At 69.5% G+C, this 55,650-nt stretch carries 51 protein-coding genes, 2 tRNA genes and 1 pseudogene (2 of these 54 cut by a window edge); 30 read left to right on the forward strand and 24 right to left on the reverse strand.

The window, feature by feature from the left end; genetic code table 11:
- From E2L08_RS06225 to E2L08_RS06260, 8 genes are all read left to right on the forward strand, one after another.
- Positions 1 to 303 carry the 3' end of an ABC-type transport auxiliary lipoprotein family protein gene (locus tag E2L08_RS06225; RefSeq protein WP_133396208.1) on the forward strand. The gene continues 324 nt to the left of window position 1, outside the view, so the window shows 303 of its 627 coding nt (coding positions 325-627); its start codon lies beyond the left edge, outside the window; its stop codon occupies positions 301 to 303.
- A 38-nt stretch (positions 304 to 341) separates the two neighbouring features.
- Positions 342 to 1,238: a LysR family transcriptional regulator gene (locus E2L08_RS06230; RefSeq protein WP_240758133.1), complete on the forward strand. Its 897-nt coding sequence runs from the start codon at positions 342 to 344 to the stop codon at positions 1,236 to 1,238.
- A 138-nt stretch (positions 1,239 to 1,376) separates the two neighbouring features.
- Positions 1,377 to 2,921 (forward strand): ABC transporter substrate-binding protein, encoded by a 1,545-nt coding sequence (locus tag E2L08_RS06235; protein ID WP_133396209.1) that lies wholly within the window; start codon positions 1,377 to 1,379, stop codon positions 2,919 to 2,921.
- The gene (locus E2L08_RS06240) at positions 2,921 to 3,880 is read left to right on the forward strand and encodes an ABC transporter permease (RefSeq protein ID WP_133396210.1); all 960 of its coding nucleotides are present in this window, start codon (positions 2,921 to 2,923) and stop codon (positions 3,878 to 3,880) included. The genes E2L08_RS06235 and E2L08_RS06240 overlap by 1 nt, the downstream gene beginning before the upstream one ends.
- Position 3,881: 1 nt before the next feature.
- The gene (locus tag E2L08_RS06245; protein ID WP_133396211.1) at positions 3,882 to 4,694 is read left to right on the forward strand and encodes an ABC transporter permease; all 813 of its coding nucleotides are present in this window, start codon (positions 3,882 to 3,884) and stop codon (positions 4,692 to 4,694) included.
- Positions 4,691 to 6,322 carry an ABC transporter ATP-binding protein gene (locus tag E2L08_RS06250; protein WP_133396212.1) on the forward strand — a complete coding sequence of 544 codons (1,632 nt, stop codon included), beginning with the start codon at positions 4,691 to 4,693 and terminating at the stop codon, positions 6,320 to 6,322. The genes E2L08_RS06245 and E2L08_RS06250 overlap by 4 nt, the downstream gene beginning before the upstream one ends.
- A 34-nt stretch (positions 6,323 to 6,356) precedes the next feature.
- Positions 6,357 to 8,354 (forward strand): CocE/NonD family hydrolase, encoded by a 1,998-nt coding sequence (locus E2L08_RS06255; RefSeq protein ID WP_133396213.1) that lies wholly within the window; start codon positions 6,357 to 6,359, stop codon positions 8,352 to 8,354.
- Between the two features lie 204 nt (positions 8,355 to 8,558).
- The gene (locus E2L08_RS06260; protein ID WP_133396214.1) at positions 8,559 to 8,873 is read left to right on the forward strand and encodes an HPF/RaiA family ribosome-associated protein; all 315 of its coding nucleotides are present in this window, start codon (positions 8,559 to 8,561) and stop codon (positions 8,871 to 8,873) included.
- A 524-nt stretch (positions 8,874 to 9,397) separates the two neighbouring features.
- Here the strand turns inward: E2L08_RS06260 and E2L08_RS17370 are convergent.
- From E2L08_RS17370 to E2L08_RS06275, 3 genes are all read right to left on the reverse strand, one after another.
- Complete coding sequence (locus tag E2L08_RS17370) at positions 9,398 to 11,359, reverse strand: OmpA family protein (protein ID WP_133396215.1); 1,962 nt, start codon at positions 11,357 to 11,359, stop codon at positions 9,398 to 9,400.
- A 466-nt stretch (positions 11,360 to 11,825) separates the two neighbouring features.
- Positions 11,826 to 12,020 carry a hypothetical protein gene (locus E2L08_RS06270; protein ID WP_168771066.1) on the reverse strand — a complete coding sequence of 65 codons (195 nt, stop codon included), beginning with the start codon at positions 12,018 to 12,020 and terminating at the stop codon, positions 11,826 to 11,828.
- Positions 12,021 to 12,150: 130 nt separating this feature from the next.
- A tRNA-Ser gene (locus tag E2L08_RS06275) sits at positions 12,151 to 12,240 on the reverse strand.
- A 189-nt stretch (positions 12,241 to 12,429) separates the two neighbouring features.
- Between E2L08_RS06275 and E2L08_RS06280 the strand changes: the two genes are divergently transcribed.
- The 7 genes from E2L08_RS06280 to E2L08_RS06310 all read left to right on the forward strand — a co-directional run bounded on the left by E2L08_RS06280 (position 12,430) and on the right by E2L08_RS06310 (position 18,868).
- Entirely contained in the window at positions 12,430 to 13,230 is an 801-nt protein-coding gene (locus E2L08_RS06280) for an SPOR domain-containing protein (RefSeq protein ID WP_133396217.1), read from the forward strand.
- A 45-nt stretch (positions 13,231 to 13,275) separates the two neighbouring features.
- On the forward strand, positions 13,276 to 14,526 hold the full coding sequence (locus E2L08_RS06285) for a D-alanyl-D-alanine carboxypeptidase family protein (protein ID WP_133396218.1): 1,251 nt from the start codon (positions 13,276 to 13,278) through the stop codon (positions 14,524 to 14,526).
- Positions 14,523 to 15,128, forward strand: a complete 606-nt coding sequence (gene tmk / locus E2L08_RS06290; RefSeq protein WP_133396219.1) for a dTMP kinase — start codon at positions 14,523 to 14,525, stop codon at positions 15,126 to 15,128. Before E2L08_RS06285 ends, tmk begins: the two co-directional genes overlap by 4 nt.
- Before the next feature lie 82 nt (positions 15,129 to 15,210).
- Positions 15,211 to 16,329, forward strand: a complete 1,119-nt coding sequence (locus E2L08_RS06295; protein ID WP_133396220.1) for a DNA polymerase III subunit delta' — start codon at positions 15,211 to 15,213, stop codon at positions 16,327 to 16,329.
- A gap of 3 nt (positions 16,330 to 16,332) precedes the next feature.
- Positions 16,333 to 17,130, forward strand: a complete 798-nt coding sequence (locus E2L08_RS06300; protein WP_133396221.1) for a TatD family hydrolase — start codon at positions 16,333 to 16,335, stop codon at positions 17,128 to 17,130.
- Positions 17,127 to 17,945, forward strand: coding sequence for an MBL fold metallo-hydrolase (locus tag E2L08_RS06305; RefSeq protein WP_133396222.1), 819 nt, complete (start codon positions 17,127 to 17,129; stop codon positions 17,943 to 17,945). The genes E2L08_RS06300 and E2L08_RS06305 overlap by 4 nt, the downstream gene beginning before the upstream one ends.
- Positions 17,942 to 18,868: an AEC family transporter gene (locus tag E2L08_RS06310; RefSeq protein WP_133396223.1), complete on the forward strand. Its 927-nt coding sequence runs from the start codon at positions 17,942 to 17,944 to the stop codon at positions 18,866 to 18,868. Before E2L08_RS06305 ends, E2L08_RS06310 begins: the two co-directional genes overlap by 4 nt.
- A 7-nt stretch (positions 18,869 to 18,875) precedes the next feature.
- Here E2L08_RS06310 and E2L08_RS17225 read toward each other — a convergent pair.
- The 6 genes and pseudogenes from E2L08_RS17225 to E2L08_RS06340 form a co-directional block, all read right to left on the reverse strand.
- A pseudogene (locus tag E2L08_RS17225) lies at positions 18,876 to 19,727 on the reverse strand (ABC transporter permease); the annotation flags it as partial.
- A 12-nt stretch (positions 19,728 to 19,739) separates the two neighbouring features.
- Complete coding sequence (locus tag E2L08_RS17230) at positions 19,740 to 21,443, reverse strand: ABC transporter permease (protein ID WP_133396225.1); 1,704 nt, start codon at positions 21,441 to 21,443, stop codon at positions 19,740 to 19,742.
- Positions 21,444 to 21,534: 91 nt separating this feature from the next.
- Positions 21,535 to 21,837 (reverse strand): DUF1330 domain-containing protein, encoded by a 303-nt coding sequence (locus E2L08_RS06325; protein ID WP_133396226.1) that lies wholly within the window; start codon positions 21,835 to 21,837, stop codon positions 21,535 to 21,537.
- A 76-nt stretch (positions 21,838 to 21,913) separates the two neighbouring features.
- On the reverse strand, positions 21,914 to 23,065 hold the full coding sequence (locus E2L08_RS06330) for an extracellular solute-binding protein (RefSeq protein ID WP_133396227.1): 1,152 nt from the start codon (positions 23,063 to 23,065) through the stop codon (positions 21,914 to 21,916).
- A gap of 82 nt (positions 23,066 to 23,147) precedes the next feature.
- Positions 23,148 to 24,245 carry an ABC transporter ATP-binding protein gene (locus E2L08_RS06335; RefSeq protein WP_370450651.1) on the reverse strand — a complete coding sequence of 366 codons (1,098 nt, stop codon included), beginning with the start codon at positions 24,243 to 24,245 and terminating at the stop codon, positions 23,148 to 23,150.
- A 230-nt stretch (positions 24,246 to 24,475) separates the two neighbouring features.
- Positions 24,476 to 24,561: transfer RNA gene (locus E2L08_RS06340), tRNA-Leu, on the reverse strand.
- Between the two features lie 51 nt (positions 24,562 to 24,612).
- On the opposite strand from E2L08_RS06340, the gene lipB reads away from it, so the two are divergent.
- Positions 24,613 to 25,350: a lipoyl(octanoyl) transferase LipB gene (gene lipB / locus E2L08_RS06345; RefSeq protein WP_276321522.1), complete on the forward strand. Its 738-nt coding sequence runs from the start codon at positions 24,613 to 24,615 to the stop codon at positions 25,348 to 25,350.
- 38 nt (positions 25,351 to 25,388) lie between these two features.
- On the opposite strand, the gene E2L08_RS06350 is transcribed toward lipB, so the two are convergent.
- Entirely contained in the window at positions 25,389 to 25,868 is a 480-nt protein-coding gene (locus E2L08_RS06350) for a nucleoside deaminase (RefSeq protein WP_240758134.1), read from the reverse strand.
- A gap of 29 nt (positions 25,869 to 25,897) precedes the next feature.
- On the opposite strand from E2L08_RS06350, the gene E2L08_RS06355 reads away from it, so the two are divergent.
- The 8 genes from E2L08_RS06355 to E2L08_RS06390 all read left to right on the forward strand — a co-directional run bounded on the left by E2L08_RS06355 (position 25,898) and on the right by E2L08_RS06390 (position 33,381).
- Positions 25,898 to 26,707 (forward strand): pseudouridine synthase, encoded by an 810-nt coding sequence (locus tag E2L08_RS06355; protein WP_133396230.1) that lies wholly within the window; start codon positions 25,898 to 25,900, stop codon positions 26,705 to 26,707.
- 75 nt (positions 26,708 to 26,782) lie between these two features.
- Positions 26,783 to 26,986: a hypothetical protein gene (locus E2L08_RS06360; RefSeq protein ID WP_133396231.1), complete on the forward strand. Its 204-nt coding sequence runs from the start codon at positions 26,783 to 26,785 to the stop codon at positions 26,984 to 26,986.
- Positions 26,986 to 27,879 (forward strand): 5-bromo-4-chloroindolyl phosphate hydrolysis family protein, encoded by an 894-nt coding sequence (locus tag E2L08_RS06365; protein ID WP_133396232.1) that lies wholly within the window; start codon positions 26,986 to 26,988, stop codon positions 27,877 to 27,879. The genes E2L08_RS06360 and E2L08_RS06365 overlap by 1 nt, the downstream gene beginning before the upstream one ends.
- A gap of 3 nt (positions 27,880 to 27,882) precedes the next feature.
- Complete coding sequence (locus tag E2L08_RS06370) at positions 27,883 to 29,094, forward strand: toxic anion resistance protein (protein ID WP_133396233.1); 1,212 nt, start codon at positions 27,883 to 27,885, stop codon at positions 29,092 to 29,094.
- 14 nt (positions 29,095 to 29,108) lie between these two features.
- Positions 29,109 to 30,071: a DUF2927 domain-containing protein gene (locus E2L08_RS06375; protein ID WP_133396234.1), complete on the forward strand. Its 963-nt coding sequence runs from the start codon at positions 29,109 to 29,111 to the stop codon at positions 30,069 to 30,071.
- An 83-nt stretch (positions 30,072 to 30,154) separates the two neighbouring features.
- Positions 30,155 to 31,270 carry an SPFH domain-containing protein gene (locus E2L08_RS06380; RefSeq protein ID WP_133396235.1) on the forward strand — a complete coding sequence of 372 codons (1,116 nt, stop codon included), beginning with the start codon at positions 30,155 to 30,157 and terminating at the stop codon, positions 31,268 to 31,270.
- Positions 31,271 to 31,364: 94 nt separating this feature from the next.
- The gene (locus tag E2L08_RS06385; RefSeq protein ID WP_133396236.1) at positions 31,365 to 32,441 is read left to right on the forward strand and encodes a TFIIB-type zinc ribbon-containing protein; all 1,077 of its coding nucleotides are present in this window, start codon (positions 31,365 to 31,367) and stop codon (positions 32,439 to 32,441) included.
- Positions 32,442 to 32,454: 13 nt separating this feature from the next.
- The gene (locus tag E2L08_RS06390; protein WP_133396237.1) at positions 32,455 to 33,381 is read left to right on the forward strand and encodes a carbohydrate kinase family protein; all 927 of its coding nucleotides are present in this window, start codon (positions 32,455 to 32,457) and stop codon (positions 33,379 to 33,381) included.
- On the opposite strand, the gene E2L08_RS06395 is transcribed toward E2L08_RS06390, so the two are convergent.
- From E2L08_RS06395 to E2L08_RS06425, 7 genes are all read right to left on the reverse strand, one after another.
- On the reverse strand, positions 33,378 to 33,947 hold the full coding sequence (locus E2L08_RS06395) for a PqiC family protein (protein WP_133396238.1): 570 nt from the start codon (positions 33,945 to 33,947) through the stop codon (positions 33,378 to 33,380). The genes E2L08_RS06390 and E2L08_RS06395 overlap by 4 nt on opposite strands.
- Before the next feature lies 1 nt (position 33,948).
- Positions 33,949 to 36,780, reverse strand: coding sequence for an MlaD family protein (locus E2L08_RS06400; RefSeq protein WP_133396239.1), 2,832 nt, complete (start codon positions 36,778 to 36,780; stop codon positions 33,949 to 33,951).
- Positions 36,777 to 37,349, reverse strand: coding sequence for a paraquat-inducible protein A (locus E2L08_RS06405; RefSeq protein ID WP_240758143.1), 573 nt, complete (start codon positions 37,347 to 37,349; stop codon positions 36,777 to 36,779). Before E2L08_RS06405 ends, E2L08_RS06400 begins: the two co-directional genes overlap by 4 nt.
- A 53-nt stretch (positions 37,350 to 37,402) precedes the next feature.
- Positions 37,403 to 38,068 (reverse strand): paraquat-inducible protein A, encoded by a 666-nt coding sequence (locus E2L08_RS17235; RefSeq protein ID WP_240758135.1) that lies wholly within the window; start codon positions 38,066 to 38,068, stop codon positions 37,403 to 37,405.
- A gap of 88 nt (positions 38,069 to 38,156) precedes the next feature.
- Positions 38,157 to 39,851 (reverse strand): adenine deaminase, encoded by a 1,695-nt coding sequence (gene ade, locus E2L08_RS06415; RefSeq protein WP_133396242.1) that lies wholly within the window; start codon positions 39,849 to 39,851, stop codon positions 38,157 to 38,159.
- A complete protein-coding gene (locus tag E2L08_RS06420; RefSeq protein ID WP_133396243.1) occupies positions 39,851 to 40,087 on the reverse strand; it encodes an Lrp/AsnC ligand binding domain-containing protein in 237 nt (78 codons plus the stop codon). The genes ade and E2L08_RS06420 overlap by 1 nt, the downstream gene beginning before the upstream one ends.
- 94 nt (positions 40,088 to 40,181) lie before the next feature.
- The gene (locus E2L08_RS06425) at positions 40,182 to 41,381 is read right to left on the reverse strand and encodes a PQQ-dependent sugar dehydrogenase (protein WP_133396244.1); all 1,200 of its coding nucleotides are present in this window, start codon (positions 41,379 to 41,381) and stop codon (positions 40,182 to 40,184) included.
- Between the two features lie 140 nt (positions 41,382 to 41,521).
- On the opposite strand from E2L08_RS06425, the gene E2L08_RS06430 reads away from it, so the two are divergent.
- The gene (locus E2L08_RS06430; RefSeq protein ID WP_133396245.1) at positions 41,522 to 42,166 is read left to right on the forward strand and encodes a Rho termination factor N-terminal domain-containing protein; all 645 of its coding nucleotides are present in this window, start codon (positions 41,522 to 41,524) and stop codon (positions 42,164 to 42,166) included.
- Positions 42,167 to 42,480: 314 nt separating this feature from the next.
- Here the strand turns inward: E2L08_RS06430 and proS are convergent, their stop codons facing one another.
- Both proS and E2L08_RS06440 read right to left on the reverse strand, forming a co-directional pair.
- Entirely contained in the window at positions 42,481 to 43,815 is a 1,335-nt protein-coding gene (proS, locus tag E2L08_RS06435) for a proline--tRNA ligase (protein ID WP_133396246.1), read from the reverse strand.
- A 103-nt stretch (positions 43,816 to 43,918) separates the two neighbouring features.
- On the reverse strand, positions 43,919 to 44,722 hold the full coding sequence (locus tag E2L08_RS06440; RefSeq protein ID WP_133396247.1) for a glycosyl transferase: 804 nt from the start codon (positions 44,720 to 44,722) through the stop codon (positions 43,919 to 43,921).
- Positions 44,723 to 44,817: 95 nt separating this feature from the next.
- Here E2L08_RS06440 and E2L08_RS06445 point away from each other — a divergent pair, with 95 nt between their 5' ends.
- Genes E2L08_RS06445 through E2L08_RS06460 form a run of 4 tightly spaced genes read left to right on the forward strand, consistent with a single transcriptional unit; the run spans position 44,818 to position 50,503 of the window.
- Positions 44,818 to 45,942 carry an AI-2E family transporter gene (locus E2L08_RS06445; protein WP_133396248.1) on the forward strand — a complete coding sequence of 375 codons (1,125 nt, stop codon included), beginning with the start codon at positions 44,818 to 44,820 and terminating at the stop codon, positions 45,940 to 45,942.
- Complete coding sequence (locus E2L08_RS06450) at positions 45,939 to 46,667, forward strand: HdaA/DnaA family protein (RefSeq protein WP_133396249.1); 729 nt, start codon at positions 45,939 to 45,941, stop codon at positions 46,665 to 46,667. Before E2L08_RS06445 ends, E2L08_RS06450 begins: the two co-directional genes overlap by 4 nt.
- Positions 46,664 to 48,898, forward strand: a complete 2,235-nt coding sequence (locus E2L08_RS06455) for an RNA degradosome polyphosphate kinase (RefSeq protein WP_133396250.1) — start codon at positions 46,664 to 46,666, stop codon at positions 48,896 to 48,898. The genes E2L08_RS06450 and E2L08_RS06455 overlap by 4 nt, the downstream gene beginning before the upstream one ends.
- Positions 48,899 to 48,949: 51 nt before the next feature.
- On the forward strand, positions 48,950 to 50,503 hold the full coding sequence (locus tag E2L08_RS06460; RefSeq protein WP_133396251.1) for a Ppx/GppA family phosphatase: 1,554 nt from the start codon (positions 48,950 to 48,952) through the stop codon (positions 50,501 to 50,503).
- Here E2L08_RS06460 and E2L08_RS06465 read toward each other — a convergent pair.
- The 4 genes from E2L08_RS06465 to scpA form a co-directional block, all read right to left on the reverse strand.
- Positions 50,500 to 50,868 carry an AAA+ family ATPase gene (locus E2L08_RS06465; RefSeq protein WP_133396252.1) on the reverse strand — a complete coding sequence of 123 codons (369 nt, stop codon included), beginning with the start codon at positions 50,866 to 50,868 and terminating at the stop codon, positions 50,500 to 50,502. The two genes, E2L08_RS06460 and E2L08_RS06465, sit on opposite strands and share 4 nt — an antisense overlap.
- A gap of 90 nt (positions 50,869 to 50,958) precedes the next feature.
- Entirely contained in the window at positions 50,959 to 51,642 is a 684-nt protein-coding gene (locus tag E2L08_RS06470) for a molecular chaperone DjiA (RefSeq protein WP_133396253.1), read from the reverse strand.
- Positions 51,643 to 51,709: 67 nt separating this feature from the next.
- A complete protein-coding gene (locus tag E2L08_RS06475; RefSeq protein ID WP_133396254.1) occupies positions 51,710 to 52,342 on the reverse strand; it encodes a VOC family protein in 633 nt (210 codons plus the stop codon).
- On the reverse strand, positions 52,339 to 54,456 hold the full coding sequence (scpA, locus tag E2L08_RS06480; protein ID WP_133396255.1) for a methylmalonyl-CoA mutase: 2,118 nt from the start codon (positions 54,454 to 54,456) through the stop codon (positions 52,339 to 52,341). The genes E2L08_RS06475 and scpA overlap by 4 nt, the downstream gene beginning before the upstream one ends.
- Positions 54,457 to 54,534: 78 nt before the next feature.
- On the opposite strand from scpA, the gene E2L08_RS06485 reads away from it, so the two are divergent.
- Positions 54,535 to 55,056: a DUF4174 domain-containing protein gene (locus tag E2L08_RS06485; RefSeq protein WP_133396256.1), complete on the forward strand. Its 522-nt coding sequence runs from the start codon at positions 54,535 to 54,537 to the stop codon at positions 55,054 to 55,056.
- Between the two features lie 121 nt (positions 55,057 to 55,177).
- Here the strand turns inward: E2L08_RS06485 and E2L08_RS06490 are convergent, their stop codons facing one another.
- Positions 55,178 to 55,650: the 3' portion of a hypothetical protein gene (locus E2L08_RS06490; RefSeq protein ID WP_133396257.1), read on the reverse strand. Its footprint extends 106 nt past the window's final position; the window shows 473 of its 579 coding nt (coding positions 107-579); the start codon falls outside the window, past its right edge; its stop codon occupies positions 55,178 to 55,180.

Consider the following 55,650-nt stretch of genomic DNA (forward strand, 5'->3'; position numbering starts at 1 on the left):
ACCGGGCGCGTGGGCTATGTCGGGCCGGGCGAAGGCGGGCCGGTGCCCGATATCGCGGTTCTGACGCGCATCGACGCCTTCCAGGTCGAGACGGTGGGCCAAGGGTTCGAGGTCGCGGTATCGGTCAACGTCACCCTGCTGCGCGACCGCGACCAGAGCGTGATCGCCTCGCGCGCCTTCGACCAGCGCGCGGCCGCCGCCGACGATGTCGCCCGCGCGGTCGTGCCCGCGTTCCAGTCGGCCCTGAACGTGATCCTGCCCGAGATCGCCGACTGGGTCGTGCGCAGCGTCGCCACCGGCTGAGCCGCCGGGGGCCCGCCCCGTCACAGAGGAGCCCCGCGTTGGACCCGCTGCACCGCCTGCCCTCGATCAAATCGCTCGTGGCCTTCGAAGTGGTGCTGCGCCATCGCAGCTTTTCACGGGCGGCGCAGGTGCTGGGCGTGACGCAAAGCGCCGTCAGCCGTCAGATCGCCAAGCTCGAAACCCATGTCGGCACGGCGCTGTTCGTTCGCGACACGGTCGGGGTCGACCTGACCGAGGCGGGCGAGCGCTATTCCCGCGAGATCTCGCGCGTCGTGGCCGCGCTCAACCAGCTCGGCGGGGCGAACCAGACCTGGCTCGGCCGCGACAGCGTCACGCTGGCCTGCACGCAGGGGGTGGGCGAGCTGTGGGTGCTGCCCCGCCTGCCGGCCCTGCGCGCGGCCTTTCCCGATCTCGAGATCGAGCTGCGCATCTACGAGAGTTTCACCCTGCTGCGCTCGGACGAATACGATCTCGCCATCTCGTTCCACGACACGCCCCCCGATCTCGACACGCTGGGGCAGTTGGGGCACGAGGATACGGTGCCCGTGATGGCGCCCTCGCTGCCGCCCCTGTCCGAGCAGGAGGCGCCGCTCCTGCTGACGATGGAGCGGGCTTTGAGCGGCTGGACGGACTGGAGCAACTGGCTCGGCATGACCGGGCTGGAGCTGCCCGAGCCCACGATGCGCTGGAAGCTCGGCAATTACTGCCTGTGCATCGACGCGGCGGCGCGCGGTCTCGGGGTCGCGATGGGATGGGTGTGGCTGTTGCAGGACGACCTTGCCTCGGGGCGGCTCGTGCTGGCCGATCCGCGGCATTTCCGGGCCGGAGGACGGTATTACCTGACCCTGTCGGAATACCGCAACCAGCGCCAGATCACCCGGCGCGTGGGCCAATGGCTGCTCGACAGCGACGGGGCGACCGCCGTCACTGCATGACCTTTTGGCATGACTCGATGCAAAGACAGCATTTGCCCCGCGGCTACGGGGGTTTTAGGGTCGTCGAAATCACGACAGGCCCTTCTTGCGGATCGACCGCGCCCCGGACACCGGGGTGCCCTATCGAGGAATCGACCTATGCCCAATGCGTTCAATCTCAATCGTCGTCAACTCATGGCCGGTATGGCCGGAGCGGGACTCGTCGGTCTTTCCGGCCTCCCGCTTGCCGCGCAGACGACGCCGGTGCGCGGCGGGGTTCTGGTCATGGGGATCGGCGGCGGCTCGACCACCGACGACGTGGACGTGCGCAAGCTGCAGGACTGGGTGCCTGTCAACCAAGCCTACATGCTGATGAACGGGCTGGTCGAGATCGACGCCGACAACCGCGCGGTGCCCGAACTCTTCGAAAGCTGGGAGGCCGCCGAAGGTGCCGATGACTGGGTCTTCAACGTCCGTCAGGGCGTGACCTTTCACAACGGCAAGACCCTGACCGCCGACGATGTGGTCTATTCGCTGAACCTGCATCGCGGCGACACCACGTCGAGCGCGCGTTCCATCGCCGAGGCGTTCAAGACGGTCGAGAAACTGTCGGACAGCCAGGTGCGCATCACGCTCGAAAGCGGCAATGCCGACCTGCCCTACGTGCTGTCGGACTATCACTTCCTCGTCGTGCCCGACGGGTTCACCGACTGGTCGCGCCCGGTCGGCACCGGCCCCTTCGTCTTTGAAAGCTACGAGCCCGGCGTCCGCTCGCGCTTCGCGCGCAACGAGGATTACTGGAAGCCCGGCTGCGCCAATGTCGACGCGGTCGAGGTGATCGTCATCAACGATATCGCCGCGCGCACCAATGCGCTGATGTCGGGGCAGGTCCACGCGATCAACAGCCTCGATTTCAAGACCGTCGACCTGCTGCGCCGCGAGCCCAACCTCCAGATCGTGCAATCGCAAAGCGGCCAGCATTTCACCTTCCTCATGGATTGCACGCAGGCGCCCTTTACCGACAACAACGTGCGCCTGGCGGTGAAATACGCCATCGACCGCCAGCAGCTTCTCGATACCGCGCTGCTGGGCTACGGGCGGATCGGCAACGACCACCCGATCCCGGTCACGGACCGCTTCCACAACACCGAGCTCGCGCAGCGGACCTTCGATCCCGACCGGGCGAAGTTCCACCTGCGCGAGGCCGGGCTCGACGCGCTGCCGGTCACGCTGTCCTCGTCGGACGCGGCTTTTGCCGGCGCCGTCGATGCCGCCGCGATCTACCGCACCTCGGCCGCGGCCGCGGGGATCGACGTGACCGTGGATCGCCAGCCGACCGATGGCTACTGGGACAACGTCTGGATGAAGAAACCCTTTGCCATGTCCTATTGGGGCGGCCGTCCGACCGCGGACCAGATGCTGACCATCGCCTACCAGTCGACCTCGGCGCAGAACGACACGCATTGGTATCGCAAGGATTTCGACGCGCTGCTGATCGAGGCCCGCGCCATCCTGGATGAAAACCGCCGGCGCGAGATCTACTGGACGCTTCAGGAAATGATCCATGTCGACGGCGGCGCGATGATCCCGATCTTCGGGGATTACCTCGACGGCGTCTCGAACGAGGTGCAGGGCGTGACGCCGCATCCGATGTTCAACCTGATGGGCGCGCGCATGGCGGAAAAAGTCTGGCTCGACGGCTGATGTGGAGACTGATCCTCGCACGGCTGGCGCAGGGGATCGTCACGCTCTGGCTCGTATCGGTGCTGGTCTTTGCTGGCACCCAACTCTTGCCCGGCGACGTGGCGGCCTCGATCCTCGGCCAGAACGCGACCCCCGGCGCGCTCGAGGCGATCCGCCGCGAGCTGGGCCTGAACGAGCCGGCGATCTGGCGTTATTTCGATTGGCTGGGCGGCTTCGTGCAGGGCGATCTGGGCATGTCGCTGACCAACCGCCAGCCCGTGTCCGAGCTGCTGTGGCCGCGTTTCGGCAACACGATGGCGCTCGCGGCCTATGCGGCGGCGATCGGCGTGCCGCTGGCCACCGCGCTCGGCGTGCTGACCGCGATGCTGCGCGGCAGCGTGTTCGACCGGGTGTCGAATATCGGGGCGCTGGCGATGGTGTCGCTGCCCGAGTATTTCCTCGGGCTGCTGCTCATCCTGTTCTTTTCGGTCAAGTGGAACCTGTTGCCGAGCCTCGCCAATGTCTATCCCGGCATGGGGTTCTGGGCCTGGATCGAGGCCACGACGCTGCCGATGCTGGTGCTGCTGCTCGTGACCGCGGCGCAGATCATGCGCATGACGCGCACGGCCGTGCTGTCGGTGATGGACGCGCCCTATATCGAGACCGCCTGGCTCAAGGGGCTGCGCACCGGGCGCGTGGTGCTGCGCCATGCCGCGCCCAACGCGGTCGCGCCCGTCATCAACGTGGTTGCCTTCAACGTCGCCTATCTCATCACCGGGGTCGTTCTGGTCGAGGTGGTGTTCAACTATAACGGGCTGGGGCGGTTCATGGTCGATGCCGTGTCGAAACGCGACCTGCCGATGGTGCAGGCGGCCGCCATGGTATTCGGCGCGGTCTATGTGCTGCTGAACATGGTCGCCGATATCGGCGCCATCGCCGCCAACCCGCGCCTGCGTCACCCGCGCGAGACGGGGGCGTAACATGCGACGACCGACCCTGACCGCCTGGATCGGCCTCATCATTATCGGGGCCTTCGCCTTTGTCTTTGTCTTTGCGCCGTGGCTTGCGCCCTACGGGCTCGAGGCGACGGTGGGCGTGCCTTTCGCCGATCCCTCGGCCGAGCATCCGCTGGGGCTCGACCAGAACGGGCGCGACCTGCTCAGCCGGATGCTCTACGGCGCGCAGATCTCCATCGGAGTTTCACTGGCGGCGGTGCTGCTGTCGTTCTCCATCGGCATCCCGCTGGGCTTTTTCGCCGCGATCCGCAGCGGCTGGACCGACGTGATCCTGTCGCGCGGCGTCGACACGCTGATGAGCGTGCCGGTGCTGATCTCGGCGCTCGTGGTGTTGCAGGCGCTGGGCTCGTCCATCCCGGTCCTGATCGTGACCATCGCCGTGCTCGATTCGACGCGCGTGTTCCGCCTGTCGCGGGTGCTGGCGCAGGGCATCAACGTCATGGAATACGCCGAGGTCGCGCGGCTGCGCGGCGAGGGTCTGGGCTGGATGATCCGGCGCGAGATCCTGCCCAATGTCAGCGGCCCGCTGCTGGCCGAGTTCGGGCTGCGCTTCTGCTTCAGCTTCCTCTTCGTGGCGGGGCTGTCCTATCTCGGGCTCGGCATCCAGCCGCCCTTCGCCGATTGGGGCGGCATGGTGCGCGACAACCAGCAGGGCATCCTCTACGGGCTCTACACGCCGCTCTGGCCGGCGGGCGCCATCGCGCTTTTGACCATCGGGGTCAACCTCGTGGTGGACTGGCTGCTGGCGGGACAACCCAACAGGCAGGCAAACCGATGACCGATACCGCAGAGGCCACCGGCCCCATCCTATCGATCCGCGATCTCGAGGTGTCGGCCCCCGACGGGACGGTGATCGTCGACGGCGTGTCGCTCGACCTCGCCAAGGGCGAGATCCTCGGCCTGATCGGAGAGTCGGGGGCCGGCAAATCGACCATCGGGCTGGCTGGCATGGGTTATGGCCGCGGGGGCTGCGCCATCACCGGCGGCACCGTCGACCTGCTGGGCACCGATCTCGTGCAGTCCACCCGCCGCACGCGCGAGCGGCTCAGGGCCGTGCGGATCGCCTATGTCGCGCAAAGCGCGGCCGCCGCCTTCAACCCGGCGCTGACGCTGGGCGAGCAGATCGTCGAGGCGCCGCTGATGCACGGTGTCATGTCGCGCGCCGAGGCCCGCGCGTGGATGCAGCACCTGTTCACCAAGCTCCAGCTTCCCGATCCCGAGAGTTTCGGCAGCCGCTATCCGCACCAGGTCTCGGGCGGCCAGTTGCAGCGCGCCATGGTCGCCATGGCGATGGCCTGCAAGCCCGATATCCTCGTTCTGGACGAGCCGACCACCGCGCTCGACGTCACCACCCAGATCGAGGTTCTGGCCCTCTTGCGCGCGCTCATCCGCAGCGAGGGCACCGCCGCGCTCTATATCACGCATGACCTCGCGGTGATCGCGCAGATCGCCGATCGGCTGATGGTGCTCCAGCACGGGCGCGAGGTCGAGACGGGCCCCACCGTCCAGATCCTCGAGGCGCCGGTCCAGGACTACACCCGCAAGCTGGTCTCTGAACGGCACAAGTCGCTGATGTCGGCGGGCGTCGATCACGCGGCCTCGGACATGCTGTTGCGCATGGACGGGATCACCGCGGGCTACGGCGCCGAGCCGGTGCTGCATGACGTGTCGCTCACCCTGCGCCGGGGCGAGACGCTGGCCGTCGTGGGCGAATCCGGGTCGGGCAAATCCACCCTCGCGCGCGTTCTGGCGGGGCTCTTGCCGCAGCGCGCCGGCACGGTCGAGTTCAACGGCACCGCCCTGCCCGACGATTACCGCCGCCGCAGCAAGGACGAGCTTCGGCGCATCCAGTTGATCTACCAGCTTCCCGACGTGGCGCTGAACCCCAACCAGACCGTGGCCGAGGCCATCGGCCGCCCGATGACGCGGTTCTTCGGAACCCGCGGGGCTGAGCGCCGCCGCGAGGTCGAGCGGATGCTCGATCTCATCGACCTCGCCCCCGAGCTGGCCAACCGGCTGCCGGGCGCGCTGTCGGGCGGGCAGAAACAGCGTGTCTGCATCGCCCGCGCTCTGGTCGCCAAGCCCGACCTGCTGATCTGCGACGAGGTGACATCGGCGCTCGACCCGCTGGTGGCCGAGGGCATCCTGCGCATCCTGCGCGAATTGCAGGACCGGCTGGGCGTCACCTACCTGTTCATCACGCATGACCTGTCGGTGGTGCGCCGGCTGGCGGATCGCACCATGGTCATGCAGTTCGGCCGCGTCGTCGAGGAAGGCCCGACCGAACAGGTCTTCGAGGCCCCGCGCGAGGATTACACCCGGCTGCTGGCCGGCTCGGTCCCCGAGCTGCGGGTCGGCTGGCTCGACGAGGTGCAGGCCCGCCGCGGCCTCGCCCATCCGGGCTGAACCCCACATTCCAACCAAACCTGAGGGCTGTGCCATGGGCATCGAGGTTCTTGAACACGTCTGGATCACCCTGTCGGACGGCTGCCGCCTGGGTGCGCGGATCTGGCTCCCCGAAGGGGCGCGCGACGCACCGGTTCCGGCGGTGCTGGAATACATCCCCTATCGCAAGCGCGACGGCACCCGCGCCCGCGACGAGCCGATTCACGGCTATTTCGCGCAGGCGGGCTATGCCTCGGTGCGGGTCGACATGCGCGGGTCGGGCGAGTCCGACGGGCACATGGCCGACGAATACCTCGAGCAGGAACAGGACGATGCGCTCGAGGTGCTGGCCTGGATCGCGGCGCAGGATTGGTGCAGCGGTAATATCGGGATGATGGGGAAAAGCTGGGGCGGGTTCAACTGCCTCCAGGTCGCCGCCCGCCGCCCGCCCGAACTCAAGGCGGTGATCCCGGTCTATTTCACCGACGACAGGTTCAGCGACGACATCCATTTCATGGGCGGCTGCCTGCTCAACGACAACCTGTGGTGGGGCGCGATCATGATGGCCTACCAGTCCCGCCCCCTCGACCCCGAGATCGCGGGCGAGACGTGGCGCGAGGACTGGCTGGCCCGCATCGACGCCCTGCCCTTTTTCCCCGCGATCTGGGCCGCGCATCAGAGCTATGACGCCTACTGGAAACACGGCTCGGTGCGGCAGGACTATGCCGCCATCGCCTGCCCGGTGCTGGCCTTCGGCGGCTGGGCCGACAGCTACACGAACGCGGTGCCGCGCCTGCTGGAAAACCTGTCGGTGCCCTGCCGCGGCGTGATCGGACCCTGGGGCCATGTCTATCCGCATGACGGCGCGCCCGGCCCGGCCATCGGCTGGCTGCAAGAGGCCGTGCGCTGGTGGGACCACTGGCTCAAGGGGATCGATACCGGCGTGATGGAGGAGCCGCAGCTTCGCGCCTATATCAACGAGGCCTGCCCCCCCACGGGCAGCCGGCCCCATCAGCCGGGCCGCTGGGTGGGCGAGCGCGAATGGCCGCCCCGCGACCGCGAACCGCTGACCCTGTGCCTGTCCGATGCCGGGCTTTCCGACACGCCGGGCCGGGGCACGCGGCAGGTCCGCTCGCCCCAGAGCCACGGCAAGGCCTCGGGCGAATGGATGGCCGCGGGCGTTCCGGGCGAGATGCCGACCGACCAGCGGCTCGACGATGGCGGATCGCTCAATTTCGACAGCGCCGTTCTGGACGAGGCCGTCGAGATCCTCGGGCGGCCCTATCTCGATCTGACCCTGACCCCGGACGCGCCGGTGGCCCAGATCGCCGTCCGGCTGAGCGATGTCCTGCCCTCGGGCGAGGTGCTGCGCGTCAGCTACCAGGTGCTGAACCTGACGCATCAGGGCGGGCACGAGGCGCCGCGCCCGCTCGAGCCGGGCAAGCCGGTCCGCGTCCGGGTCGACCTGCATACCTGCGGGCACCGTTTTGCGCCCGGCCATCGCATCCGCGTCTCGATCGGGACCGCCTATTGGCCCATCGTCTGGCCTGCCCCCCATGCCGCGACGCTGAGCCTCGATCTGGCCGAGGCCCGGCTGTCGCTGCCCGTCCGCGCCGGGGGCGACACGCATGCGATGGCCTATCCCGACCCCGAACACGGCCCGATGACGCCCATGACCCAACTCGACCCCGGATCGGTGGCGCGCATATCCTCGCAGGATCACCTGACGGGCGAGACGCTTTACGTCACCGACGGCGTGGGCGGCGTGTTCGGCGAAGGCGTGCTGCGGTTCGACGAGATCGGCACCGAGATCGCCCATTCGCTGCGGCGCGAGCTGCGGATTCGCGACGACGACCCGCTATCGGCCCGCGCCGCCGTGATCCAGAGCTACGACACCGGCCGCGACGGCTGGCGGATCCGCACCGAAAGCCGGATCGAGATGCGCTCGACCGAGGATCGGTTCATCATCGAGGGCTGGCTCCGCGTGCTCGAGAACGGCACCGAGCTGCGCCGCCGCGAGTGGTCCGAAACGATCCCCCGCAATCTGATCTGACACGCCCGGGCGCCCCCCGCGCGAGGGGGCGCTTCAACCGGCACTACCCGCCCCCCGACCGGCGCGGATCGGCTCAAGGCCCGGTCTCGCGCCGAAATCCGCCCGATCCGGCCGCGCATGACTTCATCGCGGGCCCCCGAGCCCATATTTGAAGCTCATGACGACGCCCCGCCCCGGCCGGGCGGCCCCCACAGGAGATCCGAGATGCAGTTTCAACTGAACACCGACGCCCATATCCAGGGCGACGAGCGCCTGGCCGAAGTGGCCGAGACCATCGTCACCTCGGCGCTGGGCCACCTCACCGACCGCCTGTCGCGCGTCGAGGTGCATCTCGGCGACGAGAACGCGGCAAAGGGCGGCGCCGACGACATCCGCTGCACCCTCGAGTCCCGCCCCGAAGGCATGCAACCCCAGACCGTCACCCATAACGACGCCACCGTCGACGCCGCCCTGCGCGGAGCCTCGAAAAAGCTGCGCGCCCTGCTCGACAGCGAATTCGGCAAACTGGCGCGGCGTTGAGGGGGGGGCGAAACCAATGGGCAAAACCCGATCGGCGCAGCCTTTCGGGTTTTGCCCACCGATCGGATAGCCAGACCTTCTGACCTGAAACAGCGGTCCGCCTCACGCGTCATAGCGCGCCGTACTGTTTTCGCGTTCCCTTCGGGCAATCTCACGCGTGCCGCGGGCCGTGGTAAGCCGCCCGGCCGGCGCCGATAAGGCCAGTGCCCTGCAAGGCGACATGGTGGACGCCGGAAGGATCGGGATAGGTCATCGAATTAGGCTTTCTCGGTTTCGGGCGCGGCCTCGACCGGCAGCCTCAGGCCCGCGTGACTCCTCGATTCCAGGACACACGAATATGCCCCACCGCAGCGCGAGGAACCGCCAGATCGGCCGGCTTTTATCGGTCCGCGCCTGATGGGCGGGGAATCGCCTTGATCCGCCCTCTACGTAACTCGACCAGACTGACCCCGACCGTCAGACAGGCGCGAGCGGTGGCGCCAAGAACCACCCCCGCCGTCGTCTGACTGTCGCGGGCGCGCGTGTTACTGTGCCGCCGCCTGCTGGAGGAGCGGCGTGATGCGCCGGAGCGTCGCGCGGCGGTTGCGCCTTTCGGCGGCTTCGGTCGGCACCTTCAGGAAGCGTTCGCCATAGCCCTGAACGACGAGGTTCTCGGGCGGAACGTCGAAATACTCCGTCAGCGCCAGCGCCACCGATTCTGCCCGCCGGTCTGAAAGGGCGAGGTTCATCGCCTCGCTGCCCACGGCATCGGTGTGGCCCTCGACGAGGAACACCTCGCGCGGATTCCGCTCGATGGTGCGTGCGATGGTCCGGCCGAGCGACGCAAGTTCCTGCGCCTGATCGGGGTCGATCGCCGACGAGCCGGTATCGAAGGTGATCGAGTCGAGATCGACCGCCGGCGCGAGATCGCGCACCTGCGGGATCTGACGCACCTGCGCCAGGGTGAACCGTCGGTCGACGCCAGCCTCGGCTGCAAGCGCGCGCGCCAGCGCGTCCTCGTCGCCGGGCGCGTCGATCACCCGGTATTGCGGCGTCGGAAGCCTGCTCACGTCCACCGCCTCGGCGCCGGCGGTATCGTCGAAAAGCAGGATGCGCTCGCCGTCCGGAGTGATGCGTGCGCGCCGGATCACGCGCAGATCGGCGTCGCGGATGGTCACGATCTGGCTGCCGTCCTCGCGGGTGACGATGGTGCGGGTCGAACCATCATCAAAGGTCTCGGTCCGCACTTCCGCGCCCGGCTGGCGCAAGAGGGCGTTGTCGTCCTTGATGACCTGATACTCGCCGTTGCGCTCGACCACGAGGCGGTCGTCGGAACTGGCGACGACCGTGCGATTGCCACGCAGCAGCGCCCCTACCACGAGCCCGCCCGCCCCTACGAGAAGAGCCTTCTCGAGGTCACTCAGGCCGCCATCGTCATCGTCTGCAAGGGGCTGCGCGGCCGGGGCCGCCTCCGCGCCGGTATCGGCCTCGGCACCCGCCGCGTCGGGTCGCGGGGTGGCGTCGAGCTGGCTCTCGAACTCCTCGTCGGACGAGCGCGCGGCCTCCTCGGTCACGACCTCCTCGGATACTGTCGCGCCGGAGTCCGTTTCGCTGTCCGCGGCCGCTGCCGCCGCACTCGGCGCCGCGCCGGTCGCCGCTTCGGCCGCACCCGCCGAAGGCGCCTCTGTCGGGCGTTCGATTACGGCTTCTTCCTCCGGCATTGCCGTAGGTTCGGCCGGCGTCTCGGGGGCTGCCGTTCCATCCTCGATCGCGGTCTCCTCCGCGGGCGCCTCGTCCCCCTCCGCGGGCGCCTCGTCGGTCGTCTCGAGCGGGGTTTCGCCGGGATCGCCCTCCGCCGCGTCGTCTCCGGCCATGGGGGTCTCCGGCGTCGGATCGTCCGCGACCGCAGGAGCATCGACCTCCGGTGCCTCTTCCGTCGCCTCCGGCTCGCCTGACGCCTCGTCGGTCGGAAGCTCGGGCTCGCTTGGCACTTCGTCGGTCGGAAGCTCGGCCTCGGGCGCAGGCGCCGCTTCTTCAGCGGGCGCCGCCTCCGGCACCGCTTCTGCCTCCGTGTCCGGCGTCACCTCCGCTTCGGGAGCCGCCTCCGCCTCGGTTTCGGGGGTCATCTCTATCTGCGGCGTCGGTTCCTCCGCCTCGGTTTCCGGGGTCGCCTCTACCTCAGGTTCCGGTGTCGCCTCCACCTCGGGTTCCGGCGCCGGTTCCGCCTCTGGTTCAGGTACAGCTTCGGCCTCCGACGCCGCCGCGTCCCCGGCAAGCGCATCATCCGCGGGTGGGGTTTCGGGCGTCACCTCGGGCTCGGCCGGCAGATCGGCTTGACCCCCGGTGTCCACCTCGCCGGTCTGTTCGGGCGCCGTCTCGGGCGCCACCTCGCACGGAGGCTCGCTGCCGTCGCCGCAGGTCTCGGCGGACTGCTGGGCCATCGCCCCGTGGGGCACGATCAGCGAAAGGCTCGCGATCAGGGCCGTACTCATCTTGATGCTGCGCATGGACGGGGTCCTCGTCATCCGAATGTCGCCTCTCAACCCGCGCCCGCATCCCCAGTTCCGGCCTCATAGGCGTTCACGCCCGCAATGTGTCGCCGGAGTCGGCGGCCCGTCGAAAGCCGCTACGTTCCAACCCGCCCCCAGCCCACGACCAGCCGTCGCGTCGAGCCACCGCCCTCATGGTTGCGTGCCGACAAGCCCGGTCACCGCAAAGGCCCCCTGATCGAGCATGCGTCGAACCTCCTTGCCTTTCTGTAGAATGCGAATGTTCGGCAAGGATCCGGATCACGAGGATCGACGCAATGCTACGGTCAGGTCCATCGCGATCCATGACGGCGTCCGTTCATGCAGACTTAGATAAAACCCGTCAAGGAAGACCTGATACGGCGACAGGAATCGCATAGACATCACCCCGTGCCGCTTGCCGAGACATTGCCCTCTACATCCACCTTCATACCATCGGTGATACTCACGCCGTCATCCGCACTGAGATCAAAGAAGAGCCGTTCGTCAAAGGGGGTCCCATCGGTATCCACATCATAGGCGCGATCTGCTTGCCGTCGGAATTGTTGACGTATGACGCTTGCTCATCCGGTAAGAACGCCAGGCCATTCGCATCTGGCGAAACTTCGATCGGCCGGTGCACCTCACCGTCGCGGATCATGTAGATGCCTGCGGTTCCCATCTCGTTCGACGGATCGGCTCAAGCGGCGTATTATCCAGTCGAAGCTCTTTGAAACAAAAAGGAAAAAAGGCCCCAATCGGGGCCCTTGGACGGATTCAGTACCTGAATATGGCGGAGGCTCAGGGATTCGAACCCTGGGGACGCTTTCGCGCCCAACGGTTTTCAAGACCGCCGCAATCGACCACTCTGCCAAACCTCCACGGGCCGGGCGGGATTAGCGCGGGCGGGGGCGTTTGGGAAGGGGCCGGATGCGGGCGGCGGGGTCAAACGGCTTTCCAGACACGTCTCGGGGCTGTATGATGCGCCGCAAGCCGCGGCAAAGCGGTATCGGCAGGAAAATCGGCAGGCAACGGGGCGGTATGCGCGCCCCCGACCCGTGGGGGCAGTCATGGATAGTCGCTTCATCTCCGCAACCGGTCTCGCCCTCGGCGCCGCGCTGGCGCTTTCGGGCTGCCAGACCGGCCCGCTTGCCGGGTTGCAGGACCGGCTGGGGCAGGATGGCGAGGATGCCGCCCCGACCGAGATCGGCGCGCGGCTGGTCGAGCGCGACGTCGAGGCGCCCGAGATATTCCAGGTGACCGAACGCGGCCTGTGGGACGGGCGCCCCTCGCTCGGCGGGGTGTGGGTGGCGCACCCTTCGGTCGACGAGCCCGAGCGTGTCATCATCCGCAACTCCGACAACGACAAGTTCGTCATCGGGGCGCTGTTCCGCCGCGAACGCGACAATCCCGGCCCCAGCCTCCAGGTCAGCTCGGACGCGGCCGATGCGCTGGGGATGCTCGCGGGCGCGCCGGCGCTGCTCAACGTCACCGCGCTGCGCCGCAAGGAGGCCGAGGCCGAGGCCCCCGCCCCCGTGCCCGCCGCCGACACGCTCGCCCCCGAGGCGCCCGTGACCACCGCAAGCCTCGAAACGCCCGAGGCCGCCCCCGCGCCGGCCCCCGCGCCGGCCTCGTCGCTCGACCGCCCCTATGTGCAGATCGGGATCTTCTCGGTCGAGCAGAACGCCCAGAACACCGCCACCGCGCTGCGCGGCGCGGGCGTCGTGCCGCGGGTCGAGACGCAGGAAAGCCAGAACAAGGTGTTCTACCGCGTCATCGTGGGGCCTGCCGCCACCGCCGCCGATCGCAACGCGGTTCTCGCGAAAGTGAAGGCGCTCGGTTTCGCGGATGCGTATTTCGTATCGGGCTGATATGGATGCGGCCCTGAGACATCCGTCAGTCAAAGGGACGATCGAATGGTTCTGAAACGCCTTGCCGCCGCGCTGGCCGCGATCTGTGTCGCCCTGCCCGCGCTCGCCTTCGACACCAATGCCGAGGCGGCCTGGGTCTATGACCTCAAGACCGATACCGTGCTGCTGTCCAAGGACGCCGAACGGCCGCTGCCGCCCGCCTCCATGTCCAAGCTGATGACGCTGAACATGCTGTTCGAGGCCCTGCGCGACGGGCGCGTAGACATGGACACGCGGTTCGGCGTGTCGTCGCGGGCCAAGGCGATGGGCGGCTCGACGATGTTTCTCGACGAGACCGACCGCCCCACCGTCGAAGAGCTGATCCAGGGCATCATCGTGATGTCGGGCAACGATGCCTGCGTCGTCGTGGCCGAGGGGCTCGCCGGCTCCGAAGAGGCCTTTGCCCGCCAGATGACCGAGCGCGCGCGCGACCTGGGGATGAACGAATCCACCTTCGCCAATTCCAGCGGCTGGCCCGCGCCCGATCACCGCATGTCGATGCACGATCTCGGCATCCTCGCCGCCCGGCTGGTCGAGGAGTTTCCCGACTATTACGGCTATTTCGCGCAAAAGGAATTCGCCTTCGACAATCGCGCGCCGCAGAACCGGTTCAACCGCAACCCGCTCCTGGGCCTGGGGATCGGGGCCGACGGGCTCAAGACCGGCCATACCGCCGAGGCGGGTTACGGGCTGGTCGGGTCCGCCGCGCAGGGCGACCGGCGCATCGTCTTCGTCATCACCGGGCTCGACAGCGAACGCGCCCGCGCCGACGAGGCCGAGCGCGTGGTGAACTGGGCCTTCCGCCAGTTCGTCGAGAAACAAGTCGTGGCCGAGGGCCAGACCGTCGTCACCGCCGACGTGTTCATGGGGGCCGCGCCGAGCGTTCCGCTGGTCGCGGGGCGCGATGCCACGCTGCTGGTGCCCGCGCTGGATCAGGACGATCTCAAGGCCGCGGCGCGTTTTACCGACCCGGTCCGCGCGCCCGTCGAGGCGGGGCAGGAACTCGGCACGCTCGTCGTCTCGATCGACGGGATGCCCGATGCCGAGATCCCGCTGATCGCGGCCAATGCGGTGGACAAGGGCGGGTTCGTCCCCCGGATGAAGGTCGCGGCCAACGATCTCATGGCCCGCGCCGTGACCGCCGCCTTCGGCGAGGACGCCCCCGAGACCGCGCCCGCGCCCCAGACCGACCCCGCGCCCGAAACCGACACCCCCGAGGCAACCGCACAGGGCGACGCCGCCCCCGCGGCCGAGTGACACGGGGCCGCTTCCTCAGCTTCGAGGGGATCGACGGCTCGGGCAAATCCACGCAGGCCCGGATGCTGGCCGAGGCCCTGCGCGGCGCGGGCGAGGTGGTGCTGACGCGCGAGCCGGGCGGCTCTCCGGGCGCCGAGGAAATCCGCCGCCTCGTGCTCGAGGGCGCGCCCGACCGCTGGTCGCCCGTGACCGAGCTGCTGCTCTTCACCGCCGCGCGGCGCGACCACCTCGAACGGGTGATCCGCCCCGCGCTCGACCGTGGCGCCACGGTGATCTGCGACCGCTTCGCCGACAGCACGCGCATGTACCAGGGCGTCGCGCGGGGCGATGCGGCGCTGGTCGAGACGCTGCACGAGGCCGTCATCGGGATCGAGCCCGACCGCACCTTCCTCATCGACATGGACCCCGCGGCGGGGCTCGCGCGCGCGCTCGGCCGCGCCGGGTCCGAGGAACGGTTCGAGAGCTTCGGCGCCGGGTTGCAGACGCGGCTCCGGGCCGGGTTTCTCGATCTCGCAGCGCGCCATCCCGACCGGATCCGCGTCATCGACGGCAACCGCCCGCCCGAGCATGTGGCCCGCGACGTGATGGCGGCGCTGCCGTGACCCGCCTGCCCGCGCGCCGCGCCCTCGTCTTCTCTTTCTCAAATACCCAGGGACGGCGCCGCCCGGCGCCCCGGTCGAGCAGATGAGCGACGACGACGAATATCAACCCGACCGGGTCGAGGGCGTGCCGCATCCGCGCATGACCGAAACCCTCATCGGACACGATGCCGCCGAGGCCGAGGTGGCGCAGGCCATGGCGCGGGGGCGGATGCACCATGCCTGGCTGATCTCGGGGCCGCGCGGGGTGGGCAAGGCGACGCTCGCCTGGGCCATCGCGCGCTACGTCGTGGCGTATCGGCCCGATGCCGCCCCGCCGGACCACGCCTCCGACAGCCTCGCCCTGCCCCCCGATCACCCCGTGATCGCGCGCAGCCGCGCCCTGTCCGAGCCGCGCCTGTTCCTGATGCGCCCGACGCGCAACCCCGACACCGGCACGCCGCGGCGCCAGATCACCGTGGACGTGGCGCGCAAGCTCAAGGATTTCCTCTCCCTTTCCGCGGCGGATGGCGGTTGGCGGGCGGTGATCGTCGATGCCGCCGACGACATGACGGTTCAGGCGGCCAACGCGATCCTCAAGCTGCTCGAGGAACCGCCCGCCCGCACCGTGTTCCTGCTGGTCTGCCACGCGCCCTCGCGGCTCCTGCCCACCATCCGCTCGCGCTGTCGGCGGCTCGATTGCGGGCCGCTCGACGCCGACGACCTCGCCCGCGCGCTGGCGCAGGCGGGGCTTGCGCCGGGCGACGATGCCGCCGCGCTGGCCGAGCTGTCGCAGGGCTCGGTGGGCGAGGCCGCGCGGCTGCTGCAAGAGGACGGGCCGGCGCTCTATGCCGCGCTCACGGGGCTCTTCGCCGACACGCCGCGGCTCGACCGGGCGGGGCTGGTGGCGCTTGCCGGCCGCATGGGGGGCGCGGCGGGACAGGGCCGCATGGACGTGTTCTGCCGCGTCGTGGTGCTGTTTCTCGCGCGGCTCGCGCGGATGGGGGCCGGTCTGCCGCCCGCCGCCCCCGCCGCGCCGGACGAGATGGCGCTTCTTGCGCGGCTCAGCCCCGGCCCCGCCGCCGCCCGCGCCTGGGCCGCGCTCGAACAGGAGGTATCGGCGCGGCTGTCGCATGGCCGGGCGGTCAACCTTGACCCCTCCCAACTGGTCCTAGATACCGGCGTCAGGATAAACGAGACGGGCCGCGCCGTTCTCGGGCGCTGAGACATGACGACACTCACCGACAGCCATTGCCATCTCGACTTTCCCGATTTCGACGGGGAACGCGACGCGATCGTCGCGCGCGCGGCCGCGGCCGGCGTGACGCGCATGGTCACGATCTGCACCCGGCTGGCCCAGGCCGACCGCGTGCGCGCCATCGCCGAGGCGCACGAGCCGGTGTTCTGGGCGGCGGGCGCGCATCCGCTGCACCTGGCCGAGGAACCCGTCCCCACCCGCGAGGCGCTGCTGGCGCTGACCGATCACCCCAAATTCGTGGGCATCGGCGAGACCGGGCTCGATTACCACTACACCGCCGAGACGCGCGCGCTCCAGATCGAGAGCCTGCGCCTGCATATCGGCGTCGCGCGCGAGACCGGGCTGCCGCTCATCATCCATGCGCGCGCGGCCGATGACGACATGGCCGCGATCCTCGAGGACGAACACGCGCGCGGGGCGTTTTCCTGCGTGATGCACTGTTTCTCGTCGGGGGCCGACCTGGCGCGGCGGGCGCTCGACCTGGGGTTCTACCTGTCGATGTCGGGCATCGCGGCCTTTCCCCGCTCGACCGAACTGCGCGAGATCTTTGCCGCGGCGCCGCTCGACCGCATCCTCGTCGAGACCGACAGCCCCTATCTCGCCCCCCCGCCCCATCGCGGCAAGCGCAACGAACCGGCCTACACGGCCCATACCGCCCGCGTCGGGGCCGAGACCTTCGGGCTCAGCTTCGACGAGTTCGCCGCCGCGACCGAGGCCAATTTCGACCGCCTCTTTACCCGCGCCGCGCGTGGGCGGGCCGCCGCGTGACGGGTCTGCGCTTTACCATACTGGGCTGCGGATCGTCGGGCGGCGTGCCCCGGATCGGCGGCGACTGGGGGGCGTGCGACCCGTCGGATGCGCGCAACCGCCGGCGGCGCTGCTCGATGCTGGTCGAGCGCATCGCCCCCGATGGCGGCATCACCCGCGTGCTGATCGACGCCTCGCCCGACCTGCGCGAGCAACTGCTTTCGGCGGGGGTCGGCGAACTCGATGCCGTGGTGTTCACCCATTCCCATGCCGATCACTGTCACGGGCTCGACGATCTGCGCATGATCGTCATCGCGATGCGCCGCATCCTGCCCGTCTGGGCCGACGAGGCCACGGCGCGCGCCCTGCTGCATCGGTTCGACTATGCCTTCGAGACGCCGCCCGGCTCGGATTACCCGCCGATCCTGTCGATGAACCGCATCGACGGCCCGGTGCGCGTGACCGGCGCGGGGGGCGAGATCCGGCTCGACCCGTTCAGCGTGGGCCACGGCTCCATCGACGCGCTGGGGTTCCGGGTCGGCGGGCTTGCCTACCTGCCCGATGTGGGTCGCATGACCGAGGCCGCCTGGGACGCGGTCGACGGGCTCGATATCTGGGTGGTGGACGCGCTGCGGCGCCGCCCCCACCCGTCGCATTCGCACCTGGCGCAGACGCTCGAGTGGATCGCGCGCGCCGCGCCCCGCCGCGCGGTCCTGACCAACATGCACAACGATCTCGACTACGCGACCGTCGCGGCCGAGACGCCCGACCATGTGGCGCCTGCCTTCGACGGGATGGTTCTAACCCTGCCCGCGCCCCCAGACACCCCGGCATGAGCGCCCTTCTCGACGTCATCCTGCCCGTGTTCCTTGTGATCGGCGCGGGGTGGCTGGCGGTGTGGAGGGGGCTTCTCGACGACAATGCCGTGGGCGGGCTGATGAAGTTCTCGCAAAGCGTCGCGATCCCCTGCCTGCTGTTTCGCGCCATCGCCACGCTCGACCTCGGGCAAGGGTTCTCCTGGCCGCTGCTCATCAGCTTTTACGCCGGCGCGGTGGCGGGTTTCGTCATCGGGCTCGCGGGCGCGCGCGCGCTGGGTCGCCCGTGGGAGGACGCGGTCGTGATCGGCTTTGCCGGGCTTTTCTCGAACACCGTCCTGCTGGGTCTGCCGATATCCGAACGCGCCTTCGGGGCCGAGTCGCTTGGCTTCAACTTCGCCATCATCGCGGTGCATTCGCCCTTTGGCTACGCGCTGGGCGTCACCGCGATGGAGCTTGTGCGCGCCCGCGGCACGCCCCTGTCGCGCGTGCCGGCCAAGATCGCGGGGGCCATGCTGCACAACGCGCTGGTGATCGGGATCGCGCTGGGATTCGCGTTCAACCTCAGCGGGCTGGCGATCCCGTCCATCGCGGGCGATGCGCTCGACATGGTGATCCGCGCCGCCCTGCCCGCCGCGCTGTTTGCGCTGGGCGGCGTGCTCTACCGCTATCGGCCCGAGGGCGATCTGCGGATCGTGGCGCTGATCTGCACGGCGTCGCTCGTGATCCACCCCGCCATCGCCTACGGGCTGGGCATCGCGCTCGGGCTCGAGGTCGGGGCGCTGCGCGGCGCGGTCGTGACCGCCGCCATGGCGCCGGGGATGAACGCCTATATCTTTGCCAATATCTACGAACGCGCGCAGCGCAGCGCGGCCTCGGGCGTGCTGATCGCCACCGGCGTCAGCATCTTCAGCGTCTGGGTCTGGCTGCTGATCCTGCCCTGAGCCGCGCCTAGCTCGGCGACAGGCCGCGCAACCGCTCGGACCGGCGGCGTAACAGCTCGACCGTGGTCAGGAGCGCGATCGAGATCACGACGAGGATCGTGGCCACGGCGAGGATGGTGGGCGAGATCTGTTCGCGCAGCCCGATGAACATCTGCCAGGGCAGCGTCTTTTGCCCGGCCGAGCCGACGAAGAGCACCACCACCACCTCGTCGAAGGAGGTGATGAAGGCGAACAGCCCCCCCGACACGACACCGGGCAGGATCAACGGCATCTGCACCTTGAAGAACGTCCGCACCGGCCCGGCGCCGAGGTTGGCCGAGGCCCGCGTGAGCGAGTTGTCGAACCCCACCAGCGTCGCCGTCACCGTGATGATGACAAAGGGAATGCCCAGCGCGGCATGGGCCAGCACGACACCCAGATAGGTGCCCTGCAACCCGATCCGGCTGTAGAAGAAATACATCCCCGCCGCCGAGATGATGAGCGGCACGATCATCGGCGAGATCAGGATCGCCATGATCGCGCGCCGCGCGGGCACATGCGGCTGGCTCAGCCCCACGGCGGCCAGCGTCCCCAGCGCGACCGAGATCAGCGTCGCCACCGGCGCGATCTGGACCGAGTTCCTGAGCGCCTGCTGCCACGAGGGGTTGGTAAAGAAATCCTCGTAATGCTTGAGCGAATAGGCCTCGGCTTCGAAGGCCAGCATCCCCGGCGTGAAGGTAAAGAAGTTCTCGGCGTTGAAGCTCAGCGGGATGATCGTGAGGATCGGCGCGATCAGGAAGAAAAAGATCAGGCCGCAGATCACGTAGAACGTGTAGTGCCAGATCTTCTGGCCGAGCGTGGCATAGGGGGGCAGTTCCATGAGGCGCGTTCCTTATCCCAGGCTCACGTTATCGATGCCGACGATCTTGTCGTAGATGTAGTAGAGCACCAGCACGACCGCGAGCAGGATGGAGCCCAGCGCCGCGGCCAGCCCCCAGTTCAGCGATTGCGAGATATGATAGGCGATCCGGTTCGAGATGAACGTGCCGGTCGTGCCGCCCACCAGTTCGGGGGTGATGTAATAGCCGATGGACAGGATGAAGACGAGGATGCAGCCCGCCCCGATCCCCGGCACCGATTGCGGGAAATAGACCCGCCAGAACGCGGTGAAGGGCGTCGCGCCGAGGCTCTTGGCCGCGCGGACGTAATAGGGCGGGATCGTCTTCATCACCGAGTAGAGCGGCAGGATCATGAAGGGCAGCAGGATATGCGTCATCGCGATGATCGTGCCGGTCTGGTTGTTGATGAGTTCGAGCCGGTTGTTGTCGGCCACGAGCCCGATCCACACGAGCACGTCGTTGATGACGCCCTGTTGCTGGAGCAGCACCTTCCACGCGCTGGTGCGCACCAGAAGCGATGTCCAGAAAGGCAGCAGCACGAGGATCAGCAGCAGGTTCGAGGTGCGCAGCGGCAGGTTCGACAGCAGGAACGCGATCGGATAACCGAGCAGCACGCAGCTCCCCATGATGACGAGCGACATGAACAGCGTGCGCTGGAACAGCAGGATGTAGATCTGCTGGTCCTCGGGCTGTTTCTCGACGCCGTTGGGGGTCAGTTGCAGGTCGATGGAGGACAGGAAATATCCCGCCGTGTAGGGGTCGGAGAAGGACTGGATCGTGCCCCAGACCTCGGGATTGCCCCAATCCTCGTCGATCTCGAGGAACCCCTCCCGCGCGCTCGCGGTCTCGAACCCCGGCACCGCGTCGCGCGCGGCGGCGATGAGCCGGCCGGCCTCGCCCGCGACACCCTCGCCATGGCCGGCTATCAGGTCCTCGTAGAGCGCCTGGTAGACGATGGGCCACGGCTCTTCCTCGGTGGGCGAGTCCTCGTTCTCGACCTGGATCACCTCGGCGAACCGCTGGTAGAGCGGCGCGGCCACCGGGAACGCCTCGCCCGCGGCGGGGTCGAGCCGGAACCGCGGCTCGGGGCTGTCGAAATCGCGGTCGGCCTCGGCCTGCGCGGCCCAGTCGGCCTGCGCCTCGATCCAGTCCGGCGCCGCCATCAGCGCGACCCATGTGCCCGGCTCTTCCCAGGCGGGGTCCAGCGCCTCGAACTGGTCGAGATAGACCTCGCCGATCTCGTCCACGTCGCGGCCGGTCTTGCGGAACAGCGACGACAGGCCCGTGGTCTCGTAGTTCAGCCGCGATCCCAGCCGCGTGTGCAGCTTTTGCTCGGCCGCGATGACCAGATCGGCGGCGAGCGCGCGGAACACGACCTCGTCGGGGGTGCCCTCCCCCTCCCAATCCTCGAGCGCGAGAACGGTGCGCGGCAGGGTCTCGCTCACGATCTGGTTCTCGACCGAGCGGAACAGCATGTCCGCGATGGGCAGGATGAAGGTGATGAGGATGAACAGCAAAAGCGGCGAGATCAGCCCCAGCGCCCGCAGCTTCTGCGCCCTGAGCGCGCGGCTCAGCGACTGCTTGAGCGGGCGCCCGTCGGCGGCCAGCACCGGCCCCGCGGCGCGGTCGGCATCGCGTAGCGCATTGTCGGGCGTGGCGCCCGTGAACTGGTCCGGGCCGGTCGCGCTGTCGGTCATGATCTCGTCTCTTTTCCGCGGGCGCGGCCCGCTTTCGTGTCGGCCGCCGGGTGCGACCGGATCGGGGCGGCCCGCCTCGCGCGGTGCCCCGTCATTCGGTGCCTTCGACCAGGACCATGGTCGACCGGGCGCAGCGGCGCCGGATTTCGGCGACCTCCTGGTAGGCGGGGTCGTCGAAGGCGGCCTTGGCGGCCTCGAAGCTGTCGAACTCGATCACGACATGGCGGGTCTTGGCCATCGCCGCCGCGTCACCCTCGCGGTTCTCGTATCGTCCGCCCCGCACGACGAACCGCCCCCCGTGGCCCTGCAACACCGGCGTGTCGCGCGCGACGTATTCGGGGTAGCCCTCGGGGTCGGTCACCTCGATATGGCCGATGATATAGCCCTTTGGCATGGGTTCGGTCCCGTCTGGTCCTGCGGGTTCGGGGATGCACGGGGGCAAGCGGAACGCCCGCCCCCGCGCGTGTGGCTTACTGCGTCAGCCAGGACTGGAACTTGGCGTCCAGGTCGTCGCGGTAATCGGCCCACCATTCGTAGTTCTGAACGAAGGCGTTGGTGGCATTGGCCGGGTTGGTCGGCATGTGCGGCGCCATGTCGATGCCGAGCTCGGCATGCTGGCCCACCAGCGGGGCCGAGCTGTCGCGCGCCGGGCCGTAGCTGATGTATTTCGCCTGGTCGGCCAGACGCTGGGTATCGGTCGCGAACCACAGGAAATCCTTGACGCGGTTCAGCGCCTCCTCCTCGAGCCCCTCGGGGATGATCCAGCCGTCGAGGTCATAGGACTGCGCGTCCCACATCATCTCGACCGGCTGATCCTGCTCGGCGATCAGGCTGAAGAGACGCCCGTTATAGGTCGAGCCGAACACGACCTCGCCATCGGCGAGGAGCTGCGGCGTATCCGCGCCCGAGGTCCACCACACGGTCTGGTCCTTGATCGTGTCGAGCTTGTCGAAGGCGCGCTGCTGCCCCTCTTCGGTCTCGAGCACGTCATAGACGTCCTCGAACGCCACGCCGTCGCAGATCAGCGCCCATTCCATGTTGTTATGCGGCCGCTTTTCCAGCGAACGCTGGCCGGGGAAGGTCTCGGTGTCGAACACGTCGCAGATCTCGGTGGGCGCGTTGCCGTTCCATTCGTCGACATCGGTGCGATAGCCGAAAGTATAGGAATAGGCGATCTGCGGGATGAAGCAGTCGCTCACCAGCATGTCCTCGCCGAAATCCTCTTCGGCCGAGGTGCCGTCGGGCGCGGGGGCCGCGATCTCGTTGATATCGACCTCCATCGCGAGGCCCTCGTCGCAGAGCCGCATGGCGTCGGCCGCGGTCACGTCGACCAGGTCCCACGACAGGTTGCCGGCCTCGTCCATGGCGCGCAGCTTGGCGACCGCCTCGCTCGACGATTCGTCCCAGACGATCGTCACCTCGGGGTGCATTTCCTGGTAGGGCTCGACATAGGCCTTGAGCTGGCTGTCCTGATAGGCGCCGCCCCAGGAGACGATGGTGATCTCGTCGGCCATGGGCTCGCCCGCGACGGGGCTGTTCGGGGTCTGGCCGTCCTGGGCAAAGGCGCCGGTGGTGGCGACGGCAAGTGCCGCGGAACTCATCATGAGTGTCTTCAGTTTCACGTCATTCTCCATGTTGTTCGGCCCGTTGCGGAGTTTGTCCTTCGTCTTCGGGCAAGTAACGAAGGTTGCGGCCACGCCCCGATCAGGGATCGAGCGCGCGGCAATCCTGCGGCAGCCAGCCCAGCTTGACCTTCTGGCCGGGGCTGAGCCGGACCTGGTCGGCGCGATTGCGGGTCTTGACGATGAAATCGTCGCGCCCGGCCACGCGCAGGCGGGTGCGGAACACGTCGCCCATGTAGATGAACTCGAGCACCTCGGCGTCCAGCGTGTGCGAATCGGGACCGAGATCGGGGTCGATCTCGACCCGCTCGGGCCGGATCGAGACCAGCGTGCGATCGCCCACGTTCGAGACGTTGACCGGCAGCGCGTCGATCTCCTCGCCCGAATCGAGCTGGACGATGCACTTGTCGCCCGAAAGCTGGCTCACCGTCCCGTCGAGCGTGTTGTTCTCGCCGATGAACTGGGCCACGAAACTGTTCTGCGGCGCCTCGTAAAGCTCGTCGGGCGGCGCGAGCTGCTGGATGCGCCCGTCGTCGAACACCGCGACCCGGTCTGACATGGTCAGCGCCTCGGTCTGGTCGTGGGTGACATAGACGACCGTGATCCCGAGATCATGCGCCAGCCGCGTGATCTCGAATTGCAGCGTCTCGCGAAGCTGCTTGTCCAGCGCGCCCAGCGGCTCGTCCATCAGCACCAGCTCGGGCTCGAAGACCAGCGCGCGGGCCAGCGCGATACGCTGCTGCTGCCCGCCGGAAAGCTGCGCGGGACGGCGGCCGCCGAAATCGCCCATCTGCACCATGTCGAGCGCGCGGCGGATCTTCTCCTCGCGCTCGGACTTGCCCATCTTGCGCACCTCGAGCGGAAAGCTCAGGTTCTCGGCCACGCTCATATGCGGGAACAGGGCGTAGTTCTGGAACACCATCCCGATGCCGCGCTTGTGCGGGGGAATGTTGTTGATGGGCTGCCCCTTGAGGCGGATCTCGCCATGGGTGGCGCTCTCGAACCCGGCCAGCATCATCAGGCAGGTCGTCTTGCCCGACCCCGAAGGCCCCAGCATCGTCAGGAATTCACCCTTGGGCAGGGTGAGGTTCAGATCCTTCACGACAAGCGTTTCGCCGTCATAGCTTTTCTGAACGCGTTCGAACTGCACGAACGCGTCGTCTGCTTGCGTATCCAGCAAGGGCATTCCCCGTTTTGCTGCCGCTGTTTGCCGCGGCGTTGACGACCAGCAAACACAACGTCCCGCCATAATGCAAGCCGAAGGTCGCGCGCCTCCGGTGCGGCGGGGCGTTCCGGGTCGATCGCGCCGGATGGCCGCGATTTTCGGGAAATCCGCCCGCAAACCGGGCGCGGCGCCTCGGCCGGGCCGATAGCGCCACCGTCGCAGGGGGGGATGACCCGGCCGGGGGGTGGTGCGGTTGAGAGGACTTGAACCTCCACGGGTGTTACCCCACAGCGACCTCAACGCTGCGCGTCTACCATTCCGCCACAACCGCACGTGGCCCCTCGGCTCGGGTGGGGGCGATGTAGCGAAACGCCCGCACGATGTGAAGCGGTTTTTCACCCCCCTTTTTCCCGCCCTCCGAACCGCCTATTCCGCGGCCATGGTCGAATGGATGATCAGCGACGCGCCCGTGCCCTACGCGCAGGCGCTTTCCCTCATGGAGGACCGCGCCACGGCGATTCGCGCCGGCCGTGCGGAGGAACTCGTGTGGCTGCTCGAACACCCGCCCCTCTATACCGCCGGAAGCTCGGCCCGCCCCGAGGATCTGCGCGATCCCGACCGGTTCGAGGTCCACCACACAAGGCGCGGCGGGCAATACACCTATCACGGGCCGGGCCAGCGCGTGGCCTATGTCATGCTCGACCTCGCCGCGCGGGGCCGCGACGTGCGCGCCTTCGTCCGCGCGATGGAGGCTTGGGTGATCGCCACGCTCGACCGCTTCAACGTCGCGGGCGAGATCCGGCCGGGCCGCGTCGGCGTCTGGGTGGTCCGCCCCGACCGCCCGCGCCTGCCCGCCACGGGCGCGCCCGCCGAGGACAAGATCGCGGCCATCGGGGTGCGGCTGCGGCAATGGGTGTCGCTTCACGGGCTGTCGATCAATGTCGAGCCGGACCTGTCGCATTTCGACGGCATCGTGCCCTGCGGCATCACCGAGCACGGCGTGACGAGCCTTGTCGATCTGGGGCTGCCGGTGACGATGGGCGATCTCGACGCGGCGCTGCGCACGACCTTCGCCCCGATCTTCGAGGCGCCCGACAGCCCTGTTTCGCGCCGGCCCTGATCTCTTCTCTTGCCAAATACCCTGGGGGAGCCGCCCGGTCACGGGCGGCGGGGGCGAAGCCCCTGCCGGCGCCCGGCAAAGAACGCGCGCAACAGCGCCGCGCAATCCTCTTCGGCGATGCCGCCGAGGATTTCGGGGCGGTGATGGGACTGGGGGTGCGAAAAGACCCGCGCACCGTGGATGACGCCGCCCGACTTGGGATCCTCGGCGCCAAAGACCAGCCGCGCGATCCGCGCCGCGGTGATGACGCCCGCGCAGGCCGCGCAGGGCTCGAGCGTGACCCACATCGCGCAGCCCGGCAGCCTCTCGGCCCCCGTGGCGGCGCAGGCGGCGCGGATGGCCTGCACCTCGGCATGGGCCGAGGGGTCGCACAGCGCGCGCGTCTCGTTGCCCGCCGCGCCCAGCACGCGCCCGTCCGGCGCGACCACCACCGCGCCCACGGGCACCTCGCCGCGGGCGGCGGCGGCGCGCGCCTCGGCCAGGGCGCGATCCATATGGCTGACGAAGGGGCTTTGCATGGGGCGTCACTGGCCCTATCCCCGGCCCCATGACAAGCCCCGACACATCCCCCCCGCGCCCGCAGGGCGACCGCATCGCCAAGGTGATCGCCCGCGCGGGCCGCGCCTCGCGCCGCGACGCCGAGCGCCTGATCGCCGAGGGGCGCGTCACCGTGAACGGCAAGCGCATCGACAGCCCGGCGCTGAACGTCACCGCCGCCGACCGGGTCGAGGTCGACGACACCCCGCTCGTCGCGCCCGAGGGGCCGCGGATATGGCTCTATCACAAACCCGCGGGGCTGGTGACGACGGCGCGCGACGAAAAGGGCCGGCCCACGGTCTTCGACGCGCTGCCGGCCGATCTGCCGCGGGTGATGTCCATCGGGCGGCTCGACCTCACCTCCGAAGGGTTGCTGCTGCTGACCAATGACGGCGCGGTCAAGCGCCGGCTCGAGCTGCCCTCGACCGGCTGGCTGCGCAAGTATCGCGTCCGTGCTCGCGGCACGCCCTCGGATGCCGATCTCGCGCCGCTTCGGCGCGGCGTCACCATCGAGGGCGAGCGGTTCCAGCCGATGGAGGTCTCGATCGACCGCCAGCAGGGCGGCAACGTGTGGCTCACCGCCGGCATCCGCGAGGGGCGCAACCGCGAGATCCGCCGCGCCTTCGAGTCGATCGGGCTGCCGGTGAACCGGCTGATCCGCATCTCCTACGGGCCGTTCCGGCTGAACGATCTCAAGCCCGGCGCCGTCGAGGAGGTCAAGTCCCGCGTCGTGCGCGATCAGCTCGGCCTGCCCGGCCCCGAGGGCGAGGGCGAGGCGCGCGCCAAACCCCGCCGCTCGCGCGGGCCGCGCCGCGGCTGAAGGGCGCGCGCGGGGTGGCGGCGCGCCGTCGCGGTGCCTATATCGGGCAACGACCCTGACGGACCCGCGCGCCCCATGTGGAGACTGATCGCCGCCGCCGCCCTGCTGATGCTGGCCCTGACGCTGCTGTTGCGCGCGCTCGAGGCGCTCGGCCGGGTCGCCCGGCCGCTGGGCCGCGCCCTCGACCCCTGCCGTGCCGGAGCTTCGCCCATGCAACGCGTTTCCTTCGTCTGCCTCACCGCGCTGATCCTCTATGCCGCGATCTGGGGGGCCGGCTGATGGCACGGCGCTATGGCGGCGCGCACAGCCCCACCCCGCCCGAGGGGACGCCCGCGCCCTCGCCCTGGGACGGCAAGCGGCGCTCGCGCATCGGGGCGCGGGTCAACGCGCTTTTCGTGGCGCCGGTGCCGCTGCTGGTCACGGCCTTCTTCCAGCCGCCCGCGGGGCTTCTGGCCGATCTCGCCGCCTTCTTCGTGCTGATGCTCGCCGCGTGGATGACGCGCGAAGGCCTTCGCGCGCAAGAGGCGTTCGAGGCCCGCGCCGCCGCCCGCCGCCCCGCTTTGCCCCGCAAGATGCTGGGTGCGGCGCTGACGGGGGCGGGGCTGGCGCTGGCGGGGCTGCCCGACCCGGTGGCGGCCGCGATCTTCGCGGTGCTGGGCGTGGCGCTGCATCTCGGGGCCTTCGGGCTCGACCCGCTGCGCGACAAGCGCGCGGGCGGCGCCGACGACTACCAGACCGACCGCGTCCTGCGCGCCGTCGATGGCGGCGAGGCGCACCTGGCCGCCATGCGCGCCAGCGCCGCGGCCCTCGGCGATCCCGAGGTCGCGCGCCGCGTCGAGGGTTTCGCCGCCACCGCGCGGCGGCTCTTTCGCCAGGTCGAGGCCGATCCGCGCGAATTGCCCGCCTCGCGCCGCTGGCTGGGGGTCTACCTGCTGGGCGCGCGCGACGCGACCGAGGCTTACGCGCGGCTCGCCGCCCGCGCGCCCGCGCCGCAGGCCCGTGAGGATTATCTCGCATTCATCGACGATCTGGGCCATGGATTCGCGCAACGCACCGAAACGCTGTTGCTGGACGACCGGGCCGACATGGATATCGAGATCGACGTTCTGCGCGACCGGCTCGCGCGCGAGGGCGTGCTGGCCGATGGCCGGCGGACCACCACGGGGGACTGATCCATGACCGACACGCCGGGCGCCGCGCCCAAGACCGCCACCGCCGCCACCGCCGAGCGCGACAGCCCCGAGGTCGCGCGTCTCGCCACCTCGACCCTGCCCGAGCCCGCGCCCGAGCTGACCGAGTTCCACGCCGCGACCGGCGACACCAGGGCCGCCATCGAAAAGCGTCTGGCCGAGCTCGACATGGGCGATTCCGGCTCGATCATCGGCTTCGGCGCCAATGCCCAGACCGAGCTGCAAAAGATCAGCCAGGCCATGCTGAGCGACGTGCGCAACAAGGAAACCGGCCCCGCGGGCGACAGCCTGCGCGAGATGGTGACGGCGATCCGCGGCTTTTCGGCCCAGGAACTCGATATCGGCCGCAAGCGGTCCTGGTGGGAAAAGCTGATGGGCCGCGCCGCGCCGATGGCCCGGTTCGTCGCCCGCTACGAGGACGTGCAGACCCAGATCGACGACATCACCGCGGGCCTTCTGGAACACGAGCACCGCCTGCTCAAGGATATCAAGGCGCTCGACCTGCTCTATGAAAAGACGCTCGATTTCTACGACGAGCTCGCGCTCTACATCGCCGCCGGCAGCGAAAAGCTGCGCCGCCTCGACGCCGAGGACATCCCCGCCAAGGAGGCCGAGCTGGCCTCGCAGGGCGAGGATGCGGACGGCGTCCTCGTGGCCCAGCAACTGCGCGACCTGCGCGCGGCGCGCGACGATCTCGACCGGCGCGTGCACGATCTGCGGCTGACGCGGCAGGTCACGATGCAGTCCCTGCCCTCGATCCGGCTGGTGCAGGAAAACGACAAGAGCCTCGTGATGAAGATCAACTCGACGCTGGTGAACACCGTCCCGCTCTGGGAAACCCAGCTGGCCCAGGCTGTCACGATCCAGCGCAGCGAGGATGCCGCCGACGCCGTGGCCGCAGCGGGCGACCTGACCAACGAGCTTCTGACCTCGAACGCGCGCAACCTGCGGGAATCCAACGCCAAGATCCGCGAGGAGATGGAACGCGGCGTCTTCGATATCGAGGCGGTCAAGACCGCGAATGCCGAGCTGATCGCCACGATCGAGGAATCGCTCCAGATCGCCGACGAGGGGCGCGCGGCCCGCCTGGCCGCCGAGGCCGATCTCGAACGGCTCGAGGCCGAGCTGCGCCAGACGCTCGGCGCCGCGCGCGCGGGCGGCACCGCGGCCGCCACATCCGGCGCGCCGCGGGCCTGATGCCGGCCCGACCGATGACGGGACGAACGGCTTGCGGCGCCGCCCTGCTGGCGCTGTCGATGGCCGCCTGCGCCGAGCCCCCCGCGCCCGCGCCGCAGGCGCCGCCTGCGCCGCCCCAGGCGGCCGAGCCGCCGAGCCTGCGACCCGCGCCGCCCCCCGCGCCCGGCCCCTCGGCCGAAAGCGCGGCGCTGGCGGCCTATTACCAGCGCGTCGAACGCGATCTCGTGGCGCAGGGGCTGTTGCGCCGCGACGGCGGCGGGCCCGACACGCCCTTCGACGCCGAGGATCTCGCCGAGACCTTCATCAAGGTGGCGCTCTACGAGGAATACAGCGCCAATACCGGCCTCCTGGTGGCGCGCCAGACCGAAAGCCGCCTGCATCGCTGGGCCGCGCCGGTGCGCATCGACCTGCGCTTCGGCGCCTCGGTTCCCGCCTCGGTGCAGGCCGCCGACCGGGCGCAGACCCGCCGCCTCGTGGCGCGGATCGCCGCGGCGACCGGGCATCCGGTGACGCTGGGCGGGTCCGAGGGCAATTTCACCGTCTTCGTCGTGAACGAGGACGAACGCCGCGCGCTCGGCCCCGAACTCCTCGCGCTGGCGCCGGGCCTGTCGGGGGTGGCGCTCGATTCGGTGATCGACATGGCGCGTTCGAACTATTGCGTCGTCTTCGCCGTCGATCCCGGCAACACCGGCACCTACAGCCGCGCCGTGGCCATCGTGCGCAGCGAACATCCCGACCTGCTGCGCCTGTCCTGCCTGCACGAGGAAATCGCGCAGGGCATGGGGCTTTCCAACGACAGCCCCACCGCGCGGCCCTCGATCTTCAACGACGACGAGGAATTCGCGCTTCTGACCACCCATGACGAGCTGCTGCTCAAGATGCTCTACGATCCGCGGCTGCGCCCCGGCATGACCGTCGCCGAGGCCGCGCCCATCGTGCGGGCCATCGCGCGCGAACTCGTGGGCGGCGAGGCCTGAGCGCGCGGCCCGCGCAACAAGCGTTTGTCACCCCGCCGCCCGCCGCGCTAAGACGGCGCCAGGACCCCGCAAAAGAGGCCGCCATGCCCATATTCGATTTCCTCTCGGGCCAGTTCATCGACGTCATCCACTGGACCGACGACACGCGCGACACGATGGTCTGGCGCTTTCCGCGCGAGGGCCACGAGATCAAGTACGGCGCCAAGCTGACCGTGCGCGAGGGGCAGGCGGCGGTCTTCGCCCACGAGGGGCAGCTTGCCGACGTGTTCACGCCGGGGCTCTACCTGCTGGAAACCAACAACATGCCGGTGATGACCTCGCTCCAGCACTGGGATCACGGCTTCCGCTCGCCTTTCAAGTCCGAGGTCTATTTCGTCGCCACCACCCGCTTCACCGATCTGAAATGGGGCACGCGCAACCCGGTCATGCTGCGCGATCCCGAGTTCGGCCCCACCCGCGTGCGCGCCTTCGGCACCTACAGCGTCAAGGTGACGGATGCGGGGCGGTTCCTGTCCGAGATCGTGGGCACCGACGGCGAGTTCACCAGCGACGAGATCACCTTCCAGATCCGCAACATCATCGTCCAGCAGGCCAGCCGGGCGATCGCGGCCTCGGGGATCCCGGTGCTCGACATGGCCGCGAACACGGGCGATCTCGGCCGGCTCGTCGCCGCCGAGATCAGCGCGACCGTGGCCGAGTACGGGCTGACCATCCCCGAGCTCTATATCGAGAACATATCGCTCCCGGCGGCGGTCGAGGCCGCGCTCGACCGGCGCACCTCGATGGGGGTGGTGGGCGATCTGGGCCGCTACACGCAGTTCCAGGCCGCCGAGGCGCTGACGACCGAGGGCGCGGCCGGCGGCGCGATGGCCACGGGGCTGGGCGCGGGGCTGGGGATCGAGATGGCGCGCGGCCTCGCCGGCCCCTGGGGGCCGCGCCCCGCCACGACACCCGCCGCGGCCCCGCCCCCGCCGCCCCCGCCGCCGGTCGAAAAGGTCTGGCACATCGCCCATGGCGGCGCGACCGAGGGGCCCTTTTCGACGGCGCGCATGGGCCGCATGGCCGGCGAAGGCGGCCTGACCCGCGACAGCCTCGTCTGGACGCCGGGCCAGGACGGGTGGCAGCGCGCCGAGGACGTGACCGAGCTTGCGCGCCTTTTCACCGTGATGCCGCCGCCCCCACCGCCCCCGGCGGGCTGAACGCGCCCGCGCGCCCCTCGATGAACGACGCCATGATTTTCCCTTCCGGAAATATCCCGGGGGTCCGGGGGCAGCGCCCCCGGCGCGCGCGGCCATGAAGGACACGCGCTTTCCCTGCCCCGCCTGCGGCGCCGACATGCGCTTCGACCCGCGTCTGGGGGCGCTGTCCTGTGACCATTGCGGCCATACCGAGGATCGCGAGGGGCCGGCCCCGCCCGCGATTCGCGAGCTCGATTTCGAGGCGGCGCTCGGCCGCCACCTGCCGCGCGCCGAGACCGAGGACCTGCGCATCTCGCATTGCCCCTCCTGCGGCGCCGATATCGTCTTCGACGAGGGGGTCCACGCCACCGAATGCCCGTTCTGCGCGACGCCGGTCGTGGCCGACAGCGGCACGCATCGCCACTACCGCCCCGCCGCGCTCATCCCCTTCGCCCTGACCGAGCCCGAGGCGCACAAGGCCATGTCGGACTGGCTGGGGCGGCTGTGGTTCGCACCGAACGGGCTGCGGAAATACGCCCGCAAGGGGCGGCGCATGCGCGGCACCTATGTCCCCTACTGGACCTTCGACGCCCGCACCCAAAGCAGCTATCGCGGCGAGCGCGGCACGATCTATCACGAACGCCGCACGGTCATGCGCGACGGCAAGCGACAGACCGTCATGGTGCAGCGGATCCGCTGGACCCCGGCGGCGGGCCGCGTCGCGCGCGATTTCGACGACGTTCTGGTGCTGGCCTCGGACTCGCTGCCGCGCGCCCATACCGACGCGCTCGAGCCATGGGATCTGAGCGGGCTGGTTCCCTATGCGCCCGACTACATCGCCGGTTTCACGGCCGAGAGCTACGGCATCGACCTGCCCGAGGGCTTTGTCGCCGCGCGCGAAAAGATGGATGCGCAGATCGCGCATGACGTGCGGTTCGACATCGGGGGCGACCGGCAGCGCATCCACGCGATCAAGACCGACACCCGCGACGTGACCTTCAAGCACGTTCTTCTGCCGGTCTGGATCGCGGCCTACGGGTTTCGCGGCACGACCTATCGCTTCGTCGTCAACGGCCAGACCGGCCGGGTGCAGGGCGAACGGCCCTTCTCGGCATGGAAGATCGCGGGCGCGGTGGTGGCGGGGCTTATCATCGCGGGGCTGGCGGGATACCTCTGGGCGATGGCAGGCTAGGCGGGCGGAACGGATGATCCTGAATTGCGGCGAGGCGCTGATCGACATGCTCCCGCGCGAGGCGCGGACGGGCGAGCCCTGTTTCGCCCCCGTGCCGGGCGGCGCGGTGTTCAACACGGCCATCGCATTGGCGCGGCTCGGCGCGGCCTCGGGGTTCTTTTCGGGCCTGTCGCGCGACCTTTTCGGGCAGATGCTGACGCGCGCGCTGGACCGCGACGGCGTGACCTCGCGCGCGGCGCTGTCGGACCGGCCGACGACGCTGGCCTTCGTCACGCTCAGCGCCGAAGGGCAGGCGCGCTACGCCTTTTACGACGAGAACACCGCCGGGCGGATGATCGCCCCCGGGGACACGCCGCCGCTGGACGGGATCGAGGCGCTGTTCTTCGGCGGCATCTCGCTGGTGGTCGAGCCTTGCGCGGCCACCTACGAGGCGTTGCAGCAGGCGGCGGTGGCGGCCGGGCTGCCGGTGATGATCGACCCCAATATCCGGCCCGGCTTCGTCACGGACGAACCCGGCTATCGCGCCCGGCTCGGCCGGATGATCGCGCGGGCCGACGTGGTCAAGATCTCGGACGAGGATCTGCACTGGCTCCGGGGTCCGGGCGACGCGGTCGAACTGGCGCGCGGGCTTCTGGACGAGGGGCCGCGGCTGGTCTGCCTCACCCTCGGGGCCGAGGGGGCCGTGGGCGTGACCGCCCGCCACGAGATCCGCGTGCCCGCCCGGCGCGCGGTGGTCGTCGACACGGTGGGCGCGGGCGACACGTTCAACGCGGGTGTGCTGGCCGCGCTGTCCGAAGCAGGGCGGCTGACGCGGGCGGGGCTCGCCGCGCTCGACGCGGACGCGATCGGGGCGGCGCTCGACCTCGGCGCGCGGGCGGCGGCCGTCACGGTGTCGCGCGCGGGGGCCAACCCGCCGCGCCGCGACGAATTGCCCGGCTAGAGCCCGTCGGCCGCGATCTGGCGGGCCAGCGCCTCGATCACGCGGGCGCGGGCGGCCGCGATCGAGCCGGTGGTGAGCGCGTCATAGGGCGCCGACAGGTCAAAGCTGCGCGCCGCCTCGCGCCCGTCGATATCGGTCGCGGCGACGAAATACTGACCGGTTATGCGGAACGTCCCGTCATTCTGGGCGAGCGCACGGGCGAATCGCACGTCGAGCCGCGCATCGGGCCGTTCGTAGAACGGCCATGGCTCGGCCGCGGCGCGGGCACGGGTGATCTGGGCCAGCGTCATCGCCAGCCCTTCGGTAAAGGACCGCGTCGGATCGTCGGCCCAGAGCAGGTTGTCGTTGCTGGCCAGCGCGCCCTCGGGGGTCTCGAAATAGATGACCTCCTGGTTCGCGTAGAGCGGCAGGGACACGTCCTGCACCTCGACGCTGCCCACCGAGACGGGCACCCGCGCGGCGTCGCCGCGCGCCACCGCGGGCGGGGCATCGATGCGAAAGACCGGCGCCCCGCAGGCCCCCAGCAGCGGCAGGGCGAGGATGGCGGCGGCGAGCGGTTTCATCATGTCAGCGTCCAAACAGCAGCGAGTTGGGGGAACGTTCGATCTGGCGGGCGAGAGAGTCCACCGAGGATGCGGCCTGCCGGATCTCGCGCAGGGCCGAGCGGACCTGCGTGCCGAGCGGCCCGTCGGACTGGTAGCCCCCGACGACGTCGCCGGTGCGCGTCAGCAGCGCGCCCACATCGTCGAGCAGCAGGGGCAGACGGTCGGCCGCGTCCCCGATCGATGCCAGCGCGTCGCTGGCGTTCTCGACCACGCCGCCCTCCTGGATCTGGACGAGCAGGCGATTGGCCTCGTCCAGCGCATCCGACAGCGCGCCGGGCAGGCGCTGCGTCTCGGCCGACGAGATCAGCGCGTCGGCGCTTTGCAACAGGGTGCTGGCCCGCGCACCGATTTCCTCGAGCGGCAGGTCGGCGGCATCGTTGACGAAAAGCTCGATCCGGTCGGCGACGCGCTTGGCGCGCTCGGCGATCTCGGGGGCGGTGTCGGCGGCGGCGGCGAGGCTTTCGGCGGCGCGCCGCGCCTCGTCCAGCACCGGGCGCAGCGCGGCCACGATATCATTCACCGCGGTTTCCGTGGCGATGAGCGTGTCGTTGGCCTGCGCGATCAGCCCCGATTCGGCCAGCTGCGCGACCAGCCCCCGCGCCTCGGACAAAAGCGCGTTCACCCGCTCGGGCACGGCCTGCGTGCTCTCGGCCGAGGCGATCACGTCGATCGAGGTCAGCAACGAGTTGAGATTGGCGATCACCGCGTCGAGCGGCAGGTCGTTCAGCCCCAGAACGAAGGTGTCGAGATCGGCGGTCAGGCGTTCGACATTCTCGACCACCTCGGGCACGCCGTCGATGGTGGCCTGCGCGGTGACGAGCGCGCGCTGCGCCTCGTCGAGCAGCGGCCCGACCCGCGCGGAAAGCTCGGTGACGGCGGCGCGCGCCTCGTCGAGCGTGGCGGTCGCGGTCTCGACCAGCCCCGCGGCGCGGATCTCGGCCACGAGCCCCTCGACCTCGCCCAGAAGGTCGGAGACGTCGCCCGTCAATCCCTGCGTCGCGGGGGCGGCCAGCAATTCGCGCAGCGCGGCGACGCTGCCCTCGACCTCGGCCACGACCGATTCCAGCGGCAGGCGGTTCACCGTGGCGATCAGGGTCTCGATCTCGGCCACGGCCGCATCGACGGTCGCCAGCGTCTCGGGCATCTCGTCGACGGCCTCGTAGACGGCATTGGCGGCCTCTTCGGCGGCGTCAAGCGCCGAGACCAGCGCCGCGACGGCATCGGCCTCGGAAAGCTGGCGCACCACGCCCTGAAGCTCTTCGGCGGTGGATTGCAACGCGCCCATCGTGCCCGCGGCCTGCCCGGGCAGGCCCTGAATGGCGTCGGACGCGATCAGCGCGCGGATATCGCCCAGGAGCGCCAGCACCTCTTCGGGGGTCTCGATCACGCCCTCGCTCGACAGCAGGCGGTTCACGTTCACCATCACGCGGTTGGCGTTGTCGAGAAGTTCCTCGATGGGCAGCGCGTTGACGCGGCGGAACACGCCCTCGGCGGTATCGGTGAAATCCGAGATCTCGGCGGGGATGCTGGGCAGGCGGGGATAGGGCTCGGCCTCGACCTCGATCGCGGCGGGGGGCACGTCGTCGAACTGGTCGAGCGACACCTGGAGCCCGCCCAGCAGGCTCGCGCTCTGCAACTGCGCGCGCAGCCCGTTGGCGACGGCGAATTGCAGGAAATCGAGCACATCCTCGGGCGCGGCATCGGGCTCCAGCCCCATCTGCCCCGGCTGAAGCTCGAGCGTCACCAGAAGCCGCACGCCGCCGTCGCCGAACTGCGTCTCGTCGAGGATACCGGTCAGCGCGGCGACCCGCCCGACGCGGATGCCGCCGAACTCGACATTGGCGCCGACCTCGAGGCCGGGCACGGAATCGTCGAAGACCACGGTAAAGCTGACCGGCTCGCCGCCGGTATTGCCAAAGACCGAGGCCCGCGCGGCCTCGGCTTCGGGATAGAGGCGGAACACCGGGTTCTCCGCCAGGCCCGCGCCGCCCGAAACGCTGGTCTCGAAGGCGACGCCCCCCGACACCAGCGAGGACAGCGAGTTGACGTCGAGCGTGGCACCCTGCGCGCCGAAGCGGAAGGTGAACCCCGACGTGTCCCAGAACCGCGTGGCCGAATTGACCAGCCGGCTTTCGGGCGCGCGCACGAAGGCGTCGGCGATGACCGACACGCCGTCCTCGGCCAGCCGCAGGTTGCCCACCCGGCCCACGGTGATCCCGCGATAGAGGATCGGCGCATTGTCGTTCAGCCCCGTGGCGTCGGTGCCGCGCAGCTGAAAGGTCACGCCCTCTTCGGCATAGACGTTGAGCGGCGCGCGGGCGAGCCCGGCAAAGGTCGTGGGCGCGTCGTCCGCGGCGATGGTGCTGTCCCAGGCGCCCTGGATATAGACACCGCCCAGCACGGTATCGAGCCCGGTGACGCCCTGCGCCGACACCTCGGGCGAGACGATCCAGAACTTGGCGTCGGCGTCGATATAGGGGGCGATGTTCTGGTCCACGAGCACGTCGATCAGCACCGATTCGAGGTCGTCGGTAAAGGTGACGGTCTCGACCACGCCCACCACCACGTCGCGATACCTCAGCTGCGTCTCGTCGGCGCGCACCCCCGAGGCGTCGGCAAAGCGTAGCTGGATCAGCGTGCCGCGATTGGCATAACTCTGCCAGACCACGGCGAGCGAGATCAGCAGCGCCACGACGGGCACCAGCCACACGATCGACACGCGGCTGAGCAGCGACCGGCGCGCGGTCTCGATCTCGGGCTCGGCGGCACCTGCGCCGGCGGAATTGTCGCTCATGGAGTCTCGCTCGTCAGGTGATTGTCGGGCCCCCGGCCATCATGGTCCCAGATCATGCGGGGATCGAAGCTCTGCGCGGCGAGCATGGTAAAGATGACCGACAGGGCAAAGGTGATCGCGGCCGGCCCCGGCGTGATCGACGCCGCGAAGTTGAGTTGCACCAGCGCGGCAAGGATCGCAACCACGAAGACGTCGATCATGGACCAGCGGCCGATGAACTCGACCACCTCGTAGAGGCGGTGGCGGTGATGGGGATGCAGCCGCTCGGGGCGGCGCACCGACCAGGCGAGGAACCCGATGGCCACGAACTTGCCCACCGGGATCGCGACCGAGGCAAAGAGGATGACGAAGGCGATGCCATAGCTGCCGTGCTGGGCCAGCTCGATCGCGCCCTCGATGATGGTGCTTTCGGTATGGGTGAACAGCACCTGCGTCTTGAGCATCGGAAAGATGTTGGCCGGGATATAGCAGACGATCCCGACGATCATCCACGCCCAGACCCGCTGGAGCGATCGCCAGTCGCGCGAATGAAGCTCCGAGCCGCAGCGCGCGCAGCGCGTCTCGCCCATGGGCCAGACGCGGGTGCAGCGGGTGCAGGCCACGAGCCCCGCGCCGCGGGCCGTCACCGGTTCCGCGTGTCGTCCAGTGCTTTCCAAATCGTCCACCTGCACATGATCCCGTCCTGGAACACGATGACAACCACCAGCGCCGCGAACATCCAGAACGCGACCCCGAATTCGACCCGAGCAAGATCGGACACCTTTACCAACGCGACCGCGCAGCCGATCACGAAGATCTCGGCCATCGACCATGGCCGCAGATCCTCGGAGAGGCGGAACATGTGGCGCGCCCCCGGCAGGGGCCGCCGCCCCGCGGCCAATGGCGCCAGGACATAGATCACCAGCGCCGCACGCAGCAACGGTATCAGCACGATGAAGGCCGCGACAAGCACCGCGAGCGTCGCCATGAACCCGCCGTCGAGAAAGGCCAGCGCCGTGTCGAGGATCGACGCCTTGTTGGTAAAGCCCTGCACGTTCACCGCGAGAAACGGAAAGAACATCGCCGCCACCATCAGGATCACGATGGTAAGCGCCAGCGCGATCACCCGCAGATAGGCGTTCGTGCGCGGCGCGATCAGCACGGTGTGGCAGCGTGCGCAGCTTGTCCTCTGGCCGCGCCCCGGCATCCGCGCGTGAAACAGCGCGTCGCATTGCGGGCATGCGATCAGCTCGTCCAGCGGCAGGCTGCCGGGCGGAAGGAGGGTCGTGGCGGCAGAACTGTCTGACATGGGCGCCATGATAGGGCCTTGGCGGCGAAATGGGCAGGGGGTCGGCGCGCGATGGCGGGCAAGGTGACGCGAATGTGCGGGCCGGGCCTCAGGGGATGATCTCGAACCGCTCGACATCGACCATCCCGCGATCGGTGATCTTGAGCGCGGGAATGACCGGCAGCGCGAGAAAGGCCAGTTGCAGGAACGGCTCGGGCAGCACGACGCCGAGCGCGCGGGCGGCGTCGCGCAGGCGCTCCAGCGCGGCGCGCACCTCTTCGAAGGGCGCGAGGCTCATCAGCCCGGCGACGGGCAGCGCAAGCTCGGCCCGGATGCGGCCGCCCTCGGCCACGACGAACCCGCCCTCGATCTGCGACAGGCGCCCGCAGGCCAGCGCCATGTCGTCGTAATCGACCCCCACGCAGGCGATATTGTGGTGGTCGTGGCACACGGTCGAGGCGATGGCGCCGCGCGCGATCCCGAAGCCCCGCACGAAGCCCGAGGCGACGTTGCCGTTGATCCCGTGCCGCTCGATCACCGTGATGCGGGCGAGGTCGCGGCCCGGATCGGGGCGCTTGTCGCCCTGTTGCGGGGCGATGTCCTCGGTCAAGTGATCGGTCAGGATCCGGCCCGGCCGCACCCCGATCACGGGGGTGGCCACCCGGTTGCCCGCCAGCCGGAACCCCTCGGCCGGGATCGCGGGCGCCCGGACCGAGTCGCGCCCGATGGGCGCGGGCGGCACCTGCGCGGCGAGCCGTTCGGGCGTCAGTTCGACCCCGGCGGACCAGACCGCGCGCGCATCGCACGCCGCCAGATCGCCCAGCGCCACGATATCGGCGCGCCGGCCGGGCGCGATCTGGCCGCGGTCGCGCAGCCCGAAGGCCTCGGCCGCCGAGAGCGACGCGATGCGATAGGCCACATGGGGCGCGACGCCGCCGGCGATGGCGCGGCGGATCATGGCGTCGAGATGCCCCTCTTCGCCGATATCGAGCGGGTTGCGGTCGTCGGTGCAGAGGCAGAGATAGGGCGAGAGACGCTCGTCCATAAGCTCCATCAGGGCGTCGAGATCCTTGGACACCGACCCCTCGCGGATGAGGATGCGGAAGCCCTTGGCCAGTTTCTCGCGCGCCTCGGCGGCCGAAGTCGCCTCGTGCTCGGTGCGGATGCCCGCGGCGGCATAGGCGTCGAGCCCCTCGCCCGTCAAAAGCGGCGCGTGGCCGTCGATATGGCCGTCGGCAAAGGCGGTGAGCTTTTCGACCATGTCGGGCGCTCCCGCGATGACGCCGGGATAGTTCATCACCTCGGCCAGCCCGTGGGCGGCGGGATGCCCCCTGAGCGCGGTGAGATCGGCCGCGTCGATCCGCGCGCCCGAAGTCTCCATGTCGGTCGAGGGCACGCAGGAACTGAGCATCACGCGGATGTCGATGGCCGCGGCACGGGCGGCGTCGAGCGCCCATTCCAGCCCCGCGACGCCAAGCACGTTGGCGATCTCGTGCGGGTCCCAGATGGCGGTCGTGATGCCGAGCGGCCCGACCAGCCGGGCAAATTCGTCGGGCGTGACCAGCGAGCTTTCGATATGCAGATGCGTGTCGATGAAGCCCGGCACCAGCACCAGCCCCGGCAGGTCGCGGATCTCGCGCCCGTCGCGCGCCGGCCCGACCGAGGCGATGATGCCATCCGCCACCGCCACGTCGCCCGCCAGCATCCCGCCGGTCACGACATCGAGGATGCGCGCGCCTTTCAGCACCAGATCGGCGGGCATGTCGCCGCGGGCGACGGCGAGGCGATGGGAGAGATCCGCCATCAGAAGGCCCGGAAGGTCAGCGTCGTCTCGGTCCGCTCGATCCCGTCGATATCGAGCAGGTTGTCATTGATGAACAGGCCGACATCGCGATCCTCGGGGATATAGAGCTTGAGCAGCAGGTCGAACGCGCCCGAGGTCGAGTAGAGCTCGGAGTGGATCTCGCGCAGCACGATGGCGTCGGCCACCCGGTAGGCGGTGCCGGGGCGGCAGCGGATCTGGACGAATACGCAGTTCATGGAGACCTCGTTGCTGGCGATCGCGGGTATTTCACCACCCCGCGCGCCCGAGGGCCAGCGCGAAAACCGCGCCCGGCCCCCTGCCCCGCCCGGCCTATTGCGCGTCCGACCGCGTCAGCCGCACCAGCGCGCCGTCGTCGAAATCGGTCAGCACGAGGATCGCGCCATCGCGGTCGATCTCGACATCGCGCACCCGGCCCAGGTCCTGCGCGAACCGGCCCTCGCCCGTGACGGTATCGCCGTCGAGCGTCAGCCGCACGACGCCGCCCACCACCAGCGAGGCCGCGAGCACGTCGCCCTGCCATTCGGGGAACATCTCGCCGTCGTAGAACAGCACGCCGCCCGGCGCGATCACCGGATCCCAGTAATAGCGCGGCTCGACAAAGCCCTCGGCGCGGGGTTCGCCGCTGCCGATCAGCGGGCCCTGGTACTGGCGGCCGTAGCTGACGACGGGCCAGCCGTAATTGGCGCCCGGCTCGATGCGGTTCAGCTCGTCTCCGCCGGCGGGGCCATGCTCCAGCCCCCAGAGCTCGCCCGTTTCGGGGTGGAGCGCGGCGCCCTGGATGTTGCGGTGGCCCAGCGACCAGATCTCGGGGGCCGCGCCCTCGGTCGCGACGAAGGGATTGTCCTCGGGGATCTCGCCCGTCAGCGTCACGCGCACGATCTTGCCATAGGTCTTGTCGAGATCCTGGGCATAGTCGCGATAGGTCTCGGTGAAATGCTCGCCCGTCGTGACAAAGGCATGGTCGCCGTCCAGCACGACGCGGCTGCCGAAATGCATGGCGTTGTCGGCCGGGGGCGACTGCACGAAGATGTCGGTCACGTCGCTCAGGCGGGTGCGGTCCTGCGACAGCGTGGCGCGCGCGGCGGCGGTGGCCGTGCCGCCCTCGACCGGTTTGGCATAGGTCAGGAAAATCGTGCCGCTCGTCTCGAAATCGTCGGCGAGCGTGACGTCGAGCAGCCCGCCCTGATCGCGGGCGACGACCTCGGGCAGCCCCTCGATCGGGTCCGAGACCTCGCCCTCGCGGGTGATGTGACGCAGCCGGCCGGGGCGTTCGGTCACGAGATATGAGCCGTCGGGCAGCACCTCGATCCCCCAGGGATGCGCGAGCCCGCCCGCCACGGTCTCGGTCTCGAGCGCGATCTCGTCCTCGATGATGGGCGCGCGGGTCTGGTTGTCGAAGGCCGGCTCGAACTCGGGCACGTTGCGCTCGCCCCAGTCGAACGGCGCGGCCCCGGCGGTGCTGACGGAAAGGGCGGCGAGGGTCGTGACGGCAAGGGCGGTCGGTCGCATGGGGGTCCTCCGGGGGGGGTTTGGGTCCAGCGCGGAACGCGGAAGGCCCCGCGCGCGTTCCGGGGATCGGCGATTTGTCGCGGGCGCGAACCGGGCGCGCGCTACGGCGGTTGGGCGCCGAACGACAGCGGAGGACCGGCATGACAGAGGCGAAACGGACCGACCCCGATCTGTGGGAAACGGTCAAGGACGAGATCACGCAATCGGACAAGGGCGGTGATCCGGGCCAGTGGTCGGCGCGCAAGGCGCAGATGGCGGTGCAGGAATACAAGGCGCGCGGCGGCGGCTATGCCGATGACGGGCCGGACCAGGACGACACCGACCTGCACGGCTGGACCGAGGAGGACTGGGGCACGAAATCGGGCGGGCAAAGCGGCGAGACCGGCGAGCGTTACCTGCCCGCAGAGGCGCGCATGGTCCTGACCGAGCACGAATATGCCCGCACGACCGCGCGCAAGAAGGACGGGTCGGGGCAATATGTCGATCAGCCCGAGGACGTGGCCGACAAGGTCGCGCGCATCAAGTCGGACGGCCCCACCCGCGAGATGCTGGAGGACCGCGCCCGCGACCTCGACATCTCGGGACGGTCGGGGATGACCAAGGACGAGCTGCACGACGCCATCGACGCGGCGACCGACGCGAACGGGCGCGCCGAGGGGTCGAGCGCCGCCCTGCGGGAGCGCACGAAAGGCGAGCTTTACGAGATGGCGCAGGAGCGCGGGATCGACGGCCGGTCGGACATGACCAAGGCCGAGCTGGTCGAGGCGCTGGCCGGGCAAGGCTGACCGTCGCGCGGGCGCCATGCGCAAGGCCCCGGACGCCCATGGGGCGCCGGGTTTGCCGGGATCACCGGGGGGGGCAGCGATGCTGCGCGGCCCCTTTATATCGTCCGTGAGGTCGGCGGCGCCGCCGGGTAAGGGCGCGAGCCATCGGGGACGGGGCGTCACCCCCGGCCGGTCATCTCACCGGTGAGACATCGCGGACGACACGCCCGATTGCCAGGCCGGGCGGGCCTTCCCCAGTCTCGCTGTACTTCACGTTGCGCGCGCCATGCCCTTATGCCGTAAAAACCTTGCGAAAGGGTTGAGAGCGCGCGCGGTCAGACGCCGTAGATCCCGGCCACGCGGTCGATGGCGGCCGCGACGGTCATTTCTTCGGACTCGCCGCTGCGGCGCGAGGTCAGCTCGACCTTGCCCTCTTTCACGCCGCGCGGCCCGGCGGTGATGCGCCATGGCAGGCCGATCAGGTCCATGGTGGCGAACTTGGCCCCGGCGCGTTCGTCGCGGTCGTGATAGAGCGGGTCGAGCCCGCGCGCGATCAGCCCGGCCTCGATCTGGGCGCAGGCCGCGTCGCAATCGGTGTCGCCCTGCCGCAGGTTGACGATGCCGCAATGGAACGGCGTCACGCCCTCGGGCCAGACGATGCCCTTTTCGTCGTGGCTGGCCTCGATCAGCGCGCCGGCGAGGCGGCTCACACCGATGCCGTGGCTGCCCATGTGGACCGGCACGGGCTTGCCGTCGGGGCCCTGCACGGTGGCGCCCATCGCGTCGGAATACTTGGTCCCGAAATAGAAGATCTGCCCGACCTCGATCCCGCGCGAACTGCGGCGCCGGTCCTCGGGCAGGGCCTCGAAAAGCGCGGGGTCGTGGGTCTCGTCGGTGCGGGCATAGGGCGCGGTCCATTCCTCGCAGATCGCGCGCAGCGCCGCGCGGTCGTCATAGTCGATATCGCGCGAACCGAGACTCAGATCGGCGATGGCCGCGTCGTAGAACACCTCGGATTCGCCGGTCTCGGCGAGCACGAGGAACTCGTGCGTGTCGTCGCCGCCGATGGGCCCGGAATCGGCGCGCATCGGGATCGCCTTGAGCTCGAGCCGCTCGTAGGTGCGCAGGTAGCTGACCATGTGGCGGTCATAGGCATACATCGCATCCTCGCGCGAGATGTCGAAATTGTAGCCGTCCTTCATGTAGAACTCGCGCCCGCGCATGACGCCGAAGCGCGGCCGGACCTCGTCGCGGAACTTCCACTGGATGTGGTAGAGCGTCAGCGGAAGCTCGCGGTAGCTGCCGACATGGGCGCGGAAGATGTCGGTGATCATCTCTTCGTTGGTGGGGCCGTAGAGCATGTCGCGGCCGTGGCGGTCGCGGATGCGCAGCATCTCGGGGCCGTAGGCGTCGTAGCGATCCGATTCGCGCCAGAGATCGGCCGGTTGCAGCGTCGGCATCAGCATCGGGATATGGCCGGCGCGCTGCTGTTCCTCGTGCACGATCCGCTCGATGTTCTTGAGCACCCGGAAGCCCAGCGGCAGCCACGAGTAGATGCCCGCGCTCGATTGCTTGATCATCCCCGCGCGCAGCATCAGCCGATGGCTGGCGATCTGGGCATCGGCGGGGGTTTCCTTGAGAACGGGCAGGAAATAGCGGCTGAGGCGCATGGGGCGGGCCTTTCGAGCGGGGTCGCGAGGGGATTAGGCCAAGGGCCGCGGGCCGGCAAGCGTCGCGACCCTTGGGTATTTGAAAAAGAGAAGAAAGGCGCGGTCATTCGCGCCAGTAGCGCGCCACCCATTCCGCCGGCCGCATGTAGTGGCGCAGGTGCTTGCCCAGGGGCTCGGGGCGGTCGGGGGAAAACGCGCGGGCGATGTGCTCGAGCGGCGATCCCGCGCGGTGGATCGCGCCGTAGCGCCCTTCGATGGCGTGTTGGGGATGCACCCCGCCGGGAAAGATCACGATGCGCGCGCGGTCGGGCTCGGACGGGGCAAGCGCGTAATTCAGCGGAAAGGGCCAGCGGCAATCCTGCCGGAAATGCGCGACCCATTCGCGCGGAAAGAGCTTGACCCCGCCCGGCACGTTGCGCGTCACGAAACGCTGCTCGAAGCGGTAGCGGGCGGCGATGCCGTGGGGGTCGGCGCGGAACTTGTCCTGGAGCGCGACGAGCCCGCCCACCGGAAAGCGGAACACGCTGGTCTGGCCCAGGCGCTCGAACGGGGTGGACTGGTTGCGCGCGAGGATCACGTCCTCGGGCGCGCCCTGGGCAAAGAACGGGTCGAGGCTGTCGCGGATGAGCAGGTCGAGGTCGAGAAACAGCACCGGCCCCGACAGCGACCCCAGCCGCGGCCCCCAGAGCCGCGACTTGGGCCAGATCCCCGGCCCCCCCGTGGGCAGCTCGTAATCGATGGGCGGCAGCGGCTCGGTCGCGATCTCGGGGCGGAAGCCCGCGGGATCGTCGCAAAAGCAGGTGAAGGAAAACGGCGGCGTGATGTTGCGCGCGACCATCGCGTAGAGCCGGTTGACGAAGGGCGCGCCGTATTTCGTGCCCCAGTTGATGCAGATCACCTGTTTCATGGCCCCGTCCTAGCCGTGCCGCGCGACATTGGCGAGGCTTGCAAGGCGGGGCCGTTCGCGTGAGAAGAGAGGGCTTCTCACATTCGAGGCGACCCATGGCCCTGCCCGTTCGCGATCAGCTTAAATACTGGGGTGCCGCGGCGCTTCTGGCGATGGTGCTGCTGTGGTGGCTGGGCGGCGTGATCCTGCCTTTCGTGCTGGGCATGGCCATCGCCTATGCGCTCGACCCGATCGCCGACCGGCTCGAGGCGCTGGGGCTGGGGCGCACGCTGGCGGTGGCGATCATCACGGTGCTGTCCATCCTGATCTTTCTCGCCGCCGTGCTGGTGCTGATCCCGCTGCTGATCTCGCAGGGGGCGTCGCTGATCGAGCGGCTCGCGGTCATCATCGAGCGGTTGCCCGCGCGGCTCGAGATATTCCAGCTCTGGCTGGCCGAGACGCATCCCGCGCTGCTGCAGAAATTCCCCGGCTTCGCCGATCTCGACGCGGCGCTCGAGCAGATGCTCGGGACGGCCACCTCGGCGCTGCGCGCGCGTGCCGGGATGCTGGTCGAGGGGGTGGTCGCGTCGCTTTCGGGGGTGCTGAACACGCTGCTTCTGTTCGTGGTGGTGCCGGTCGTGGCCTTTTACATGCTGCTCGACTGGGACCGGATGGTGGCCGAGGTCGACAAGCTGCTGCCGCGCGAACACGCGCCCACGATCCGGCGGCTGGCGGGCGAGATCGACCGCACGCTCGCCTCCTTCGTGCGGGGACAGGGCACGGTCTGCCTGATCCTCGGCGTCTATTACGCCGCGGCGCTGGCGCTGGTTGGGCTGCAATTCGGCATCGTCGTGGGGGCCATCGCGGGGTTTTTGACCTTCATCCCCTATGTCGGCGCGCTGGTGGGCGGGGTCCTGGCCATCGGGCTTGCGCTGTTCCAGTTCTGGGGCGACTGGTTCTGGATCATCGCGGTCTGGGCGATCTTTCAGTCGGGCCAGTTCGTCGAGGGCAATTTCCTGACCCCCAAGCTGGTCGGAAGCTCGGTCGGGCTGCATCCCGTCTGGCTGCTCTTCGCGCTGTCGGCCTTCGGCGCGCTGTTCGGTTTCGTCGGGTTGCTGGTGGCCGTGCCCGTTGCCGCGGCGATGGGCGTCATCGCGCGCTTTGCCACGCAGCGTTACCGCGACAGCGCGCTTTACGCCGGGGCGAACGGGCAGTCCGGGGAGGGGCCCGGCCCGCGATGAGCGCGCGTCAGCTTCTCTTCGACCTGCCCGTGCGACGCGCCCTGGGCCGGGAGGATTTCGTCGTCACCGAAAGCAACGCCCGCGCGGTCGAGCTTTTGGGCGCCGAGATGACCTGGCGGTCGGGCAAGGCCGTGCTGTCTGGCCCCGAGGCGTCGGGCAAGACGCATCTCGCCCATGTCTGGGCCGAAGAGACGGGCGCCGTGATCGTGCCGGCCGCCGACCTCGTGCGGCTCGACGTGCCGACGCTGGCGCGGGCCGGGCGCATCGTGATCGAGGACGTGCCGGCCGTGGGCGGGGTGCGCCGGGCCGAGGCCGCGCTGTTCCACCTGCACAACCTGAGCCTGCCCGAAGGGGGGCGGCTGCTGTTTACCGGGCGCGAGGCGCCGGCGCGCTGGCCCATCGCCCTGCCCGACCTGTCGAGCCGGCTGCGCGCGGCGCCGCTGCTGCGGCTCGACCCGCCCGACGATGCGCTGCTTGGCGCGCTTTTGGCCAAGCATTTCGCCGACCGCTCGATCCGGGCCTCGCCGCGGGTTGGCGATTACCTCGTGGCGCGGATGGTGCGCAGCGCCGAGGCTGCGGCCTGGATCGTGGCCGAGCTCGACCGGCTGGCGCTGGAGCGGGGCAAGAAGATCACCGTGCCCCTCGCCCGCGAGGCGCTGGCGCGCTACGATGAGCGCGAGGGCCGCGCAGGTGGCGCGGCAGGCGGCAGCGGGGGGCGGGCATGAGCAGGGACGTGGTCGAGACCGGGACCGGCGGCGCGGTCGCGACCGAGACCGATTTCCTCAAATCGGGCTTTCCCGCGCCCGCCGATCGCGACGCCGAGGACCTGGCCGGACCCGAGCGCTATTTCAACCGCGAGATGAGCTGGCTCGCCTTCAACTGGCGCGTTCTCGAAGAGGCCGAGAACCCCGAAGTGCCGCTGCTGGAACGGCTGCGGTTCCTGTCGATCTCGGCCACCAATCTCGACGAGTTCTATACCGTGCGCGTGGCCGGGCTGCGCGAACTCTATCGCGCGGGATCGACCAAGCCGGGGGCGGACGGGCGCACGCCGGGCGAGCAGCTTGCGCTCATCAACGCCGATGCGCGCCGGCTGATGAACGAGCAGCAGCATGTCTATGCCGATCTGCGCAAGCTGATGGCGGCCGAGGGCATCGCCATCCTGCGCCGCGACGACCTGACCGACGACGACCGCGCGGCGTTGCGCGCCATCTTTCTCGAGCGCGTCTTTCCGATCCTGTCGCCGCTGGCCATCGACCCCGCGCATCCCTTCCCGTTCATCCCCTCGACGGGGTTCAGCCTCGCGCTGCAACTGCGCCGGCGCGAGGACGGGCGGACGCTGCGCGCGCTCCTGCCGATCCCGCAGCAGATCGACCGGTTCATCCGGCTGGACGCGCCCGACGGGCAGCACCGGTTCCTGCCGCTTGAGGATATGCTGCTGCTGAATATCGGGTTGCTCTACCCGCGCTACGATGTCGAAAGCTCGTGCAATTTCAGGGTTCTGCGCGACAGCGATCTCGAGGTCGAGGACGAGGCCGAGGATCTTGTGCGCGGCTTCGAGGTGGCGCTGAAACGGCGGCGGCGGGGCGAGGTCGTGCGGCTCAACATCTCGGCCGGGGCACCGCGCGCGCTGAAAAAGATCATCATGGAGAAACTGCCCGTCGAGGATAGCGAGACCGTCGAGACCGACGGGCTGATCGGCGTGGCGCACCTGTCGGAACTTGTCCTGCGCGAACGTCCCGACCTGCTCTGGCCGTCCTTCCAGCCCCGCGTGCCCGAGCGCGTGCAGGACCATGACGGCGACATGTTCGCGGCGATCCGGCAAAAGGACATGCTGCTGCACCACCCCTACGAGACCTTCGACATGGTGGTGCGGTTCCTCGCGCAGGCGGCCGCCGACCCCGACGTGGTGGCGATCAAGCAGACGCTCTATCGCACGTCCTCAGACAGCCCCATCGTCGCCGCGCTTTGCGAGGCGGCCGAGGCGGGCAAATCCGTGACCGCGCTGGTCGAGCTCAAGGCCCGTTTCGACGAGGCCGCCAATATCCGCCAGTCCCGCAAGCTGGAGCGGTCGGGCGTGCATGTCGTCTATGGGTTTCTCAACCTCAAGACCCATGCCAAGCTGTCGACCGTGGTGCGCCGCGAGGGCGCGAACCTCGTGACCTACTCGCATTTCGGCACCGGCAACTATCACCACATCACCGCGCGCATCTATACCGATCTCAGCTTTTTCACCTGCGACCCGGCGCTGGGCCGCGACAGCACCAAGCTGTTCAACTACCTCTCGGGCTATGCCCTGCCCGAAGAGGTCGAGAACCTCGCCTTCTCGCCCTTTACGCTGAAGCAGACGCTTCTGGACCTGATCGAGACCGAGGGTCGCAACGCCGAGGCCGGCAAGCCCGCGGCGATCTGGGCCAAGATGAACGCCCTGACCGAGGTCGACGTGATCGACGCGCTCTATGCCGCCAGCGCCAAGGGGGTCAGGATCAGCCTCGTGGTGCGCGGGATCTGCTGCATCCGGCCCGGCATCAAGGGTCTGTCCGAGAATATCCGCGTGAAATCCATCGTCGGGCGGTTTCTCGAACATTCGCGCATCGTCTGCTTTGCCAACGGCAAGGAGCTTCCGTCGAAAAAGGCGCGGGTCTGGATCTCGTCGGCGGACTGGATGGGGCGCAACCTCAACCGTCGGGTCGAGGCGATGGTCGAATGCACCAACCCCACCGTCAAGGCGCAGATCGTGTCGCAGATCATGGCCGCCAACATGGCCGATACGCGGCAAAGCTGGGTGCTGCGCCCCGATGGCGCCTTCGAGCGGCCCGCGCCTTTGCCCGGCGCGCGGCCCTTTTCGTGCCACCGGTTCTTTCTCGAGAACCCGTCGCTGTCGGGGCGCGGCTCGGCCGGCGCCTCCGATGTGCCCGCGCTGGCCCATTCCGACGACCAGGCGGGCCCGGCGGATTGACCCCGGCGGCGCGCTTGTGAAAGGTGACCCCGCTTGCAAGGGATCCGCACGATGGCGCCTGTGAAGGATGAATTCGGGCCATACGGCAAACCCATCTTCGATTCCCCGACCGCGCGATCGGTCAGCCGGGTGGCGGTGATCGACATCGGATCGAACTCGATCCGGCTGGTGGTGTTCGACGGGGCCGCCCGCTCGCCCGCCTATTTCTTCAACGAAAAGGTCATGGCCGGTCTGGGCCAGGGCACCGGCGAAACCGGGCGGCTAAACCCCGAGGGCAAGGCGCGCGGGCTCGCCACCTTGCGCCGGTTCGCCCATCTCGCGCGCGACATGAAGGCCGGGCCGGTGATCTGCGTGGCGACGGCGGCGATGCGCGACGCCGAGGACGGCCCCGCCTATCGCGCCGAGCTCGAGGCGGCGACGGGGCTGCGCATCGAGGTTGTCGACGGCTGCGAGGAGGCGCGGCTTTCGGCGCAGGGCGTTTTCGTGGGCTGGCCGGGCGCCAAGGGGGTGGTCTGCGATATCGGCGGCTCGTCGATGGAGCTTGCCCGCGTGTCGGACGGCCAGGTGGGCGAGCGTGTGACCTCGCCCCTGGGCCCGCTCAGGCTGCAATCGGTCAAGGGCGGTCGCAAGGCGGTCAAGGCGCTGGTCCGCGCGACGGTGGCCGAGCTGGCCCAGCGGATCGGGGTGGGCGAGAAACGGCTCTTTCTCGTCGGCGGATCGTGGCGCGCCATCGCGCGGATCGACATGGAACGGCGCGGCTACCCGCTGAACGTGCTTCACGAATACCGCATGACACCGACCGATGTGCGCGAGACGGTAAAATATATCGACGCCACGGGCATCGACACGCTCCGGGCGCAGACCGGCATCGGCGAGGCGCGGATGGCGCTGATCCCGCTTGCGGGGCTGGTGCTGCGCGAGGTGACGCGGGCGCTCAAGCCGCGCGAACTCGCCATCTCGAGCTACGGCATCCGCGAGGGCGTGCTGTGGGACCAGATGCCGCAGGAATTGCGCGAGCGCGACCCCCTGATCGAGGCCTGCCGCTTCATGGAGCAGAAGGACGCGCGCCAGCCGGGCTTCGGCCGGGCGCTATTCCACTTCATCGAGCCGCTGTTCAAGGGCGACGGCACCAAGCGGCTGCGCATCGTGCGCGCGGCCTGCCTGCTGCATGACGTGAACTGGCGCGCCCATCCCGACTATCGCCACGAGGCCTGCTTCGACAGCGCCACGCGCGCCAATCTGGGCGGGCTGACGCATCGCGAACGGGTGTTCCTGGGGCTTGCGCTTCTGCACCGCTACAAGGGCTCGCGCGAGGGCACGCGGCTGATGGAGACGGTGTCGATCCTCGACGAGACGGAGCGCGCCGAGGCCGAGGTGCTGGGCCGCGCCATGCGCTTCGGCGCGATGTTTTCCAGCGCGGCGCCTATTTCCAAGGGCGAATTGCGGTGGTTCCCGAAGAAGCGCGTGCTGGAGCTGTGGCTGACCGACGAGGCGCAGGACCTGTTCACCGAGGTGGCCGAGGCGCGGTTCAACGCCCTGAGCGATGCGCTGGGCGCCCAGACCCAGGTCAAGCGGCTGCGACGCCGGGCCGAGGCGGCGGGCTAGAGCTCGACCTCGCCATCCTCGCCGGGCGTCTCCATCGGACCCGGCGGCACGGGCAGCGGAACCTTGCGGCGCAGGATGATGTCGCCGTTGGGCAGGACCTCGGGCGGGTGGTAGCGGCCGAGATCGTCGAGGTTGAGCCCCTCGAAATCCCACGCCTCGAGCGCCTCGGCCAGTTCGCGCATCCGCGGCTCGACCTCGCCCATGAGGCCGCGCAGCAGCGTGCGCGCGCCCTCCGACAACTGGTCGAGCCCTTCCTGCACGTCGTTGCCGCGCGGCTCGGCGGGGGCGGGTGTCGTCCCCTCCTGCGCCGCCACCGGCGCGGCCATCGCCCCGAGAAGGGCGGCAAGGATGATCGCGTGTCTCATGACGGTCGATCTAGCGCGCCCCTTCGTCGCGAAAAGCCCCGCCCTTCTCTGTTTCCGCAAATACTCATACCCGGCCCGAGGCCCCGCGGATCAGGCGGCCCGTTCGCGCTGGACCGTTTCCCAGGCGTCGTTGACCGCGCGCAGACGCCGCTCGGCCAGGCGCACGGCCTCTTCGGGGACGCCGCGGGCGATCATGCGGTCGGGATGAGTGTCGCGGACGAGCTGCCGCCATGATGCGCGGATCTCGGGCAGCGGCGTGTCGGGATCGACGCCCAGCACCTCGTAGGGGTCGGGGGCGGCATCGGGGACGAAACGGGCGCGGATGCTGCGAAAGCTCCGGTCCTCGAGGCCGAAGATCTCGTGCACGCGGCGCAGGAACGCATCCTCGTCGGGGTGAAAGCTGCCATCGGCCACGGCGATATGGAACAGCCCCTCGAGCAGATCGCCCAGCAGCGGGCTCCGGGGGCCGAACATGCGGGCGATACGTGCGGCATATTCCTCGAACCCGGCCACGTCCTGACGGGCGAGGTTGAAGACCCGCGCCGCCGCCGCCTCGTCGCGGGGCGGGATGGCAAAGACTTCGCGAAAGGCGGTCACCTCGTCGCGGGTCACGCGGCCGTCGGCCTTGGCCATCTTTGCGCCGAGGGCGATCACGGCGATGGTAAAGCCCACCGAATGCTCGGGCGCGCCGCGCAAGCGGTCAAAGACGCTGGCCAGCCCCTCGCCCGAGGCGAGGGCCGAGATGGCGGCGGTGATGCGGGACCAGATCGACATGGGCGCATCCTAGCGGGTCGCGCCGGCGCCCGCGAGGCCATTGCGCAGCCCGCGGGCCGCGCCCGGCTCAGCCGTCGAGCGGCCCCGCCGGCAGGTGCCGAAGCCCGTCGGGCGTCTCGATGGCGGCGGCCAGGGCGGGCGCGGCGGCCGACGCGGTCTCGACCCCCGGAATGGCGGCGAGCCCCGGCCATGCGGTGCGGATCTCGTGCATCCGGGGGTGGCGCAGTGTCAGGATCCGCAGGCGGCACCCGCTATCGGGCAACGCGGTCGAGGCCATGCCGCGCCGCCACTCGATCAGCGCGGGCACGACCCCGTCGAAGGGCAGCACGCCATCGGGGGGCACCGCCATCCGCCATTCGAGCGCATCGCGCGAAAACGCCATCGGCGTGCCGGTGGAAAACGGCAGCCCCGCCTGCGCGGCGTCGAGATCGTCGACCCGCGCGACCCATTGCGCCAGCCGCGGCGGCCCGCTCACCCGGTCGAGGTCGAACCAGCGCGGCCGGTCGGGCGCCGGGGCGTCGGGGTCGATGGCGATCACCTCGAGATAGGCATCGGGGCCGAGCGACAGCAGCCGGTTATGCGTGCCCATCGCGGCGTGGCGCCCGGTGGCCTGCATCGCGACGCCCAGCGCCGCCTCGACCGCGGCCGCGCCACGGGCGAGGTCATCGGCCACGATCACGATATGGTCGATGACGGTCATGCCCGCGCCGCCCGGATCAGGTCGATCACCCGCGACGCGGCCTCGGGGATATTGGTGCCCGGCCCGAAGATGGCGGCGACCCCCGCCTCGCGCAGCGCGGCATAGTCCGAGACCGGGATCACGCCGCCGCAGATCACGAGGATATCGCCCGCGCCCTGCGCGCGCAGCGCCTCGATCAGGCGGGGCGCGTTGGTGAGGTGGCCGGCCGCCTGGCTCGACAGGCCGACGACATGCACATCGTTGTCGATGGCGTCCTGCGCGGCCTCGTCAGGGGTCTGGAACAGCGGCCCCACATCCACGTCGAAGCCGATATCGGCAAAGGCGGTGGCGATGACCTTGGCGCCGCGGTCGTGGCCGTCCTGCCCGATCTTGACGACGAGGATGCGCGGGCGGCGGCCCTCGGCCTCGGCGAAATCGTCGATCCTGGCCTGGATCGCGGCATAATCCGCATCGCCCTCGTAGGCCGCGCCATAGACGCCCGACAGGGTGCGGATCTCGGCGCGGTGGCGGCCGAAGACCCGCTCCATCGCCGAGGATATCTCGCCCACGGTGGCGCGGGCGCGGGCGGCCTCGACCGCCAGCGCCAAAAGGTTGCCGCCATCGCGCGCCCCCGCCTCGAGCGCGTCGAGCGCGGCCGCGCAGGCCGCCGCGTCGCGGGTCTCGCGCAGGCGGGCGAGACGAGCGACCTGGGCCTCGCGCACACCGGCATTGTCGATCACGCGGATATCGAGATCGTCCTCGCGCTCGAGCCGGAAGCGGTTCACCCCGACGATCACCTCTTCGCCGCGGTCGATGCGCGCCTGTTTCTCGGCGGCGGCCTGCTCGATCCTAAGCTTGGGCATCCCGCTGGCGACGGCCTGCGTCATCCCGCCCAGCCCGTCGACCTCGGCCATCAGGGCACGGGCCTTGTCGATCAGATCGGCGGTCAGTTTCTCGACATAGTAAGAGCCGGCCAGCGGGTCGACCACGCGGGTCACGCCGGTCTCGTTCTGAAGGATGAGCTGGGTGTTGCGCGCGATGCGAGCCGAGAAATCGGTGGGCAGCGCGATGGCCTCGTCGAAGGAGTTGGTGTGCAGCGACTGCGTGCCGCCCAGCACCGCGCTCATCGCCTCGTAGGCGGTGCGCACGATGTTGTTGTAGGGATCCTGCTCGGCGAGGCTGACGCCCGAGGTCTGGCAATGGGTGCGCAGCATCTTCGAGCGGTCGTCGCGCGCGCCGAGCTCGGTCATGATCTCGTGCCACAGGAACCGCGCGGCGCGCAGCTTGGCGGCCTCCATGAAGAAGTTCATGCCGATGGCGAAGAAGAACGACAGCCGGCCGGCGAAACGGTCGATATCGAGCCCGCGCGCCATCGCCGTCTTCACGTATTCCTTGCCGTCGGCGAGGGTGAAGGCGAGTTCCTGAACGAGGTTCGCGCCGGCCTCCTGCATGTGGTAGCCCGAGATGCTGATCGAGTTGAACCGCGGCATCTCGGTCATGGTATAGTCGATGATGTCGGCGACGATCCGCATCGAGGGCTCGGGCGGATAGATATAGGTGTTGCGGACCATGAACTCCTTGAGGATGTCGTTCTGGATGGTTCCCGACAGCGCCGCGCGGTCGACGCCCTGTTCCTCGCCCGCAACGATGAAGCTGGCCAGGACCGGGATCACCGCGCCGTTCATGGTCATGGACACGCTGACCTCGCCCAGCGGGATACCGTCGAAGAGCAGTTTCATGTCCTCGACCGAGTCGATGGCGACGCCCGCCTTGCCCACGTCGCCCTCGACCCGTTCGTGATCGCTGTCATAGCCGCGATGGGTCGCCAGGTCGAAGGCCACCGACACGCCCTGCTGCCCCGCGGCAAGTGCGCGGCGGTAGAAGGCGTTGGATTCCTCGGCGGTGGAAAAGCCCGCATATTGGCGGATCGTCCAGGGCCGGCCGGCATACATCGTCGCCTTGACGCCGCGGGTAAAGGGCGGCTCGCCCGGCATGGCGCCCATGTGGTCATGGCCCTGCGCGTCCTCGGGGCCGTGGACGGGGGCCACGTCGATGCCCTCGGCCGTGGCCCATGTCAGCGTGTCGGGGTCGCGGCCCTTGAGTTCGCGCGCCGCGCGGGCCTTCCAGTCATCCATGCCCTGTCTCCCAAGCTTCGCCCGCGTCAGCGTGGCGCGGGGCTTCGTTTTTGTCGAGGGCGTGACTATATTCGATCCATGACGAAAAACGCCCTGCTCCCCGCGCTTTGCATACTGTCCGCCACGGCCCTTGTCCCGGTGTTTGCGCAGGAAGCCGCGCCGGTTCTCGCCGTCGACACCACCGCCGCCGAGGCCGCGGGCGACGAGACCGCCCTGACGCCGCTCGCCCGGTGGCAGGCCGATGCGACCACGATCTTCGAAGCCGCGGAGGTATCGCTCGATGCGTTCAAATGGGTGGCGCGCCCGGTCGTGATCTTTGCCGATGCGCCGCAGGACCCGGCCTTCATCGAACAGGTAGCACTTTTGCGCGACCGCATCGACGAGCTCGCGTTGCGCGACGTGGTGGTCATCACCGATACCGACCCCGAGGGCCGGTCGGCGATCCGCCAGCGGCTGCGGCCGCGCGGCTTCATGCTGGCGCTGCTGGGCAAGGATGGCGAGGTCAAGCTGCGCAAGCCGTTTCCGTGGGATGTTCGCGAATTGACGCGCAGCATCGACAAGATGCCGATGCGCCAGCGCGAAATCCGCGAGCGACGCTGATTGCCGCCGGCGCGTGCCCTGCCTATATATCTCGTGACGGTCACGAGAGAGGTCACGCCATGACGACCGACAAGACCCCCCCGCGCATCCCCCGCGACGGACGCAACGGCCCGCGCCCGAGCTATTGATCGCGCCCGCGCTGGGCGGCGCGCGCGGCCGGCTTGCCGCCCTCGGCATAGGCGGCGATCACGTCGGTCGCCTCTTCGCCGTATGACACCAGCGCAATCTTGATGGCGATGAGATCGGCATAGATCGCCGCGCGCCGCTCGGCCTCCATCACCTTGAAGCTGTCGCCGCGCATGTCCTCGACCAGCGCATCATGGGCGGCCAACTGGCTGTAATAGCGGATCACCGGGTCGATGGTGACGCGGGGCAAGACATGGATCTCGGGCAGCACGGTGCGAAACACCGCGTCGTTGCGTTCGCGCGGCACGAAGGGCACGAAATCGTCCTCGACGATGCGTTGCAGAACCGGCGTCGCGAACTCGGTCAGGGCGGCGGCGCTGTCGAGATTGGCGAGGTTGTGCTTGATCTCGGCATAGAGCGCCCGGTGCACGTCGCGCAGCCGTTCGCGGCGGAGCCTGTCGGCCGCGC

It is taken from the genome of Palleronia sediminis, assembly GCF_004358695.1.
Lineage (GTDB): Bacteria > Pseudomonadota > Alphaproteobacteria > Rhodobacterales > Rhodobacteraceae > Palleronia > Palleronia sediminis.

Excerpts from the sequence above, each read along its gene's own strand:
- E2L08_RS06485 (WP_133396256.1), top strand. The coding sequence starts at position 54,535 with ATGACGAAAAACGCCCTGCTCCCCGCGCTTTGCATACTGTCCGCCACG.
- E2L08_RS06455 (WP_133396250.1), top strand. The coding sequence starts at position 46,664 with ATGAGCAGGGACGTGGTCGAGACCGGGACCGGCGGCGCGGTCGCGACC.
- E2L08_RS17370 (WP_133396215.1), bottom strand. The coding sequence starts at position 11,359 with ATGCGCAGCATCAAGATGAGTACGGCCCTGATCGCGAGCCTTTCGCTG.
- E2L08_RS06445 (WP_133396248.1), top strand. The coding sequence starts at position 44,818 with ATGGCCCTGCCCGTTCGCGATCAGCTTAAATACTGGGGTGCCGCGGCG.
- E2L08_RS06440 (WP_133396247.1), bottom strand. The coding sequence starts at position 44,722 with ATGAAACAGGTGATCTGCATCAACTGGGGCACGAAATACGGCGCGCCC.
- E2L08_RS06295 (WP_133396220.1), top strand. The coding sequence starts at position 15,211 with ATGAGCGACGACGACGAATATCAACCCGACCGGGTCGAGGGCGTGCCG.
- E2L08_RS06405 (WP_240758143.1), bottom strand. The coding sequence starts at position 37,349 with ATGGGCGAGACGCGCTGCGCGCGCTGCGGCTCGGAGCTTCATTCGCGC.
- E2L08_RS06465 (WP_133396252.1), bottom strand. The coding sequence starts at position 50,868 with ATGAGACACGCGATCATCCTTGCCGCCCTTCTCGGGGCGATGGCCGCG.
- E2L08_RS06235 (WP_133396209.1), top strand. The coding sequence starts at position 1,377 with ATGCCCAATGCGTTCAATCTCAATCGTCGTCAACTCATGGCCGGTATG.
- E2L08_RS06245 (WP_133396211.1), top strand. The coding sequence starts at position 3,882 with ATGCGACGACCGACCCTGACCGCCTGGATCGGCCTCATCATTATCGGG.
- E2L08_RS06285 (WP_133396218.1), top strand. The coding sequence starts at position 13,276 with ATGGTTCTGAAACGCCTTGCCGCCGCGCTGGCCGCGATCTGTGTCGCC.
- E2L08_RS06470 (WP_133396253.1), bottom strand. The coding sequence starts at position 51,642 with ATGTCGATCTGGTCCCGCATCACCGCCGCCATCTCGGCCCTCGCCTCG.
- E2L08_RS17235 (WP_240758135.1), bottom strand. The coding sequence starts at position 38,068 with ATGTCAGACAGTTCTGCCGCCACGACCCTCCTTCCGCCCGGCAGCCTG.
- E2L08_RS06380 (WP_133396235.1), top strand. The coding sequence starts at position 30,155 with ATGCCCATATTCGATTTCCTCTCGGGCCAGTTCATCGACGTCATCCAC.
- E2L08_RS06260 (WP_133396214.1), top strand. The coding sequence starts at position 8,559 with ATGCAGTTTCAACTGAACACCGACGCCCATATCCAGGGCGACGAGCGC.
- ade (WP_133396242.1), bottom strand. The coding sequence starts at position 39,851 with ATGGCGGATCTCTCCCATCGCCTCGCCGTCGCCCGCGGCGACATGCCC.
- E2L08_RS06385 (WP_133396236.1), top strand. The coding sequence starts at position 31,365 with ATGAAGGACACGCGCTTTCCCTGCCCCGCCTGCGGCGCCGACATGCGC.
- E2L08_RS06270 (WP_168771066.1), bottom strand. The coding sequence starts at position 12,020 with ATGATCCGCGACGGTGAGGTGCACCGGCCGATCGAAGTTTCGCCAGAT.
- E2L08_RS06375 (WP_133396234.1), top strand. The coding sequence starts at position 29,109 with ATGACGGGACGAACGGCTTGCGGCGCCGCCCTGCTGGCGCTGTCGATG.
- E2L08_RS06460 (WP_133396251.1), top strand. The coding sequence starts at position 48,950 with ATGGCGCCTGTGAAGGATGAATTCGGGCCATACGGCAAACCCATCTTC.
- E2L08_RS06350 (WP_240758134.1), bottom strand. The coding sequence starts at position 25,868 with ATGCAAAGCCCCTTCGTCAGCCATATGGATCGCGCCCTGGCCGAGGCG.
- E2L08_RS06365 (WP_133396232.1), top strand. The coding sequence starts at position 26,986 with ATGGCACGGCGCTATGGCGGCGCGCACAGCCCCACCCCGCCCGAGGGG.
- E2L08_RS06370 (WP_133396233.1), top strand. The coding sequence starts at position 27,883 with ATGACCGACACGCCGGGCGCCGCGCCCAAGACCGCCACCGCCGCCACC.
- E2L08_RS06450 (WP_133396249.1), top strand. The coding sequence starts at position 45,939 with ATGAGCGCGCGTCAGCTTCTCTTCGACCTGCCCGTGCGACGCGCCCTG.
- E2L08_RS06250 (WP_133396212.1), top strand. The coding sequence starts at position 4,691 with ATGACCGATACCGCAGAGGCCACCGGCCCCATCCTATCGATCCGCGAT.
- E2L08_RS06325 (WP_133396226.1), bottom strand. The coding sequence starts at position 21,837 with ATGCCAAAGGGCTATATCATCGGCCATATCGAGGTGACCGACCCCGAG.
- E2L08_RS06280 (WP_133396217.1), top strand. The coding sequence starts at position 12,430 with ATGGATAGTCGCTTCATCTCCGCAACCGGTCTCGCCCTCGGCGCCGCG.
- E2L08_RS06355 (WP_133396230.1), top strand. The coding sequence starts at position 25,898 with ATGACAAGCCCCGACACATCCCCCCCGCGCCCGCAGGGCGACCGCATC.
- E2L08_RS06420 (WP_133396243.1), bottom strand. The coding sequence starts at position 40,087 with ATGAACTGCGTATTCGTCCAGATCCGCTGCCGCCCCGGCACCGCCTAC.
- E2L08_RS06430 (WP_133396245.1), top strand. The coding sequence starts at position 41,522 with ATGACAGAGGCGAAACGGACCGACCCCGATCTGTGGGAAACGGTCAAG.
- proS (WP_133396246.1), bottom strand. The coding sequence starts at position 43,815 with ATGCGCCTCAGCCGCTATTTCCTGCCCGTTCTCAAGGAAACCCCCGCC.
- E2L08_RS06255 (WP_133396213.1), top strand. The coding sequence starts at position 6,357 with ATGGGCATCGAGGTTCTTGAACACGTCTGGATCACCCTGTCGGACGGC.
- E2L08_RS06400 (WP_133396239.1), bottom strand. The coding sequence starts at position 36,780 with ATGAGCGACAATTCCGCCGGCGCAGGTGCCGCCGAGCCCGAGATCGAG.
- E2L08_RS06300 (WP_133396221.1), top strand. The coding sequence starts at position 16,333 with ATGACGACACTCACCGACAGCCATTGCCATCTCGACTTTCCCGATTTC.
- E2L08_RS06310 (WP_133396223.1), top strand. The coding sequence starts at position 17,942 with ATGAGCGCCCTTCTCGACGTCATCCTGCCCGTGTTCCTTGTGATCGGC.
- E2L08_RS06390 (WP_133396237.1), top strand. The coding sequence starts at position 32,455 with ATGATCCTGAATTGCGGCGAGGCGCTGATCGACATGCTCCCGCGCGAG.
- E2L08_RS17230 (WP_133396225.1), bottom strand. The coding sequence starts at position 21,443 with ATGACCGACAGCGCGACCGGCCCGGACCAGTTCACGGGCGCCACGCCC.
- E2L08_RS06360 (WP_133396231.1), top strand. The coding sequence starts at position 26,783 with ATGTGGAGACTGATCGCCGCCGCCGCCCTGCTGATGCTGGCCCTGACG.
- E2L08_RS06240 (WP_133396210.1), top strand. The coding sequence starts at position 2,921 with ATGTGGAGACTGATCCTCGCACGGCTGGCGCAGGGGATCGTCACGCTC.
- E2L08_RS06395 (WP_133396238.1), bottom strand. The coding sequence starts at position 33,947 with ATGATGAAACCGCTCGCCGCCGCCATCCTCGCCCTGCCGCTGCTGGGG.
- E2L08_RS06425 (WP_133396244.1), bottom strand. The coding sequence starts at position 41,381 with ATGCGACCGACCGCCCTTGCCGTCACGACCCTCGCCGCCCTTTCCGTC.
- E2L08_RS06475 (WP_133396254.1), bottom strand. The coding sequence starts at position 52,342 with ATGACCGTCATCGACCATATCGTGATCGTGGCCGATGACCTCGCCCGT.
- scpA (WP_133396255.1), bottom strand. The coding sequence starts at position 54,456 with ATGGATGACTGGAAGGCCCGCGCGGCGCGCGAACTCAAGGGCCGCGAC.